This window comes from Paracoccus shandongensis (genome assembly GCF_017315735.1).
GTDB lineage: Bacteria > Pseudomonadota > Alphaproteobacteria > Rhodobacterales > Rhodobacteraceae > Paracoccus > Paracoccus shandongensis.
The window spans coordinates 56,204-113,194 of the sequence record NZ_JAFLRK010000003.1 but is presented as its reverse complement, the minus strand read 5'-3'; the positions used below and the strand labels follow the sequence as shown (position 1 = coordinate 113,194).

Sequence of the window (56,991 nt, the reverse complement as noted above, 5' to 3'; positions counted from 1 at the left end):
GCCCGCCCCCGATCCCGCCGCGGCCAGGGGCACGGTCACGCGGAAGACGCTGCCCCGGCCCGGGCGCGACAGCAGTTCAAGCCCATGCCCCAGCCGGGCGCAGGCGCGTTCCACGATGGCCAGGCCAAGCCCCATCCCCTCGGATGCCGAGGCGCGGCGGTGCAGGCGGCGGAATTCCTGAAAGATCACCGCGCGATCCTCGTCGCGGATGCCGGGACCGCTGTCCCAGACCTCGATTCGGACCGTGTCGCCCCGGCGGCGCGCGCCGACAAGGACGCCGCCCCGGTCGGTATAGCGGATGGCGTTGGAAATCAGGTTCTGCACGATCCGTTGCAGATAAAGCCCGTCGCTGATGACATGGGCGCCGGTCGGGCGCACCCGGAACCGCAACCCCTTGGCCGCCGCCACCGGCGCGAAGCTGGACGCCAGCGAGGCCAGGATGCCGTTCAGCGCCAGGTCGCCCTGGGCAAGCTGTTCCTCCTGGGTTTCCAGGCGAGAGATGTCCAGAAGCGCCTCGATGATGCGTTCGACATTGGTCAGCGCCTCGCCCGCCTTCTGGACATTGGTGTTGGTGCCTGCCGCATCGGCGGCGGACAGATACAGCTTGGCCGCCGACAAGGGTTGCAGCAGGTCGTGGCTGGCCGCCGCGACAAAGCGGGATTTCGACGCATTGGACCGTTCCGCACGGGCCAGCGCATCGCGCAGCTCATCGGTGCGGGCGGCGACGCGGGCCTCCAGCTCCTCGTTCGCGCGGGCCAGGCGGCGCAGGGCGTCGCGTTCGGCGGTGACATCGGTCAGGGACAGCACGAAGCCGTCGTCGGGCAGGCGTTGGGCAAAGCCGTCCAGGGTCAGGGCGCCGTCCCGCTGCGCCAGTTCAAAGGACAGCGCGCCGCGCATCGCCGGATCCTGCATCCATTCCGCGATGCGGGCGCCGGAACCGGGATCGGCCAGGCGGAACATCTGCTGCATCTGGTCGGTGATGCGCTGGAACCGGGTACCCAGGGTAAAGGCCTGCGGCGGCAGGCCGGTCAGGACGCGGAACCGCCGGTTCCATCCCGCCAGCAGGCCCTGCGCGTCGAAGATCGCCACGCCCTGCGCCAGGTGGTCCAGCGTGGCGCGGATGATGCGGCTTTGGTTGTCCAGCAGCCGTTCGCGCTGTTCCCGTTCGGCCCGCATCAGGTCGGTCACGTCGGTCTGCACGATGGCGGTGCCGGAATTCGCCGTGCGGTGTTCGGACACCTGCATCCAGCGGTCGTCGGTCAGCGCCAGGTTGAAGATCACATGGTCGCGCCGGTGCCGCTGGATCCGCGACCTGGCCCAGATCTCGGGCGTGATGCCTGCGGGCAGTTGCAGCGTGGGCGACAGGCTGACGATGCGGATGTAATCGGCGAACCCCATGCCGGGGCGCAGTTGCGCGCGCACGTCGGGCATCTGCCAGCAGAAACGGCCGTTGAACAGCAGCAGCACGTCATCGACGCCGAACAGCGCGAAGCCTTCCTGCACGGCCTCGATGGCGCTTGCCAGGTCGCGGCGGGCGGCCTCGATCTGGTGGTTGGCGGCCGACAGGCTGGCATTCGATTCGTTCAGCAGGCGCAGCGCGCGTTCCAGTTCCCCGGTGCGGCGGCGCACCTGGTCTTCCAGCACCACCGCGCGTTCGAACTGCGAATAGGCGGCGCCGTCGCGGTCGGTCTGGGTTTCGACCCGCCGCATCAGGACATGGCTGATCTTCTTCAGGCGGGCGACCTGGACATCCAGCGGTTCGGCGGGATCGACAAGGTTGTCCATCAGTCGCCCTCGGGGGCATAGATGGCCACCCCGGTCATGGTCAGGTTGACATGCATCGCCCCGAACTGTTCGCCATAGGTGGAAAAGCCGGTGACGTTGTGGCGGGCCAGCACCTGCGACACCGCGCGGGTCTGCTGTTTCTGCTGCGCCTCGATCCGGCGCAGGATGCAGTCGCAGGCCAGGATGCTGTCGGGCGGACCCGCCGCCGCCAACCCGGCCAGGTTCGATTCCAGCGAGGCGGCGATGTCGCGGGGCGTGGCCAGCGTCAGCACCACGCCTTCGTCGATGGCGGAAAAGAACACCAGGTCGGTGCCGTTTTCCACCCGCTGGATCGACCGGACATGGTGGCGCCCGCCCACCCGCACCACCAGCGGATGGGCGGCAAAGGTGAAGGGATCCAGTTGCCCCGCGGGCTTGCCCAGCAGGCGCGCGTATTCGGTGGCGGCGGGGGCGGCGTTGATCTCGCACACCCGGCGCTGCGCGGGATCGGCGCCGGTGACCACCATCCGCCCGGCGCCCGCGTCCAGGTGGTCGAAGCTGAAGACCTTGACCGGGCAGCGGGTGCGCACGAATGTCAGAAAGGCCGCGTTGGTGCGCACCTGCGGCCCCTGCGCCACATAGGTCTGCCCGAACCGCGTCCCGTCGCCCGCCGATCCGCCGAACAGCGGCACCGGCCCAAGCCCGTGGCCCACCACGGCCATCAGCGCGTCCTCGCGCAGCGTGCTGCCATCGACCAGCAGATAGGCGAATTCATGGGCGAACCCGGGATGGCTGGCTGCAAGCCCCTGGCGCGCCCGGATCATCCGGTCGATCAGGGCGGCGGGGTCGATGCGGTCCAGATCCTCGATGGCGATCGTTTCCGCCGCAAAGTCGCGGGCGGGAAAGCCCACGGCGACGATCCGGTCCTCGACATAGCCGCCGGCGATCTCTCCTGCGGTGGTGCAGCCCAAGGTCGGCGTGTCGCCGAAGGCCAGGCCGGCCGCGCGCATGGTGGCCGCGAAATCCGCCCGGGGCGACACGAACAGCAGCGCCAGCGCCAGTCCCCGACCCAACCCTGCCGCCAGATGCGCGACGGCGCCGGGATCCGCGGCGGATGCCTCGGCCCGCCTCAGAATGCCTTGTCGGCCTGCCCCCGCCGCCACGGCGGCCGGATCTCCTCCATCCATGATGCTGCCTGTCCGCGCCTCTCCCCGGGGGAAAGGATGTCACCGCGCGGCAAGGCTGTCAAACCGCGCGGCCTGCGCGGCCAGCACGGCCTGGGTGCGGGTCTGCACGCCAAGCTTGCGCATGATGACGGTCACATGGGCCTTGACGGTCGATTCCGCGATGTCCAGGTCATGGGCGATCTGCTTGTTCAGCTTGCCTTCCGATATCAGCGCCAGGATGCGCGACTGCTGCGTGGTCAGGCTGTCCAGCCTGTCCCGCGTCAGGGCCAGGGGCTTGGCCGCAGAAGGATCGGCGGCGGCAAATCCCTCGGGCAGATAGACCTCGCCCCGCGCGATGCGGGCCAGGGCGTCCTGGAACACCTGCCGCTGGCTGTGCTTGGGGACATAGCCGGATGCGCCGAACTCGATCGCGGCGGACACGATGGCGGGGCTTGTCAGCGACGACACGATCAGCAGCGCCGCGTCGGGCGCGGCCTTGCGCACCTTCAGCAGGCCATCCAGGCCTTCGGCATCGGGCAGGTTCAGGTCCAGGAACACCGCGTCGGGCTGCGAGCCCAGGGCCAGTTGCCGCAGGCATTCGCCGATGGAACTGGTGGTGCGCACGCTGCTGATCCCGCCCACGATCTGCAGGGTGATCGACAGCGCGTCCGAGAACAGCGGGTGATCCTCGACGATCAGGACCGAGGCGATGGGGCGGGGCGGGGTGGGGGTCATGGCGGATGCCCTTGGCGGTTTCGGTCAGTCTAGGGCAGCGTGGGGGGCCGCGTCCACGGGGCACAGGCTGGCACCCAAGGGCAGCGGTTCCACCGGCTGCAAGGCGCGGCCCCCATCGGCCCAGTCGTCCACGCCGCCGGGATACCAGCCGATGTCGCGGCGGCCCAGGGCGGCGACGTGCTGGACGGCGTTCCAGCTCATCCAGCAGTCGGTCTTGCAGAACAGGATGATGGAACGGTCCGGGGCGCAGCCTTTCAGCGATGCGCGCAGGCCCCCGGCGATCCGGGGATCGGGCCGACCGCGCCCGATTTCCGGCAGCCACCGGGCGCCGGGGATGGTCCGGTGCGGTTCCGCAATGGTCCATGTCCCGTCGTCGGCGATGGAATGGCCCGGCGCTGCCATGGCGTCGATCAGCACCGCGCCATCCGCCGCCATCGCCGCGACCGTTGCCGCATCGACCACCCGGCCCCCCGGCACGCTGTCGGGCACCGGCGCGCGATAGGCGGCGATGCGCAGCCCGGTCGCGGCATCGAAGACCCCTTCGGCCCCGGCGGGCGGCGGCATCAGCGCGATCAGCGCGGCCGTGATCAGGCGCGGCATGTTCATCGCTCCAGCTTTCCACAGCGTCCCGTCTGCGACCACTTCGACCTTCGCCCTAAGACCCCTGCCCCGGGGCCGACCATTGGAGAATTGCCGCAGCCCCGCCCCCGCCGCGATCCTGTGGCCAACTGCGAGAAAGGATCAGGACATGCGCAAGGCAACGATCTGGGCCGGTTTCGGCCTTATCCTGGGGACGGCGGCGGCGCTTGGCCATGGCGACACCGTGCCCCAGGCGGTGGACACCACCGGACTGCCCGAACTGCCCGCCGAGATGGCGACCGAGAACCCCTGGCGCGAGGCCCCGCCCGAAATCCTGTTCAAGGCGGTCGAGGTCGGGGCCAAGGGCTTCAACAGCAACTGCGCGCGCTGCCATGGGCTTGGGGCCGTGTCGGGCGGGCTGGCCCCCGACCTGCGTTACCTGGAAGCCAATGAGTTCGGCGACGAATGGTTCCTGGACCGCATCCTGCACGGATACGAACAGAACGGCGCGGTCAAGATGCCGCCCTTTGAAGGCATCCTGAACCAGCAGGCGATCTGGGCCATCCGCACCTATGTCGAAACCCGCGCCGATGACACGGAAATCGCCGCCCAGCAGGACAAGCTGACCGCGCTGCGCGACAAGATCGCCGCCGTGGCCGAGGATCATTCGGCCGCAACCGCGCTGGCCCCCGAGGTCGCCTCGGCTGGCGAGGGCTTCGAGACCCTGTCGGGGGCGCCGCGCGCCGTCACCCCCTTTGACGAGGCCGCCTGGCAGTTGTCGTCGAACCCGCCCCATGTGAAGGCGGCGATCGAAACCCTGTCCGCCGCCGTGCGGAACTGACGGGGGGGCGGGGACCGTGTCCGCGATCCTGTGCCACAGGCTGCCGGGGGGCGAGGCGGGTCTTGCGGGTTTCGGCGGCGGCCTGACCCGCCCCGAGACGCTGGACGGCGGCATGTGGGACATGCACCGCGCGGACCTGCTGGGCGCGCCGGACAGGTGGCGCAGCGATCCCGGCCTGCGCCTGCTGGCCCCCGGCAATGCCGAGGACGCGCGGCATGTGCCGATCCTGGCGGATGCCACCGGCCTTTCGGGGGTGGAACGCCTGGCCGTGACCATCGACTACAGCCCCTTTCCGCTGGCCCTGGTGTTTCACCCGGGCCGCGCGCTGCCCCTGCTGGGCTTTGGGGTGAAGTACGAGATCGCCGGACCGATCCGGGCCTCCGCGCTGACCGGGGGCGAATGGATCATGGGCGGGGCTTTCATCGACGCCATGGGCGGCGGCTGTTCGGCCCCGGCTGCGACCCACGCCCGCCCCGACTGGCAGGACGGGTTCGGAGAGATGCGCGCCCGACTGTGGCCGGACACCGGGCGGCTGCGCGTGGCGATCCGGCACCCGATGGACACGGGCCTTGCCGACGGCATCCCGGCCCATCACCTGACCGACCTGACCCTGACGGATGCCCGCGGGGAAAAGATCGCCCGGCTGGAGATTCACGAACCGCTTGAGGAAAACCCGGTCCTGACCTTCCTGCTGCCCCCCGATCTGGCCCGGGGGCCGGTCGTGATCGCCGCGCGCGACACCAGCGGGTTTCGCTTTTCAGGGACGGCCGCGGCATGAGGATCACCCGCCGCCAGACCCTGCTGGGCGCCGCCGCCGCGCTGCTGCCGGTCCCCGCCATGGCCGCGCCGGAATACCGGCTGGACCCCCGGCAGGTCGCGGATGGGGTCTGGCTGATCGAAGGGGCGCAGGACAGCATCGCGCGGACCAATGGCGGGGCGATCTGCAACGTCGTGATGCTGGAAACGGATGCGGGCGCGGTGGTGGTCGATACCGGCGGCACCCTGCGCCACGGCGCAGCGCTGCGGGAATTTGCCGACGACCGGCTGGGCGGGGTGGCGGCGGCGCTGAACACCCATCACCACCCCGACCACTGGTTCGGCAACGGGGCCTTTGCCGACCGCCCGATCCATGCCCTGCCCGGCACCATCGCCGCGCAGAAGGCCGGCGCGCAGGCGCTGTCGGACGGGCTTTACCGGATCCTCGGGTCGTGGATGCAGGGCACCGCGCCCCTGCCTGCGACGGTGACGGCGGGGGGCGAGCTGACCATCGGCGGGCGCGGCCTGACGGTGATGGCGCTGTCGGGGCACACCGCCGCCGACCTGGCGCTGATCGACGGGCAGACCGGCACGCTGGTCGCGGGCGACCTGCTGTTCCTGGACCGCGCGCCCAGCTTTCCCGATGCCGACATCGCGGCCTGGCGAGCGGCCCTGTCCAGGCTTGGGGCAATGCCCGTGACCGGCACGGTCCCCGGCCACGGCCCCTTTCACCGTGACAGCCGGGCGGTGGCGCAGACGCTGGCCTATCTGGACGCCTTCGCCGCCCGCATGGAGGCCGCCACCCATCAGGGCCTGACCCCCGTGGAAGCCCTGGCCGCCGGTCCCATGCCCGCCTTTGCCGACATGGCCGCCAACCCCGCCGAATACCGCCGCGCCACCGTCCAGCAGTGGCGCGCCTTTGAAATCAGCGCCCTGCCCGTCATCGGCGGCAGCACCTTACAGACGACCAAGAACTAAAGCCAAGAACCAAAGATTGCCATCAAGGAGGAGAGAATGCGCAAGTCTTTCACCATCCCGTCCGTCAGCGCCCTTGCGCTGCTGGTCGCGGGCAGCCTGTCTGCCGCCCTCGCCAAGGATGTCACCTGGGAGGACATCCTGAACGACCACGAGACGACCAGTGACGTGCTGATGTACGGCATGGGCAACAACGCCCAGCGGTATTCGTCGCTGAACCAGATCAACGCGGACACCGTCAGGCACCTGCGCCCGGCCTGGGCCTTTTCCTTCGGCGACGAAAAGCAGCGCGGCCAGGAAACCCAGGCCATCGTCCATGACGGCACGGTCTATATCACTGGCAGCTATTCCCGGATGTGGGCGCTTGACGCCAAGACGGGCGAGCGGAAATGGAAGTTCGAGGCCCGCCTGCCCGACGACATCCGCCCCTGCTGCGACGTGGTGAACCGGGGCGCCGCGATCTATGGCGACAAGGTGTTCTTCGGCGCGCTGGACGCCAGCGTCTATGCCCTGAACAAGGACACCGGCAAGGTCGAATGGCGCGAGAAATTCGCCGATCACAAGGTCGGCTACACGATGACCGGCGCGCCCACCATCATCAAGGACCAGGAAACCGGCAAGGTCATGCTGATCCACGGTTCCTCGGGCGACGAATTCGGCGTCATCGGCCGCCTTTACGCCCGCGACCCCGACACGGGCGAGGAATTGTGGATGCGCCCCTTTGTCGAAGGGCACAAGGGCACGCTGGCGGGCGCGGAAAGCACGCCCACGGGCGATCCTTCGGCGCCAAGCTGGCCGGTCAATCCCGATGGCTCCAAGGTCGAGGCCTGGAACCACGGCGGCGGCGCGCCCTGGCAGTCGGCGGCCTTTGACGTGGCCACCAACACCATTGTCGTGGGCACCGGCAACCCCGCGCCCTGGAACACCTGGGCCCGGTCGCAGGACGGCAACTTCAAGGATTACGACAGCCTTTATACCTCGGGTCAGGCCTATGTGAACCCGACCAACGGCGAGGTCGTGGGCTTTTACCAGCACACCCCCAACGACGCCTGGGACTTTTCCGGCAACAACGAGATCATCCTGTTCGATTACACCGACAAGGACGGCAACAAGCACCGCGCGGGCGCGCATGCCGACCGCAACGGCTTCTTCTATGTGACCGACACCGACAAGCTGGCCGAGCGCGGAACCGGGATCAACAAGCCCACCGCGCTTCTGAACGCCTTCCCCTTCGTGGACAACATCACCTGGGCCAAGGGCATCGACCTGGAAACCGGCCGCCCCATCGAGGTCGAGGGCCAGCGTCCCCCCCTGCCCGAAGAAGGCGAGACGAAGGGCGCCACCATCCAGGTCTCGCCCCCCTTCCTGGGCGGCAAGAACTGGAACCCGATGGCCTATTCGCAGGACACCGGCCTGTTCTACATCCCCGCCAACAACTGGACCGAGGATTACTGGACGGAAAACGTGACCTACCAGGCGGGCGCGGCCTATCTGGGCCAGGGCTTCCGCATCAAGCGGATGTATGACGACCACATCGGCACCCTGCGCGCCTTCAACCCCGCCACGGGCGAGAAGGTCTGGGAACACAAGGAGGAATTCCCGCTGTGGGCAGGCACCCTGGCCACGGCCGGGAACCTGGTCTTCACCGGCACCTCGGACGGCTACGTCAAGGCCTTCAACGCCCAGACGGGCGAGGAGCTGTGGAAGTTCCAGACCGGCTCGGGGATCGTCAGCAGCCCGATCACCTGGGAAATGGACGGCAAGCAATACCTGGGCATCGCCTCAGGCTATGGCGGGGCGGTTCCGCTGTGGGGCGGCGACATGGCGCAGCTGACCACCCAAGTCAGCCAGGGCGGGTCGTTCTGGGTCTTCGAGATCCCCAACGAACTGCTGGCCTCGGCCAACTGACGGCGGCGGCGGGGGCATCGCGCCCCCGCCCCTTTTTCCACGGGGGAAACCATGTATCGCCATTCCATCGCCCTGGCCCTGCTGCTGGCCGCATCGCCCGTTCATGCCGCCATGGCAGACACGCAGGCCTTGGCGCCCAATGCCAGCTATCCGGTCATCACCGACACCGACGACCGCCCGGACGGCCCGCAGACCGTCAACGGCTGCGAACTGAAACCCGGCGCGTCCTGCCCGGGTGTCGATCTGAGCCACCAGGATCTGTCGGGCATGAACCTGAACGGCGCCGACCTGACCGGGGCGCGGCTGGTGCGCGCGAACCTGCATGGCGCGCTTCTGAAGGGGGCCACGCTGACCGGCGCGGACCTGCGGGGGGCGGATCTGTCGGAAAGCTATCTGCAGGGCGCCACCGTGCGCGACGCCGACCTGACGGGGGCGGATCTGGATTATTCCCGCATGGCCGGGATCGACTTCAGCGGATCGAACCTGACCGCCGTGTCGATGGAAGCCGTCTGGGCCAACAAGGCCCGCCTGGTCGGCACGACCCTTGTCGCCGCCAACCTGTCCGAGGCGAAATTCTACAACGCCGACCTGGCCAATGCGACGCTGGGCGACAACACCAACCGCTTCACCATCTGGGAAGGCGTGCACATGGAGAACTGCACCGGGTGCCCCGTCGATTGGTGATCCTGGCGGGGCTGCTGGCCGTGCCCGCCCATGCCGACCTTGCCGCCTGCCGCGCCCTGTCCGACGACGGGGCGCGGCTGGCCTGCTACGACGCGCTGCCGGTGCCGGGCATGGCGGCTTTCAGTGGCAAGGGCAGCGGCATGGCGGGACCGTTCACCGTGACCCGGCCGCAGATGCTGGGCTTTCAAAGCGACGACGCGATCCTGGTGGCCTATCTGCTGGACGACGCCACCGGCGCGGTGGTCCAGAACCTGCACCACGGCGGCGCAGGCATGGGGCATTTCCTGATCGAAACCCCCGGCACCTATCGCGTACAGGTCAACGCCTCGGGCGGCTGGCGGATCGAGCTGTCGGCGCCTTGAGCGCGGGTTCCGCTCGAGGCGCTGCGGGACAGGCCGGGGATGGAAAGACCTGCCGCATCCGGCTGCGCCACGGTCTTGGTTGTCACGACGGATCGCTTGTGCCGGAAATCCGCTTCATGGGGCTGCCCGTTTTTCGATCAGGAAAGAAGTGGTTTCCAGCTTCACATCCGCTATTTTCATGCAAGTTGCGGTTTACCAGCAAAGCCGGACAGGCACTTTTTTTGAACAGCACAGAGCATCCAGCCTAATGCAGCCACCATGCGAGACCGCAGACGCCGAGAAGCCCGCCAGCAGCACCGGCGCAGGCAAATGCTTGGCTGTTCACCCGCCTGACCCGGAACAGACCTGAACCGAAAATGATCTTCAAACGGCCGTTTCCTTATGCCTTCAGTAATTGTAAAACACCCCTGAACTTACTTAGACAACGGCCCCGTTCATGGCGCTGATCGGCTATACCCGCGTTTCGACGGGCGAACAAACGCTTGACCTGCAACGCGATGACCTGCGTGCAGCCGATTGCACCATGATCCACCAGGAACATGCCTCGGGCGCCGACCGCGCGCGCCTGGCGCTTGGGCGGCTGCTGGGGGCCATCAGGCTTGGAGATACGCTTGTCGTGGTGCGCCTGGACCGGCTGGCCCGCTTGCTGTCGCATCTTCTTGAGGTAATCGAGCGGCTGAAGGTGCGGGGGGCGCATTTCCGATCGCTGGGCGATCCCATCGACACCACCACGCCGCAGGGGACGTTCTCGTTGCAGGTGATGGGCGCGGTGGCGGAACTGGAGCGCGCGCTGATCCGCGAGCGCACCAAGGCGGGGCTGCGTTCGGCCCGCGCGCAGGGCCGGATCGGCGGCAACCCGGCGCTGCGGGCGGGCGATCGCGACGCGATCCGCAAGCTCGAGGCCACGGCCTGGACCCGGCTTCCCCTGGTGCGCCGCTACCGTCCCGACATGGCCTGGGAGGATCTGGCGCGGCTACTGAATGCGCGGGGCAATCTAGGCAGCCAGCCGTGGTTGGTCGAGCGATTGAAGCGCGCCGCCAAACGCTATGTCTGCGACGGGCTGCTGCCGCCCTCGGTGCTGGAACGCGCGCCGCGCCGCGATCCAGGCGATTGCTTGATGGCCATCGTCGCGGGAATGCGCCATGCCGATCCTCACCTAACCCTGAAAGGCATCGCCGACCGGCTAGAAGCCATGCGCGAACCCACCCCTCGCGGCAACAGCAAATGGTATCCCTCCACCGTCAGGATGCTGTTTCAAAGGGCCGAAAGGATGGGGATGGTTGACGGCACGACTGAGGGGCAAGGGCCCCTGCCGTAGCCGATCTGGTCCAGAAGCGCGGCCACGGTGGCTTCTAGCTTGCAGCGGTCGATGGCTGAAAGGTCGCGGCAGGCGGATTTCCAAGCGGCCTTTGGCGGCAGTGCATTTTGCGCCGTCCTGGAGACGCGGGATCCGGAAGTTCGGCCTGGCGCGGCCGCCGGCTAGGGCCGGGCGTGTTCTCGGGCGCGTCACTCCCCTGCCCCGCAAAGCGGCGCAGCACGTACAACTCGTCCTCGACCGTGTGTCCCAGTCCTTCAGTTCGACCATGATGGCATTGGCCAGACGTGGGCCGCAGGGGATTTATGGGATACTTCAGTACCTCGCCGAGAGCCTAGACCAAGCGGATGAAGTTGCGAATATAGCTGCGCTTCTGATAGCCTTAGAACTTGAACAGGATCGCCATGACGCTGTCGGGATCGTATTCGGCGGTATGCAGGTCCATCGAAAAATGCAGCGCCAGATGCGCCATTTCTGTAAACGAGATGTCTTTGCAGACCATGTTGTTATTGACCGTGCGGCGATAGAACTGTTCCAGCGCATTGCCCCGCGCGGCGATGCCCGCGTGAATGCTGTCCCAGCTTTCCGCATCGCCGTGTTCTTCAGAAGCTTGCGATAGGCAGTCAGGCGGCGCCAGCCCTGGATCAGTTCGTAGCGGCCTTCCCTGCCCGGCTCCACCCGGATCGGGTTCGACAGGCCGATATCGCGGATCGACTGCACCAGTTCGGCCAGTTTGAATCCCGCTGCGGTCGCGCGGTCGCAGCACTGTGCCCGCGGGCACAGTGGCATGATCTCGTCTGTCCTGGTGCGGAGGTTTTAAGTTGGCAAGCTTTCGGTGGCTTGCCCGCACCAAATGAAAATTTGGGCTTCAATAGCAGCCCCGCCTGCAAGTCACTGTGACCGCGGTCACAGTGTCCGATGACATTCACAACAAAGGTCTCAATTCCACTACTGAAACTAGCCTGCTCGACTGTTGCGCTACATAGCGACCTAAGAGCATCTAAAGCCGTTCGGGATTAACCTGCGACATAGCCATCTGCCTGAAAGTAGTCCCAGCACTCAGCGGGCGTGAACATTCCGCAGATGTCTCGGAGCGCGTTGAACAGTTCGGTAAAGGCGCGTGCGCCGACCTTGCGCAGATGCGCTTTGAGCGTCGAGAACGCCTGCTCGATGGGGTTTAGGTCTGGGGAATATGGCGGCAGGAAGAGAAACCAACAGCCAGCCTGCTTGTGCTTGATGGCTTTGGCTGCCTCGACGTTCCTGTGCGTCGCGAGGTTGTCCAGGATGACAACAGTGCCGGGCAACAGTTCCGGCACCAGAACCTTTTCGACGTAGGCGGCGAAGGCAGGCCCGTCCATCGCCCCCGTGATGACCCAAGGGGCAATCAGGCCGTTCTGGGTCAATCCCGCGATGAAGGTCTGGCTGTTCCAGTCTCCGAAGGGCGCGTCCATGGCGAGCCGCTCACCGCAAGGAGCGCGACCACGCAGGCGGGTGAAGTTGGTCTTGATGGACGTCTCGCTGCGCGGACCTGCGGTTCATCAAGGAACACAAGCCGTTCCGGCTGACGCCGCATTGCAGGCAAGCGGCGCGTCAACCAATCGTGCCGGGCCCGCCTTACCCTTGCGCGGCCCCGTTCGCTGGCACCAGCGATTTTTTTTATAGGTGAAGCCGCGCCGGGACAGCAGCGCGGCAATGGAGGAATGGTGAACTTCGACACCTTCCGCTATCGCTAGGACGTCGCGTAGTTCGAAGAGCGTGATGTCAGGATCCTGAGTGACCAGTTCCTCGAAAAACGCCTGATAGGGCGCGAGCTTGCCTCGCCCAAGAGAGCGCCCCTGAGGCGCGGGATGAGCGTGACCCCGTGTCCGGATCAGGCGTGCCCACCGTGCCCACCGTGCGCCTGTTGCAGCTGACACCTTCAAGCGCATGGCTGCAGCACGGCCGCTCAGTCCCTCTTCAATATACCGCTGAAACCGCGTACGGAGCGCATTCGGCAAAGGTGCTGACATGATCCATCCTCCCCGAACAAGAGGAGCACAGACCGCGCCGTGTGGGAATCCCTTCGCGATTGACGTTTTTACCGAAACGCTTTAACAAAACCGGCTCTCGTGCGTTGAAGGGACATGAGCAAGCCCCTTGTATCGGATGATCTGTGGGCGGCGCTCGCGCCGCTGCTGCCTGTCGAGCCAGCCAAGCCGAAGGGTGGTCGCCCGCGGTGCGATGATCGCTTGGCTCTGGCTGGTATCATCTTCGTTCTCCGCTCAGGTTCCCCTTGGGAGATGCTGCATCGCGAGTTCGGGTGCTCTGGCATGACATGCTGGCGCAGACTTCGTAATTGGCAGACAGCTGGCGTTTGGAGCAGGCTCCACCGCGTGCTGCTGGAATGCCTCTGGGACGCGGGACAGCTGAACTGGAGCCGGGCCTCCCACGACAGTGCCGCCGTACCAGCGGAAAGGGGGGCGCCGAGATCGGCCCGAATCCGACGGATCGCGGAAAATCGGGCACAAAGCGCCACCTTGTAGTCGACCGACGGGGCGCCCCGCGCGGGGCGCGGCTGAGCCCGGCAACCGGCATGACAGCCTGATGCTGGCGCCCGCCCTTGATGCCGTGCCGGGCCTGCCCCACGGCCGCGGCTGCCCGCGCAAGCGTCCCGACAAGCTCCACGCCGACAAGGCCTACGACAACCGCAGCTGCCGAACCCAGTACCGAGCCCGCTCAATTACACCCCCGCATCGCGCAGCGTGGTCTGGACAGCAGCGAAAGGCCGGGCCGGCACCGCTGGGTCGTTGAGCGAACGCTGGCTTGGCTCAATCGCTTCCGCCGCTTGTCTATCCGCTACGAGCGCCGCGCCGACATCCACGAGGCATTCATTACCCTCGGCTGCGCCCTCATCTGCCTCAATCAGATCAGACGGTTTCGTTAGGTGTTCTAAGGCTCCTGGCGGTTGCTGTTCCAGGCAGAGATGGAAGAGACGCAACCAAGTATTTTTAACGGAGAAAAACTGTCCCGTCTAGAACCCATTGTGCTCGCGGGCACAATGGGTCGCCGAATTGCTAACCTTCGCATACTCTGCTGAAATTAACTATGCGCGGCTACCGTCGCCAGATTATCTGAGATCACATCAAATACATCGGGACAACGCGGACGAGCCTGCTACAAGGCGTTCCAGCAAGGTGACGGGATTGAAGCGAACAGACCGCTTTCCAGAAACAAGGCTGCGGAAATAAGCCTGCATGTTGCGGATGCGGGGTTGTAGCTGCACCATGGCTAAGACAGTGATGGCAGCATCGCGGAGGCCCAAGCGTTCCCTGGCCTGGGCAAGGAGAGCCTGATCGATGCCGATCATCGGCGCCAGCATGCGAGCGTGCTTATCTGCGGCGTCCCATGTGGTGACAGGCTCCAGTGCGAACTCCATTGCGCTTGGGCAGCCTATTTGTAGTTTCACTAGCATGCTCTGCTCACCGTCTTCAGGTGCTTTCTCAGATTCCTTACGCAAGTCTGATTCATGGTCTTCAGGGTAAGACTTAAGAAGATGTCGGTCATTTTGACCGGCAGTGGCGGTCATCGGATCTGTGCGGCTATCTTTGATCTCCGGCGCATCGGAAGGGTAGGGGGGCTGTGGCTCATCCTCCTCCCGCATTCTGTTGTCGAGTTCGGCAAGGATCTCTTCGAGAAGGGCAGGCGTCAGCGATGTGCGGCGCAGCATTTTCCGTGCGACGGTGGTATCAATTCCATCGTGCCCGCGGTCATCGATCCACGCAAGCCGTGCGAGGATCTTGGTTCTAAGATGCCTCATATGAGCCTTGTCGCGCTCAGCCTCGGCAAGGGCATTGGACCACCGCTCGCGATTCTCGATCATTGGCGACAGGTCGATCCCGTAAGCTTCGATGGCACCGCTTTGCGGATCGCGGGTGCTGTATCGCTTTCCGTTGGGGCTGCTGCGCCGCTGGATTACCCCGGCCTCGGCCAGATCAGCAATGTGCCTGCGGATGGTCTTGTCACTGACTCCGGCAAGTCGGCGTTGCAATTCAGCATTCGAGGCAAAGCAGATCATGCCACGGCCGGGCTTAAGGCAACTGAGAAGCGCGGACAGGGTCTGCACTACTTTGGGCTTGATGCCTAGACGAGGCGCGGCATCGCGAAGCACCCGGAAGATGCCCCATATTTCGTCGGCCTTGGCTGCAAACGCAGCCGGGCTCATCGCGAGGCCAATGGCCTGCGGAATTGCTCGTTGAAATGTCATCCTGCTCCGCAGGGGGACCGTAAGCCCATGCGTCACCAGCGTCTGCCCGAGATCTCTCAGAAACGTAGGCAAACTTCTCCCGCCAACCGAATCGGTTGTTGTTGACGGGCACAATGGAGGCTGCTAGTAATGAAGGTGCAAAAATCGAGAACTAGCGGGGCCTTCCGAGGGTGACTTCGGGGGGCTCTTTCTTTTTTCGGTCTCCGTTGCGCTCCTTTCTGTTTTGCTCGTGTTGATCAAAGGGAAGGGGCTCAGCCCTCTCCCCGGCTCTTCGACCAATGATCGTGGATCATCTGGACGATCTCGTCCGCGTTTTCCTCAAACCACTGTCCGAACTGGGGCTGGTGCCTCAACGAGACGCTCAGCGAAAGGCTACGGCCGGTCTTTTTCATGGTCCCGAGATGCCGCCCGCCAAGATCGAAACGGCGGATGTCGGAACCAAGCGCCCTGTCTTTCACCGCTGTGACCGCGGGCACAGCGGCTTTGCGCTCGGGCACAGGCGCCACCGGGGCGTCGGCAAGACCGGCCAGTCCCCGCGCCTGCGACAGAATGTTCTCGAATCGTTCTGACCCAGTAGAGGGCGTGTCGCTCTTTTCCGGCACGAGGGACAGAAGATCGATGCCATGCTCGCGCGCGAGGAAGGCTAGCTCGGTCCATTGCCTGCGGCCAATCTCGGGCGCGGCGCCGATAAAGAAGATGACCTCGACCGGGACATTGTCGACAACGGTGTTCATCTTCGAGATAGCCGTCCTGTCAAGGCCCAGGGCATCCTGGATGACCTGGTTCTGGTATCCCGCTTCTCGAAGCTCCCGGACAAAGAGGGCCTTTTCGATATAAGAGGGATCGACCCTGAGGTTGTTCTCCTGCCCCTGTGCAATGATTGCCGCGTCCTCGGCCAAATGGCGAACGATCGCCTTGACACGCATCCCGTTGCCGAGACTGCGCACTGCGGCCAGACGGCGGCGGCCATAGACGATGATAAACCGGTTCATGCTGTCTGGATGGGGCCGCACCAAGATGGGCACCTGCTGCCCATGGGTGCGGATGCTCTCAGCGAGGCGGGCTATGTCGGCCGCCTCCAGTGTGATGCGGTCCTGGATGCCCGACTCGTCGATTAACGAAGGGTCGAGTTCCTGGATCCCGCTGGCAGACATGTCGCGCAGCGTGTTGCCGAGCGTGGCCATCGAAGGGGCGCCCTGCCTGCGCAGCGCGACCGTGCTGATAGGGGGGGCGGCTGCGTCGAGAGCTGTCTCGAAGACGTTCTTGCGTCCCATCAGACACGCCCCCAGGACCGCTGGATCAGACCCTCGACCTCCTGGGTCACTGCCGTGCAGCTTTGCACTGCCCGGTCGAGCGTCTTGCGCAGGAGCTTTGCGGGATCGATCTCGAAGACTGTCTGCTGCGTCATGCCTGCATCGCTGATGGCGGTGGACTTCAGCATCGGATTGGTTAGCACCTCGTCCTGCAGAATGGTCCGGAGATAGGCTGCCATTTGGGTCTGCGGGCCATCTGAGGGCTCATAGCGGGTCAGCAGGAACTTCACGAAGTTCCAGGAGATCGGCTCCGACCGGCTGGTATGGGTCTGGATTGTGCGGAACAGGTCGCCCGCGAGGCTGAGGAACTGCGACATGGAGGCGATGTCCAGCATACTGGGTACGACCGTGACGATCAGCCCGGAGCTTGCCGCGAGCGCCGAGAGAGTCGTAAAGCCCAGCTGCGGTGGGCAGTCGATGATGACCACGTCATAGCGGTCCTGGACCCGATCCAGCTGGATCGACAGCCGCTCAGCGAAGTTGGGCGTGATCCGCTGGCTCAGCGCATAGGCCGTATTCGTCTCGTATTCGGCAAGGATCAAGCCGGCTGGCGCCAGATCCAGATTGTGGAAATAGGTCTTCAGGATGATGTGCTCTATACCCACCTGCTCTTCGTCGTAGCGCAGGCAGTCATAGACCGTGCCGTTCTCCTGAAACTCCAGTTCCGGACGATAGCCGAAAAGCGTCGTAAGGCTGGCTTGGGCGTCCAGATCGACGGCAAGGACCCGGTAGCCATCGAGGGCCAGCTTCTGGGCAACATGCGCCGCCGAGGTGGTCTTGCCCGACCCTCCCTTGAAATTTACAAAGCTGATGACTTGCATGGCGTCGCCCGGATGGCGGCCTGGCCGATAGGTCAGGTCCTTCTTGCCGGTGCGGAACATGTGGTCGCGGATCTGGTCGATCGCCTCGGCGCTGAACCAACGATGGCCCCGCTTGTCCAGGGTTGGCTGGGGAAAATCAGGATCGTCTGCCAAGCGGGTGTTGAGGTTCGAGTTGGAGATCCCCGTCAGTTCGCAGACCTCGCGGGCCGAGAACAAGCGCAAGGCCTTTCTTTCCTCCGGCCGGAAGGCGTTCTTCATCTGCCGGTCCAGAGACGTGGCGAGGCTTTCGGCGAATTCCGTGATACGGTCCGAATCGAAGCTGCGCCTGAGCAGGCTGAGATCGTTCATCTTGTCCTCGTCTGCCGCCCGATTTCCTGGGCTTTTCGTCTCTTGTATGGTGCTGGTGCACCTAATTGCTTCCGACCATACAAGATCTTCAGGGGCTTCCATATGCCAAATTTGCATTTATGAACGAGTGCAGCAAGAAAATTGTGGATTGTCATTCCTGTGTGGCGATGAAGGGACGCTTTTGTACCTCATGTCCTAGCATTACTTCCGCAGTCTGCTGGAAACGCCTGTGACTGACACGCATTCTGCTGCTGGTGTGGGATTGCACACATCGCCAGACCGGGTCTGCGCGCGGCTGGACAACCTGGCTACCCTCGCAAGCGATCGCTACCCGAAAGGCCGAGATGGAATCCGTGCGGCCGGCCTATTGCGCCCCTGCGGTATGGCTCGGATCTAGACAGGCGGCGCAGCACAAAGGCACAAAGGAGGGGCAGGGGTCTAGGCTCACGGCAAGGGCCGGCGTCGACCGGTCGCAGCCTGGCGCGCCGTCTCGGCAAGAGCCGGGATGCGGCCCTGGTCATCCTGATCTTGGACCGTTGTATCAGCCTCGTAAGTATTACCTCAACCGAAGTAATCGTCCTTGAACCGGTCGATCTGATGCATTCGTTCATGCAAGATCGTGACAATGCCGATGTCGCCATTGGCGAGCCGCTTCCAATATACGACATGCCGCTCGTAGCGGAAAAAGTACCCCTCCACCCCGAACTCGGCCGGCACGGGCCGCGACATCACACCGCCCGTTTCGAGTTGCTGGAACGCAGAAAACAGGCCGGTTATGTAGGTCTCAGCCTGCGCCTCGCCCCATCTGTCACGGGTGTAGAGGTAGATCTCGTCAAGGCGGAGGGATGCTGCCTCTTGGACTTGGATCGTCATGGGCTCAAGCGCGCCGGTTCCGGGCGATGACCTCAGTCGCTGTCAGTCGCTTGTAGCTGTCTTCGGGCGCTGCGAAGGCGCGGGTCAGTTCGGCCTTCAACCGATCAAACGCTTCGCGCTCGGCCCGCTCCTTGTCTCGCCGGATCAGGTCACGGATGTATTCGCTGACGTTCTCATAGGACCCATCCTCACCTACATTCGCGGCTACAAAGTCGCTCAAGGCACCTCCAACCCTGACGGTCATGGTTGTCATGCGGGACACAACTGGCCTCCTGTCGCTATTGGCGTCTTCAATATAACCAAAAATGAAGACAAACCAACCTCTGTTTTGGTCGGGGCCGCACCCATGAAGGCTACGGCTGATAATCAGTGTCGTACGACGCGGAACAGGCCTGCAGCCATGCCGTTAACCGGCGCCAAACGCGCGACCGGCGTGCAATGCCCAACAGGAGCTGCCCCATGCAACCACTCATCCAGCCATCTGCCGGGCAGCGCATCGGCGTCATCTCCGATACTCACGCCCTGCTTCGCCCCGAGGCGCTGGAGGCTCTGGCCGGCGTCACCCGCATCCTGCACGCGGGCGATATCGGCGATCCCGCCCACCTTGACACGCTGGCGCGCATCGCCCCGGTGACGGCCATCCGCGGCAATATCGACCGTGGTCCCTGGGCCGAGGCCTTGCCCGAAACGGTAAGCCTCACGATGGGAGCCCTGCGGATCCACATGATCCATGACCGCAAGGCCTTGCGGGCCGATCCGGCAGCCGAGGGGTGGAACGTCGCGGTCTCGGGCCATTCCCACAGGCCCGGCATCGAGGACACCGGCGGCACCCTTTGGCTGAACCCCGGCGCAGCCGGACCCCGCCGCTTCCGCCTGCCGGTCACGCTGGCCTTCCTGTGGGAAGAGGCCGGCCAGCCCCGCGCCATGATCCAGCCCTTGCCTGTCTGACCCGCTTGCGTCTCGAAAGGACCACCCATGTCGTCAGTCCTCGTGCCTTATCCAAGCGCAGGCTCAGTCGGACTTTCCAGATCCTTGCAGAAGGCATCATAAAGCGCAGCCATGAGAATCTCCAGGTCGGGGTCGCTGATGCGATAGAAGATGGTCTGGCTTTTGCGGCGCGTGTCGACCATCCCGGCCTCGCGCAGCTTGGCCAGGTGCTGGCTCAGCGCGGACTGGCTCAGGCCCACGGCCTGCTGCAGCGCACCGACCGAGCGTTCACCCTTGGTCAGTTCGCACAGGATCAGCAGGCGCTTGGCATTGGCGACCAGGGCCAGCCGCCCGGCCACGTGATCGGCGCGGTCCCGCAGGGCATGGGTCGCCGTGTCCCGACTTATTATATTAGCATTGACTGATTTAGACATGATTAATATATAAACCCGGCAGGCGGATCAGGCAAGCGTGGCCGCAAGACACGGAGGAAATGCATGGAGATCGGGATCGAGACCGCGTTCACCCCTTGGGCCTCGCTGTTTGGCGGCGTGCTGATCGGGCTCAGCGCTGTGATGGTGATGGGGCTGTTTGGCCGCATTGCCGGGATTTCCGGAATTATCCAGGGCGCCCTGGCGCTGCCCGGCGCGGCGAAGGACCGCGACTGGCGGTGGGCCTTTCTGGCCGGGCTGATCCTGGCGCCGCTGGTGGTGATCGCCTTGGGCGGGACGATTGCGCAGTCGGTTCCCGGCAACGGGGGCGGCATGGCCCTGGCCGGACTGCTTGTGGGCACGGGCACCGCGCTTGGCTCGGGCTGCACCTCGGGGCACGGGGTCTGCGGACTGGCGCGGCTGTCGGGCCGGTCGCTGGCGGCGGTCGCCACCTTCATGGCGGCGGGCTTTGCCACCGTCTTCGTGCTGCGCCACATCCTGGGAGGTGCGTGATGCGTGTGCTGTGGGGCTTTCTCAGCGGCCTGGTTTTCGGGTTGGGTCTGGTGGTCTCGGGCATGGCCAACCCGGCCAAGGTCCTGAACTTCCTGGACCTGGCGGGAAGCTGGGATCCCAGCTTGGCCTTCGTGATGGGCGGCGCCCTGCTGACCGCCCTTGCGGGCTATCGCCTGGTCTGGCGGCGCGGGACGCCGGTGCTGGACCGGACCTTCGACATCCCCGGGAACCGCGCCATCGACAAGCCCCTGCTGGCCGGTGCGGCGCTGTTTGGCATCGGCTGGGGGATCGGCGGCTTCTGCCCCGGCCCGGCCATCACCGCCCTGCCGCTGCTGGCGCCGGGAACCCTGATCTTTCTGCCCGCGATGCTGGCGGGTCTGTGGCTGGGCGGCCGGATCAAGGCAGGCGGTTACCTGCAAGCCAAGGGAGCGCCATGATGAGCACATCGAAACTGAAGGAGCGGGTGGTCCGTCACTCGCCTTCGACAGGCGCGGGCAGCCCCGATGTCTGGGGCATCTACGAGCCAGACACCGGGTCGATCCAGTATGTCTGCGCCGATCCCGCGACAAGGCAGGCCGCGTTGATCGACGTGGTCTGGAACCTCGATCCGAAGAACTACCGCTTCTCGACCGAGAGCATGGAGCAGGTGCTGGACCTTGTGCGGCAGAACGGGTTGACGGTCCGGTGGATCCTCGACACCCATCCCCATGCCGATCACGTCATGGCCTCGGCGCATCTGAAGGAACGCACCGGCGCGCCGACAGCCCTTGGCGACAAGGTCCATGACATCGCCAGGCTTTGGGCCAAGCTTTACAACCTGCCCGACGCCTTCGATCCGGCCCGCGACTTCGACCGCCTGTTCGCCGCCGGCGAGACCTTCCGCATCGGCGAACTGGAGGTGCGGGTGATGCTGTCGCCCGGCCATACGCTGGGCTCGATCACCTATGTCTGCGGGGACGCGGCCTTCACCCATGACACGCTGATGCAGCCCGACGTGGGCACCTCGCGCGCCGATTTCCCCGGCGGCGATGCCGGACAGCTGTGGGACTCGATCCAGGCGATCCTGGCCCTGCCAAGGGACACGCGCCTGTTCGTGGGCCACGATTACGGCACCGACGACCGCGACGAGCCCCAGTGGGAGGCGACCGTCGCCCAGCATCGCGCGGGCAACAGGCACGTCAAGGACGGCACCCGGCGCGAGGATTGGATCAAGAAACGCAACGAACGCGACGCCACCCTGCCGCTGCCCGACCGGATCCTTGCCGCCTTGCAGATCAACCTGCGCGGCGGGCGCCTGCCCGCACCCGAGGCCGACCGGCACAGCTACCTGAAGATCCCCGTCAACCGTTTCTGAAAAGCCCCCAGGGCACGAAGACGATCATCACGGATGGGCATGGTCGGATCCATTCTCCTTTCGGGATCGCTTCTTCAGCCCCCTCCGCCTTGATGGATATCATGCACCAGAGCTTTTGCCGGGAATCGTCCCGGACATGGCCCGCCACGTCCGATATGGGCGTGGCAACAGATCCCTGCAGCCGCAAAACCGGGACAAGGCAGCGTTCCAGCAAGCGGACCAGGTGTCCGTGCGACCCTGCGCGCCGAGACTGACATCAGAAAGAACAAGCGCCGCTTGTTGTCGGCAATAGGGGTCCGGCAGCAATGACGAAAGATGGAAGAAACGCCTGCAACGTGGCACAATGGAAGGGCAACCCCTATCCCCCTTGTGGTGGCTTCCATGTCACGTTCCTTGCCCCTTGTGATCTGGTTCGAGCATCTTTCCGGAAAGGACGTGCCGACGGTTGGCGGAAAGAACGCTTCCTTGGGCGAAATGGTGGCTGGGCTTTCCGGCGCGGGCATCCGGGTTCCGCCGGGCTTTGCCACGACGGCCGACATGTTCCGGGACTTCCTCGCCCTCAACGGCCTGCACGAGCATATCAGGAAGATCCTGACCCGCCTTGAGGCGGATGAGTGCTCGTTGGCCGAGACGGGCCAGACCATTCGCACCGCCATTCTGGCCGGGGATTGGCCCGAAAACGCGCGGCATGCCATCCTGGCCGGCTATCGAGAACTTGCCCGCCGCACGGGCCTGACCGATCCCCCTGTTGCCGTAAGATCCAGCGCCACCGCCGAGGACTTGCCCGACGCAAGCTTCGCCGGCCAACAGGAAACATTCCTGAACATACGTGGCGAAGCCGCCCTGCTGGAAGCCTGCAGGCGCTGCTATGCTTCCCTCTACACCGACCGGGCGATCACTTATCGGTCCCTGAAGGGCTTCGACCACAGCAAGGTTGCGCTTTCGGTTGGCGTGCAGCACATGGTCCGTTCCGACACGGGCGGGGCGGGCGTGATGTTCTCGATCGACACCGAGTCGGGCTTTGACAAGGTCGTTCTTGTCAACGCAGCCTGGGGTTTGGGCGAGACGGTCGTCCAAGGGACGGTCAGCCCCGACGAATACCAGGTGTTCAAGCCCCTGCTGGACCAACCCGGACTTGTGCCCATTCTGGAAAAGAAGATGGGCACCAAGGAACACAAGCTGGTCTATGGACAGGATGGCGACACCCCGACCCGCGACATCCTGACTTCCGAGGATGAGCGCGGGCGCTTTGTCCTTTCCGACCAGGAAATCCTGGACCTTGCCCGGCAGGCCTGCGTCATAGAACGCCATTACGGCCGAGCCATGGACATCGAATGGGCCAAGGACGGCGATACGGGCCTGATCTTCATCGTGCAGGCCCGCCCCGAGACGGTTCGTTCAGCAGGCAAGGGCACCGTCCTGTCCTATCGCATCGGGCAGCACGGCCGTGAGCTGCTCCGCGGCCTCAGCATTGGCGAGACGGTGGTCTCGGGCACCGTCTGCTCGATCGAAAGCCCACGGGACATGGGCCGCTTCGTCGATGGGTCCATCCTCGTGACCTCCAACACGGATCCTGATTGGGTGCCGGTCATGAAGCGGGCCGCTGCCATCGTCACCGACCACGGTGGCCGCACCTCTCATGCTGCGATCGTCAGCCGAGAGCTGGGCCTGCCGGCGATCGTCGGTGCGGGACATGCGACAAGGCTTCTCCATGACGGTCAGCAGGTCACGGTGTCCTGCGCCGAGGGCCAGGAAGGCATCGTCTACGAGGGAGCGGCCGACTTCCAGGTCGAGGAGCTTGATCCCGCCGCAGTCCCGGCAACGAACACGCGCGTCATGCTGAACCTGGCCGATCCTGGCGCGGCCTTCCGCTGGTGGTGGCTACCCTCTGACGGGGTTGGTCTCGCGCGGATGGAGTTCGTGGTTTCCAATGCCGTGAGGGTCCACCCCCTTGCCCTGACCCGCTACGACGCCTTGCAGGATCCGCTTGCCAAGGCCGAGATCGAGGCCCTGACCCAGGGATATGCAAACCGGGAGGATTACTTTGTGGACCGCCTGGCGCGGGGCCTGTCGCGCATCGCGGCAGTCGTGCATCCCCATCCCGCCATCATCCGCATGAGCGATTTCAAGACCAACGAGTACGCGGGACTTCTGGGCGGCGCACAGTTCGAGCCAACCGAGGAGAACCCGATGATCGGGTTCCGGGGCGCCTCGCGCTATTACTCCCCGCGCTACCGGGATGGCTTTCTGCTGGAATGCCGTGCAATCCGCCACCTGCGCGAGACAATGGGCTTTCGCAACGTTCTCGTCATGGTTCCTTTCTGTCGAACGCCAGCGGAGGCCGACCAGGTTCTTGCGATTATGGCCGAGGCGGGGCTGGTGCGGGGGCAGGATGGTCTTGAGGTCTATGTGATGTGCGAAATCCCCTCGAACGTGATCCTGGCTGACGAATTCGCCCGCCGCTTCGATGGATTTTCCATCGGATCAAACGACCTGACGCAACTTACGCTAGGGGTGGATCGCGACTCGGCAGAACTTGCCGCCTTGTTTGATGAACGCGATCCCGCTGTGCGATGGATGATCGAGACGGTGATCGCCCGAGCCCATCGGGCGGGGCGCAAGATCGGCTTGTGCGGCCAAGCGCCCAGCAGCGACCCGGCTTTCGCGCGACTTCTGGTCGAGGCGGGGATCGACTCGATCTCGGTCACACCGGACAGTTTTCTGGCTGTCAAAAGGCATGTTGCTGCCGCAGAACGGGATGCCGGAAGCAGTTCTTTCAGAAAGACCGCTGCCGGACCGGAAAAGGCCACCTGACGCCTTGCTGCCGTCTTCGCCTGCCCCTGGCTTGGTGCCGTCCCGTGGCGTGGTGCCGCTGGCGCTGATCGTCACCGCGCGTTCCCGATGCCCGATGGGGTCCACCCGCTTGACGGTGCGCGCGAAGACAAGCCGCACGGTGGACCGATGCCGGACTTCGGTCCGCTTTTCGATGAAGCGAACCTGGGCTCTCATGGCGGGACCGCGATTGTGGACCGTAAGGGACGCATCCTGACGATTGCGCTGTACCTTGAACAACTGCAAAAGCCCTGATCGGCATCAATGGTCCTTGGCAGGTGATGTGGCACACCGGAACGAACAGCCGCTTTCAGCCCGCTTGCGCGCCCTGCCCGAAAACCGTCCCATGTCGATCTCGGATCTGGCTGGTGAGCTTGGCACGCGCGCGCACGGCCTCGCGCTGCTTGTCCTGGCGCTGCCAGAGGCGCTGCCGCTGCCGTTGCCCAGCATTGCGGCCATCCTGGGCTTGCCCTTGGCCGCGATCTCCTTCCATCTGATGCTGCACGGTGAGAACGGGGGCCTGCCGGTCTCGCTCGGGCGCTATCCGCTGCCGCCGCGGCTGGTCAACATTGCCCGGATACGGTTGGCTGATCTGGCAGCGCGGGGCGAGCGCCTGTCCAGGCCACGCTGGACCAGCATCGTCAAGCAGGACCGTGCCGTGGGTGGGCTGTGCCTGCTTTTGTCCGTGATCCTTTTGCTGCCCTTCCCTCTCTTCAACGTGCCGCCAGCGATATGCCTGGCCTTGCAGGCCTGGGGCCTGGTGCAGCGCGACGGCGTCTTCGTTGCGATCGGCATGGCAGGCGCGATCCTGGTTCTTGCTTCGATGTTCCTGGGGCTTTCAGGATTTGCCCTGTGGCTGGGGCGGGCATGATCCCGGCTGCGGAAAGCTGCTGCCCCCCGTCTGCCTTGCGGTGATGTTACTGCGCGAGGCCAGACCGATCACGCGGCTCAGCCGCGCGACACGCGCCACCAGCCTGGCCCAGAGCCTGTCGGGTGGCGCAGGAAGGCGGTTTGGCCCCTGTCCGATCATCGGGGCACGCTTGGCAATGATGGCGGTCAATGCTTCGCGACAGACGGGGATTCATGCTAGCGTGGTCGATGTCTTATCGGGAGCACCAAGATGAGCCGTCTTCTTATCGTCGCCCTGATCCTTGTTGGCGGGGGCGTGTTTGCACAAGACAGGGACGTTGGAGCCGATCTTTATGACGGTTCCTGCAGCGGATGCCACGGCGCCAAGGCTGATGGAAAAGGACCCGTGGCCGAGGTGTTCAAGATCCCTGTTCCGGCGCTGACCGATCTTTCCGCGCGCAATGACGGCAAGTTTCCGATGCTCGAGGTGATCCATATCATCGACGGCCGCACCGGAATGCGCGGGCATGAAGGCGTGATGCCGATCTTCGGCACTTTGTTTTCGTATGAGCATGGCGGGCGCGGCAATGCTCGGGACACGGTGATCGAAGTCCGGGGCAAGATCATGTCGATCGCGCTTTATCTGGAAAGCATCCAGCAGTAGCTGCCGCCGATGGTGCCAGGCTTTTTCAGGGGCTGTTCGCAGATCCACTACGCCCTTATCGCGGCTGCACGCTGCTTGACTGAGGTGTCCTCGACTTCGGCCCGGACATCCCCTTCGGCGGGGCGAAGCAGTCGGACTTCGGCGTCAAGAAGGGCAAAGAAGGACTGGCCGAATTCACGCAAATCCATATCGTGAACGAAGCCCGCTGACGGCGGGCAGGGCGGGCCGTGCACCAGCGCGGCCCCTCGCGGTCCCCAGGGCCGCAATTGAGGACGAGGAGAGGAGACCACCCGTGCCGATCTATGGCCTGGCCCCCCGCAGCGAAGGCGAAAGCCGCGTTCAGGGCCGCACCGACTTGAGCTTGCGCGACGAGACGATCCCCCAGCTGCTGGCCGCCGCCGTGCGGGACCACGGCGACCGCGAGGCGCTGGTCTTTCCCGAACACGGCCTGCGCCTGACCTATGCCGGGTTCTCCGCCGCCGTGGACCGGCTGGCGACGGGGCTGCTGACCCTGGGCATCTCGCGCGGGGACCGGGTGGGCATCTGGGCACCGAACCGCCCCGAATGGGTGCTGACGCAATTCGCCACCGCCCGCATCGGCGCGATCCTGGTCAACGTGAACCCCGCCTATCGCGCGGGGGAACTGGAATACGCCCTGCGGCATGTGGGCGTGCGCTGCCTGATCCTGGCGGACAGCTTCAAGACCTCGAACTATGTCAACATGATCCAGCATGTCGCGCCGGAACTGGCCTTCTGCGCCCCCGGCGCGCTGATGGCGCCGAACCTGCCCGACCTGCGCATCGTGGTGCGGATGGGGGCCAGCCGCTCGACCGCCGGGATCCTGAACTTCGCCGACCTGGCGGATACGCCCGCCGACACGGACCGGCTGGACGCGATCACCCGGACGCTGCGGACGGACGACCCGATCAACATCCAGTTCACATCCGGCACCACCGGCCTGCCCAAGGGCGCGACGCTGAGCCACCGCAACATCGTCAACAACGGCCATTTCACCACCGCCACCATCGCCCTGACGCATGAGGACCGCTTGTGCATCCCGGTGCCGCTGTATCACTGCTTCGGCATGGTCATGGGCGTCTTGGGCTGCGTCAGCAAGGGCGCGGCGATGGTCTTTCCGGGCGAGGGCTTCGACCCCGACGTGGTGCTGAACGCGGTCGCCGACGAGTGCTGCACCGGGCTTTACGGCGTGCCCACGATGTTCTCGGCCATGCTGGATTCCCAGAACTTCCTGGCGCATGACCTGTCGTCCTTGCGCACCGGCATCATGGCGGGCGCCCCCTGTCCGATCGAGGTGATGCGCCGCGTCGTGGACCAGATGCACATGCGCGAGGTGACGATCGCCTATGGCATGACCGAAACCTCGCCCGTGTCCTTCCAGTCCCATACCGACGATCCCCTGGACAAGCGCGTGACCACCGTGGGCCGCGTCCATCCGCATCTGGAAGTGAAGCTGGTGGACGAAGGGGGCCACACCGTCCCCGTCGGCGTCACTGGAGAGCTGTGCACCCGCGGCTATTCGGTGATGAAGGGATACTGGGGCGAGCCCGCCAAGACCGCCGAGGCGGTGGACGCGGACGGCTGGATGCACACGGGGGATCTCGCCACCCTGGACGCCGAGGGCTATTGCAACATCGTCGGCCGCCTCAAGGACATGCTGATCCGGGGCGGCGAGAACATCTATCCGCGCGAGATCGAGGAATACCTGTTCCAGCACCCCGCCGTGCAGCTGGCCCAGGTCTTCGGCGTCCCCGACCCCAAGTTCGGCGAGGAGGTCTGCGCCTGGATCGTCCTGAAGCCCGGCGCCAGCGCGACCGAGGGCGAGATCCGCGATTTCCTGCGGGGCAGGGTGGCCCATTACAAGGTGCCGCGCCACATCCGCTTCAAGGCGGACCTGCCGATGACCGTGACCGGCAAGGCGCAGAAGTTCCTGATGCGCAAGGCCATGGTCGAGGAACTGGGGCTGACGGAAAACCGAACGGCCTGAGCCGCAGGCGGCAAGGACGCAAGCGACAGGATTGCGGTGACCGGCAGGCCCGCAAGACCTGCCCCGGGCGGCTTTCCGCAAGGGGCCAGCCGGGCAGGGGCGGGGATCAGCGGCGGCGTGAGCGGCCGCCGCCGTCCGGACCGGCGGTGATCCCGCGCTGATTGTCCTGCGGGGCCATGTTTCTGCCTTGATGCCTGGCCGCGCGCTGCCAGGGCCAGCATCCTTCGATCTCGGTTTCCAGCGAGAAGCTCAGGAAGGTCCGGATCAGCACGATGCCCGCCAGCAGGCCCACGCTTTCAAAAGTCAGCGGCGCGGTGATGGTCGAGATGATGTCGGCGCCGACCAGCAGTTCAAGCCCCAGCAGGATCCCCCGGCCCAGATCGGAACGGAACTGCTCATAGGCATGGCGCCAGCCATGGCCGCGCAGGCCACTGACGGCAAAGGTGCATGCCGCAAGGCCGATCCCGCCGATGATGATGGCCACGCCGACCAGTTCCAGGCCTTTGGCCAGCATGTCGGCGGTCTCGTGTGCGCCCTCGATCAAGCCTCACCTCCTGCCTGGGTCCGCCCCGTCCGGCGCTTCTCCGGGGATGAGCGGCGTTCCGGCTTGCCCACGGGGCGCGCGGGGCGGCATCCCCTTCAACATCTGCCCGGCCTGCCGGTTCCCCAAGGCGCCGGTCACCGCCCCTGTTCCTATCGTTGGAAGACATAGCTGCCCGGCGCATCGCCCAGAGGCGGACAGCCTTGGTCGGGGGCGCCCGTGGCGGGAACGGGACCGGGCGGCCCCGACCGCGCGCCCAGCCAGGCGGCCCAGGCGGGCCACCAGGAACCCTCGGCCGCCTCGTGCCGGGCCAGCCAGTCGGCCGCCGACAGCAGCGCCCCGTCCCGCGGGCGCGTGCCGATCCGGTACCGGCGTCCGGGATGGCCCGGCTGGCTGACGATTCCCGCGTTGTGCCCGCCCGAGGTCAGGGCAAAGGTCACCTCGGCATCGGTGAACTGGTGGATCTTGAAGACCGAGGTCCAGGGCGCCACATGGTCGCGTTCCGTGCCCACGGCGAAGATCGGCACGCGGATGTTCTGCAAGGCGGCGGGGCGGCCCTCGACCATGAAGCGCCCGGCGGCCAGTTCGTTGTCCAGATACAGCCGTTGCAGGTATTCCGCGTGCATCCGCCAGGGCATCCGGGTGCTGTCGGCGTTCCAGGCCATCAGGTCGGTCATCGGCGCCCGCTGGCCCATCAGGTATTCGCGCACCATCCGCGACCAGACCAGGTCGTTCGATCGCAGAAGCTGGAAGGCCCCCGCCATCTGGTCGTCCGACAGATAGCCCCGGTTCCACATCATGCTGTCCAGGAAATGCATCTGGCTGGCGTCGATGAACAGCGCCAGTTCGCCGGGTTCGGTGAAATCGACCTGCGCCGCCAGCAGCGTCAGCGACGCCAGCCGCGCGCCCGCGGCCTGGCCCATGGCCGCCGCCGCGATGGCCAGCAGCGTGCCGCCCAGGCAATAGCCCGCCGCATGGACCCGGGCGTCGGGCACGATCGCCTGCACCGCGTCAAGCGCCGCCATCACCCCCAGGCGGCGGTAATCGTCCAGCGTCAGGTCGCGGTCGCGCGCATCGGGATTGCGCCAGGACATCGCGAAGACCGTGAAGCCCTGCGCGACCAGCCAGCGGATCAGCGAATTTTCCGGCGACAGATCCAGGATGTAATATTTCATGATCCAGGCGGGCACGATCAGCACGGGTTCGGGCCGGACCTGATCCGTGGCGGGGGCATACTGGATCAGCTCGATCAGGCGGTTGCGAAAGACCACGGTGCCGGGGGTGACCGCGACCGTTTCGCCGGGGCGGAAGGCGTCGGTTCCCACGGGCGGCTGGCGGTTCAGCAGGCGGGCCGCGTCCTCGGCCCAGTTCAGCCAGCCCTGCCACAGGTTCATGCCGCCGGTGTCGCGGGTCCGGGCCAGGATCTCGGGGTTGGTCCAGGGGTTGTTCGAGGGCGAGAGCATGTCCAGCCACTGCCGCGCCGCGAAGGACACGACATCCTCGTGATGCTTCATCATGCCCGGCACCTCGTGGGTGACGTTGTGCAGCCATTGCTGGCCCAGCAGGAAGGCCTGCGCAAAGGCCGAGAACGGCATCTGCCGCCAGCCCGGATGGCGGAAGCGCGCATCGCCTGGCAGCGGCTGGATCGCGGGCGGGGCGTTCGGGTCGATGGCCGAAGACATCAGCCAGGCCATCAGCCGCCCGGTCTTGCGCCCGGCCTTCCACAGCAGTTCCGACCGCTTGCCCGGAGCCTGCGCCAGGTGAAAGGCCCAGTCGAAGCCCGCCAGCGCCAGCGAACCCGGCGAGATGCCGCCGGTCAGCTGCCCGCCAAGCGCCTCTCGCATCCGGTCCATGGCCTGGAAGGCGGCAAGGCCCAGGGCCGCGTCCTGATCGACCGGAGGCATCTGCGCGGGGGAAACAAGGGGGCCGGTCTGGGGGATCATGGTGGTTCCTGGCTGGTTGCGCATCGCAGGATCTTCCTCTACCCAATGACCCTCGCGCCGGTATTGACCTGGGTCAAGGGCCTGACCTGCCGGGGCCGGGAAACGCTGCGGGCCGAATGCCCGCGCAACCCGGCCCGCCGCCTGATCTTTCGACTTCGCAGCCCATGCGGTGACAGCAGGTCCAAGAGGCGGGCGGGGGGCTCCGCCCATGTCGCGGGCGTCGGCGTCATGGGGGATTGCTATTCCCCGGCGTCTCGATGTCAGCCATGGGTGGACCAGAAACCGGCTTCGTGCGGAGGGCAGACGGTCACGCCGCAGCCCTGTCCGCGGATGCACGTTCTGACCGGCTTCGCGCAAGGGGGATCGGCGGCTAGCGCAGGAACTGGCGAAAGCGGGACAGCGAGAATGCGAACAGCGTGGCAGATATGACCGCCAGCGCGGCCAACTGCGGCCAGACCACGGCAAGGCCCGCGCCCCGGAACAGCACCGCCTGCGACAGGATCACGAAATGCGTGTTCGGGGCCGCGGACATGATCGCCTGGATGATCTCGGGCATGTTCTCGCGCGGCGTCACGCCGCCCGACAACAGCTGCAGCGGCATCAGCACCATCATCGTCAGCAGCGCGAACTGGGGCATCGACCCGGCCACCGTGGCCAGAAACAGGCCCAGACAGGTCATGGCAAGGATGTCGAGCCCCGCCCCCAGCATGAACAGCGCCCGCGACCCTTCGATCGGCACCGCGAGCAGGGTTTCCACCACGACGAAAAGGCTGAACGCCGTCGCCGCCAGGACCACGGCCCCCATGGACCAGATCTTGCCGGCCATGATCTCGAAGGCGGTGACGGGCATGACCAGCAGGTGCTCGACGGTGCCATGCTCGCGCTCGCGGATCAATGCGGCGCCGGTCAGGATCACCGCCAGCATGGTGATCGCCTCGATCAGTTCGTTGATGGCGCCGAACCACGCCTCGTCCAGTTCGGGGTTGAAGCGGGCGCGCAGGTCCAGTTCTACCGGCAGGCGCCCGGCGGTCCTGTGGCGGGCGAGGAACTCCTCGACCTCGCCGCTGACGATGGACTGGACATAGCCGCCGCCGGAAAACGCCTGCGACATGCGGGTGGCGTCCACGTTCAGCTGGATGGTGGGCGAACGGCCCGCCAGAAGGTCGCGCTGGAAGCCCGGTGGGATGTCGAGCGCGAAGGTATCCAGCCCCGCGTCCATCCGAAGGTCCATCTCGGGCTGCGAAATCAGCCGGGGCGGCATGAAATAGGGCAGATAGAAGGCATTCGTGATGCGCGCCGACAGGGCCGACTGATCCTCGTCCACGATGGCGATGGGCGCGCGGTTCAGGGTCTCGGGCATGGCCTTCGAGCCCATGTAGATCGACAGCGAAAAGGCATAAAGGACCAGCACCAGCAGCATGGTGTTGCGCCCCAGGCCGCGCAGTTCCTTGATCCCCAGATGGACGATGTTGGCCAGCCGCATCAGCGGTCCTGCTTGCGAAGGAAGGCGGCGCCAAGCCCGAGCAGGACGGGGATCGCCGCCAGCAGCGGCAGGAAGGCCCTCGACAGGTCGTCGAAGCCGAGCCCCTTGGAAAAGACCCCGCGCGAAATGGTCATGAAATGGGTCGCCGGATAGATCCGCCCGATGAAGACGCCGACGCCCTGCAACGACGACACCGGGTCGATCATGCCCGAATACTGCGCGGCCGGGATCATGGTCAGCATCACGGTGCCGAAGATCGCCGCGATCTGGCTGCGCATGAAGGTGGACAGAAACAGCCCCATGGCCGTGGCGACCGTGACGTAAAGGAAGGCCGCCGCCGTCAGCGTCGCCAGGCTGCCGGTCAGCGGCACGCGGAACACGGACACCGCGAAACCCGTCAGCAGCAGGAAGTTCACCATCGCGATCCCGACATAGGGAAGCTGCTTGCCCAGCAGGAATTCCAGCCTTGTCACCGGCGTGACGTAGAAGTTGACGATCGAGCCCAGTTCCTTTTCGCGCACGACGCTGAGGACGGCCAGCATCGACGGGATCATCAGCAGCAGCATCGGGATCACCGCCGGCGCCATCGCGTCCAGGCTGCGCACATCGGGGTTGTAGCGATAGCGGACCTCCAGCCGGAAATCGCCCTGCGTGGCGCCCGCGCCGTAACGCTCGCGCGCCTTCTGCGCAAGCCAGGTGGCGTGCATCCCCTCGACATAGCCGCGCACCGTTTCGGCCCGCGACGGCATCGCGCCATCGATCCAGGCGCCGACGGCGGTTTCGCGGCCCCGCGACAGGTCGCGCGCGAAGCCCGGCGGGATTTCCAGCGCCAGCGCGATCTCGCCGCTTTCCATGCGCCGGTCCATGTCGGCATATCCGGCAAGGGGCGGCTTTTCGGTGAAGAAGCGCGAGCCGGACAGTTGCAGCGCATAGTCGCGGCTGATGGTGGTGTCGTCATGGTCGAGAACCGCGAAGGTGAGGTTCTCGACATCCATGTTGATGCCGTAGCCCACCACGAACATCAGGATCAGGCTGCCCACCGTGGCGAGGGTCGCGCGGATCGGATCGCGCAGCAGTTCAAGCGCCTCGCGCCGCGTATAGGCGTAAAGGCGGCGGATATCGAAGAAGCGGCGGCTGCCGCCCGTGGCGGGGCCGGGGCCTGCGCCGAGCGGTTCGGGCGCCATCTCCGCGACCGGCCCGTCGTTTGCCGCATCCTCCAGATGACCGACAAAGGCCGCCTCCAGCGTCGGCGCGCCCCGGCTGGCCACGATGGCCGCGGGCGTGTCGCAGACCAGGACCCTGCCTGCGTGCATCAGCGCGATCCGGTCGCAGCGTTCGGCCTCGTTCATGAAATGGGTCGAGACGAAGACGGTCACGTTCAGGCGCCGCGACAGATCGACGAGGATGGTCCAGAACCCGTCGCGCGCGATGGGATCGACGCCCGAGGTCGGCTCGTCAAGGATCAGCACATTGGGCGCGTGGATCATGGCGACGGCCAGCGACAGGCGCTGGCGGTTGCCCAGCGGCAACGCATCCGGCAGCGCGTCCATGATCCCCGTCAGGCCGAACTGCGCGGCGACCTCGTCCACCCGCGCGGCGATGCGGCCGGGGGCCAGGCCGAACAGGCGGGCGTGAAGCTGCAGATTCTGGCGGACGGTCAGCTCGGAATAAAGCGAAAATCCCTGCGACATATAGCCGACGCGGCGCCTGACCCCGACGTCCTGCGGATCGACCTCGCGGCCGAACAGCAGGGCGCGGCCCTCGCTTGCGTCCAGAAGGCCGGTCAGCATCTTCATGGTGGTCGTCTTGCCGCAGCCGTTCGATCCGATGAAGCCGAAGATCTCGCCGCGAGCGATGCGGAAGCTGACATCGTCCACCGCCGTGAAGTCGCCGAACCGCCGGGTCAGGTGATCGGCCTCGATCGCCGCCTCGCCCCCGGTGTCCGCAGGCCGGGGCGGGATGACGACCTTGCGGTAGCCCTCGCGCCGTGCCGCCGGCAGCAGGGCGATGAAGGCCGCGTCCAGGTCGGTGGTCCCGGTGCGCTCCAGAAGCTCGGCCGCGGTGCCGCAGGCCAGCACCTGCCCGCCGTCCATGGCGACAAGCCGGTCGAAGCGGGCAGCCTCCTCCATATAGGCGGTGGCGACGACGACGCTCATGCCGTCGCGGCTTTCGCGGATGCGCTCGATCAGCTGCCAGAATTGCCTGCGCGCAAGCGGATCGATGCCGGTGGTCGGCTCGTCGAGGATCAGCAGGTCGGGATCATGGATCAGCGCACAGCAAAGCCCCAGCTTCTGCTTCATGCCCCCCGACAGCTTGGCAGCGGGCCGCCCGGCGAAGGGGGCCAAGCCGGTGGCGTCCAGAAGCCCCCGGATGCGCTGTTCGCGTTCGCCTTTCCCCTGCCCGAACAGGCGGCCGAAGAAGTCCACGTTGTCGAAAACCGACAGCGTCGGATAAAGGTTGCGCCCAAGGCCCTGGGGCATGTAGGCGATGCGCGGATAGGCGCCGCGCCGATGCGCGGGGTCGGCCATGTCGCCGCCCAGGACCTCGACCCGGCCGGTCTGGATCCTGCGGCTGCCGGCGATCAGCGACAGCAGGCTGGACTTGCCGACGCCGTCCGGGCCGATCAGCCCGACCATGCAGCCCGACGGAATATCAAGCGTCACCGCGTCCAGCGCGCGCGTCTTTCCATGGGAAAGGCTGACGCTGTCCAGCCGGGCCACCGGATGCGCAGCGGCGGCACCGGCGTTCATTGAAGCAGCGTCCCCTGCAGGGCGGCGGGCCATTCGGCATCGGGGTCAAGGCGGACATGGGCGACGCCGGGCAGGCCGGTCTTGACCTGCTGGATGTATTTCCGCAGCAGTTCGGGCGGGATCCGGGCCTTGATGCGGAACATCAGCTTCTGGCGTTCCTCTTCGGTCTCGACCGTCTTGGGCGTGAACTGCGCCACATCGGCCACGAAGGTCGCCCTTGCCGGGATGACGTATTGCGGGGCGGCGTCCAGGACGAGCCGGACCTCCGTGCCGATCGCCACGCGTCCGGCCTGCGCCGTGGGCAGGAAGAACGTCATGTAGACATCGCCCAGATCGACAAGGCTCAGCACCCGGCCGCCGCTGCCCAGCACCTCGCCCGGCTCGGCCACCCGGTATTGCACCCGTCCGTCCCGGGGCGATCGCAGCGTCGCGTCGTCGATTTCGGCGGCGATGCTCTCGATGGCCGCCTGCGCGGATTCGACCGCCGCCTGCGCATCCACCACCTGCGCGCGGGCCGCGTTGATGGCCGCCTCGCTGGCGGCAAGCTGGGCCTCGGCCGCCGCGACGGCGGCCACGGCGCTGCGTTCGGCGGCGCGGTCGTTGTCGAGGATCTGCCGGGACACCGTGTTGCTGGTCGCCAGCCGTTCCGAGCGTTGCAGGGTCTGCTCGGCGGCATCGCGCTCGGCCTCGCGCTGCGCGACAACGGCGGCCGCCTGGGTCCGCTCGGCTTGCCGCTGGACGATCAGCAGCCTGGCGGTATCGACGCCGATCCCGGCGCGCCGAAGCTGCGCCTCGGCCTGCCGGCGCTGCGCTTCAAGCTGGGCCGTGTCCATGCGGGCCAGCACGTCGCCCGTCTTCACGAAATCGCCCTCGTCCACGAGGATCTCTCGGATGCGCCCGGGCGACTTTGCGGACACGTCGATCTCGACCGCCTCGATGCGGCCATTGCCGCTGGCGAAGCCGTCCGGCAAGGCGCCGTCACGGGATTGCCGCCAGGCGACGTATCCGCCGACCGCCAGCAGCGCCAGCACGCCGATGATGATCCAGAGGCGCCGGTCCGTCTTCATCGCGGGGCGACCCGATCGCTGGTGGCGGGCTGATGGGATGCGCCGACAGGCCTGGGTGGGGTGGCGCCCAAGTGGGGGACGATGCGCATGACTGCTCGGATGGGCTGGACCGTGTCCTGCCGCCGGGGCCGGCTTGCCGGCTTGTCGGCTTTGGCGGGTGACAGGGCGATCCCGAACATGCCGGCGCTCCACAGCGGTGATCCATTCGGCATCAAGACCAGAATGCCGCCGCCGCGACGTTGATCTGCGTCAAGTGCCGTCGCAAGAACCATCCAGGCACGCGGCGCGAAACCTGTATCGGCGCTCGATGGGGCAGGAAGCCGCCGCTCCGGTCCCGAAGGCCGCCCGGGCCGTCAGCCCGGATCCGGCGCACGCTTCGGCAGGTCCATCCTTGATTTCCGGCCCCCATGACCGAGAGCCGGGAACCCGCGTTCCCGGCTTTTTCGTTGCCTACAGGTCCTCTCGATCGGCTGGGCTGCCCGCTCCGCATCGGGTCCGGGCAAAGCGCCCGCCGCCCAGATGCACCCAGTCCATGCCCACCGAGGCGGCCAGATAGTCGTCGGCGGCGCCCTGCAGTTCCATCTGGGCATGGCGCGGCAGCACCAGCACCTTCATCAGCGCCAGATAGACAAGAAAACCCAGGGGAAAGCCGATCACGAAGGCAAAGGCCGACCACCAGGCCGCGACGGCGCCTGCCAGCAGCCAGGCGATCAGCCCCGCCGGGTTGAAGCCGCCTGTGTAGCGGTACTGGCCCTCGGGGTCGTAAAGCGCAGGCACGTTCAGCCGGCGGCGGCGGATCACATAATAATCCGCCACCATGATGCCGCCGATGGCCGACAGGAAGGCCCCGTAATAGCCCAGGAAGACGAACAGGTTGTCCAGGATCTGCCAGGGAAAGCACAGCGTGCCCACCACGCCCGCGATCACCACCGCCATGCGATAGTTGATGACGCGCGGCGCCAGGTTGATGAAGGTCAGCGCGGCCGGGATCAGGTTGGCCGAGTTGTTGGTGGACCATTGCGCCAGCACCACCAGGATCAGCAGCACCAGCAGCGCGACCCCCTGGGCGTCGCCCTGGATCACCTCGACCGGGTTCCAGTTGCCGGTGGCGATGAAGGACACCGCGCCGATGCCCGCGATCATCGCCTGCGTCAGGGGCAGGGCCACCAGTTGCGCCAGGAAGATCGCCTTGTTGCGCCGGACGAAGCTGCGGGTGCCGGTGCGGGTTTTGACAAACCGCGTCAGGTTCGGGATGTCGATCGCCATGGTGGACCAGAAGCTCATGTTGGCGATGAACAGCACGATCAGGGATGCCTGGCCTTCGGCGCGGAAGGTCCAGATGTTGAGGCCCCTGGTTTCCGCGAGGCCTTCCAGCGTGAAATACATCCAGACGGAAATCGCGATGATCGCGGGCGCGGCCAGCGAGGCCAGCCGTTCCACCGACTTGATGCCCAGCATGGTATTGGCGACCTGCACGGCTGCGAAGATTGCATACCACAGGAACCAGTTGGAAAAGCCGAAGGTATATTCGCCGATCCCGTTCAGCGCAAGCGCGCCCAGATAGGTCTGGATGCCGAACCACATCGCCGCCACGATGCCCCGCGAGACGGCGGGCAGGTGCGTGCCGTGGATGCCGAAAGGCGCGCGCAGATAGACCGCGAAGGACAGCCCGTGTTCGGTGCCGATATCGGCGGTGGCCAGCATCAGCGCGCCGATGGCCAAGTTGGCAAGCCCGATCGTCAGCGCGACCGTGGCCAGGTCGAAGCCGCCCTGGATGCCCGTGGCCCCCAGCGAATAGGTGGCGATGATAACCGCGATACCCACCCAGATCCAGGCATAGCCCAGCGTGCCGATGGGCCGCTGGCTGGCCCGGGTGGGCAGGATGCTTTCCTCGATCAGGCTGGTGCGGTCCCGTCCGGCGGACAGGCCGCCGTCTTGTGTCATTGTCATGATGCTTATCCCTGTGCGTTGGTGACCTGCGGCCGTCGCGCGGTGGATCACCCCGCGCGGCCGTTCTTGTCGGAAAGGAAAGGGCCGCGCGATGCGGCCCCCGTCCGGTTCAGTCGTGGCGCCGCATCGCGAAGCGCAGCTTTTCCGTGACCGCCATGTCCACCGTCTCACTTTCAAGGTCGATGGCGACGCCGTAAACCTCTCGGGCGCGTTCGACGGAACAGAACCCGTCCAGGACATCCTCCAGCACCTTGCGGGGCGCGCGGTTAAGCGGGTTGCCGTAACCGCCGCCGTTCGGGCTGTAATAGGTCATCACGTCGTCCGCCCCGACCGCGAGGCCCGAGAACTTGGAATGCATCTCGATCTCCTCGCCCGGCCTGTTCGGGTTGCTGATCGTGCAGCGCCCGACCGCGCCATCCTGGCCGCCGAAGATGCCCCAGGGCGCGTCGGTGTGGCGTTCGGATTCGTGGGTGATGAAGGCGGGCGTCAGCACCCGCTGGGCCTTCACCACCCCGATGCCGCCCCGGAATTCCCCCGCGCCCGGAGGCGCGTCGTCGCGCAATTCATAGCGGTCGCAGATCATGGGGATATGCATCGCCAGGTCTTCCAGCGGGTTGTTGCGGGTGTTGGCCATCAGGTTGTCGATGCTGTCGGGCCCGTCGCTGCGCGGCCGCCCGCCATAGGCGCCCTCGTTCACCTCCAGGAACACCCAGTAGTCGCCCGACGGGCGCACCCCCGAATAGGCCGCGAAGCTGATGGATGCCGACGATCCCGCGATCACCTGTTCCGGCATCACCGGGGCCAGGGCGCGGATGATCAGGTCGATCATGCGGTTGCACTGGGTGAACCGCGCCTCGGCCGAGGCAGGCGCGCGGGGGTTGAAGATCGACCCCAGCGGCGCCGTGACCTTGATGGGGCGGAACGACCCTTCGTTCGACGGCACCCGCGTGTCCGATGTTGCGGCGTCCAGCAGCAGCTTGCGGAAACCCGCATACGCCGCGACCTTGGTGGACCCCTCGAAGGGCACGTTATAAGCGGTGGGGGTCTGGTCGGCGGACCCGGTCAGGTCCACCTCGACCTCGTCGCCGCGCACGCGGACCGTCACCTTGACCTTCAGCCGCTGGTCGCGGTTGCGGCCGTCGTCGTCCAGCCAGCCCTCGGCGGTGTAATCGCCGTCGGGGATTTCGCTGATCCGCTGCCGGGTCATGCGCTCGGCGTAATCCATCAACTGGTTGGCCGCGCCGAAGACGATATCCTCGCCGTATTTTTCCAGCAGTTCGACAAAGCGGCGCGCGCCCAGGCGGGCCGATGCGATCTGCGCCTCGATATCCATCACCAACTGCCCCGCCGCGCGGGAATTGCGGCGGATATAGTTCCACATGGCGTTGTTGGGTTCGCCCTTGCGGTAAAGCTTGGTGCCCGCGAACAGCATCCCCTCGGCATAGACATCGGGCACGTCGATGATCAGGCCCGGCGTGGCCGCGCCGATATCGACATGATGCGCGGTGTTCCCGGCAAAGCCCACCAGCCGCCCGTGGAAGAAGACCGGCACGACGATGGCCAGATCCGGCGTATGCGAGGATCCGTGATAGGGATGGTTGTGGACCACCGCGTCGCCTTCATACCATTCGCCATCCTCCAGCGTCTCGGCAATGCCGCGCAGGTATCCGGGGATGGATCCGATATGCATCGGCGTCGATTCGGATTCGCACAGCGTGTTGAAGTTCGTGTCGAACAGCCCCGCGCCCAGATCCTGGCTTTCCCGGATGATCGAGGAGAATGACATCCGGTAAAGGACATGCCCCATCTCCTCGGCGATGGTCTCGAAGGCGCCGCGGATCACTTGCAGCGTGATCGGATCGACCTCGGTGATCTTGGTCATCTGGTTCATGTCAGGCCCCCTTGCCGATGCGCGTGTTGCCGAAGTCCAGTGTCTCGGCCACGTAGCCGGGCGGAACCAGGGTGGTGGAATTGTGCTGGACCAGGATCGCGGGCCCCGGCACGCGGTCGCCCGCATAAAGCCTGGTGCGGTCATAGCGCGGCGTTTCCAGCGTCCGGCCGCAGTCGAAGGTGGTCGGGCGCACGAACATCAGCGCCCGGTCGATGGACGATCCGTCGGTGGGCCGGACCTTGGGGATCTGGATCCGGCGCACGCTGGCCGAGCCGATGACCCGCAGCGTGATCAGCTCGACCTCGGCCTTGCGATAGGCATAGCCGTAGTCCTGTTCATGCGCGTCGTGGAAGCTGTCGATGATGACCTGCTTGTTCCCTTGGGTCAGCGGCCCGTCGGGGAAATCCGCGCGCAGTTCGAAGCCCTGCCCCTGGTAACGGCATTCCGCGATGATCTTCAGCGACTGGTCCGCGCGGGCGATGCCGTCGGCATCCAGTTCGTCATGGACGCATTGGCACAGCCGTTCGATATGGCCGTTGATGCGGGCGATGTCGGCATCCGTGGCGGTGTTCAGGATCAGGATCCCGGCCTCGGTATGTTCGTATTGCAGGTCGGTCTTCAGCAGGCCCACGGCCGCCGTGATGCCCGGCGCCACCGGCACGATCACGTCGCGCGCGCTGACCGCCTCGGCCAGGGCCACGCCATGCAGCGGGCCCGCGCCGCCAAAGGGCATGATGGAAAATTCACGCGGGTCGATGCCGCGCGCGACCGAGTTCGACCGGATCGCCAACGCCATGTTGTTGTTGATGATCTTGATGATGCCAAGCGCCGCGTCCTTCACGGACATGCCCAGGGGCTTGGCGATCTTCTCCTCGACCGCCTTGCGGGCCAGGTCCGCGTCCAGCCGCAGGTCGCCACCAAGCGCCATGTCGGGGTCCAGCCGGCCCAGCACGATCTGCGCGTCGGTAACAGTGGGTTCTTCCCCACCCCGGCCATAGCAGGCGGGACCGGGTTCGGACCCGGCGGAACGCGGGCCGACGTTGAAGGCGCCCGCCTCGTCGATGAAGGCCACCGATCCGCCGCCCGCGCCGATGGTCACAAGGTCGATCATCGGCGTCAGCACCGGATAGCCCGACACATAGGTGTCGCGCTGATTCATGATCTTCAACTGCCCGCCGGGAATGGTGGAAATATCGGCCGAGGTGCCGCCGATATCGACGGTGATGATGTTGGGCGTGCCCGCCATCTCGCCTTCGGACGCGCCGCCGATGACGCCGCCCGCGGGGCCGGACATCAGGATGCGGATCGGGCGGCGGGCGCAGCTGTCAACCGTGGACACGCCGCCGTTCGACTGCATGATCCGCAGCTTCGAGGTGACGCCCGCCTCGCGCAGGCGGGCATCCAGGTCGCGCAGGTAATAGGCGGTCTTGGGCCCGACATAGCAGTTCATCGCCGCGGTCGAGAAGCGTTCGTATTCCCGCATCACGCGGGCCAGTTCCGACGACATGGTGACATAGGCGCCGGGGATCTCCTCCAGCACGATCTCTTTCGCGCGGGCCTCGTGGGCGTCGTTGAGGAAGCTGAACATGAAGCCGATCACGACCGATCCGATGCCGCGCTTGCGAAACAGCGCGCAGGCGTCGCGCACGGCCTGTTCGTCCAGGGGTTCGGCGATTTCCCCGGTGGGCGGCAGGATGCGTTCGCGCACGGCGATGCGGTTGCGGCGCTTGACCAGCGGCTGGCTTTGCCAGGGCACGTCGAAATGCAGGCTGAAGTTATACGGGCGCTTGTGCCGCCCGATATGCAGGATGTCGCGGAAGCCATGCGTGGTGATCATCCCGCATTCCGCGCCGTTGTGTTCGATGGTGATGTTGGTCGCGGTCGTGGTGCCGTGGACGATGGTCTCCACCTCGGCCGGGTCGATGCCCGCCATGGTGCAGATCCCCCGCACGCCCTGGACCACGCCGATCGACTGGTTCTTCAGCGTGGTCGGAACCTTGTGGTAAAAGACACCCTTCGCACATTCCAGGACGAGATCGGTATTCGTCCCGCCCACATCGACGCCAATCCTGGCCATGTGATACCTCTCCGTTGTGATTTGTTGCATGGTCCCGGAACGGCCCGGCGGCCGTTCCGCGCGATCAGGTCCGCTGGGAAATCGCGGGGCGCAGTTCATCCCCGGTTCCGGCGGCGCGGCGGCTGCCTTGGCTTTGGAAGGACCGGCCCGCGGTTTCGGGCGACATCATCGTCACCACAAGCGCGATTCCGGCGATGACCGTGATATAGATGGCCGGCGCCAGGCGGTTGTCCGAGACCGCGATTAGCCAGGTCGCCACAAAGGGCGCCGTGCCGCCAAAGACCGCATAGGCGATGTTGTAGGTGACCGCCGAGGCGGTATAGCGCACCCGTGTCGGAAACACCTCGCACAGCAGGACGGCGGTGACGACATTGGCGGTGACGGCCCCCAGGGCAAGCAGCACCTGGGCGCTGACGGCGGCAATCACCGTGCCGTCCGAGGCCAGGTTGTAGGCCGGGATCGACAGCCCACCCAGCAGGATGGCCGAGGCCGCCATGGTGGGCTTGCGGCCCATGCGGTCGCACAGCCTGCCGATGAAAGGGGCCATCAGCGTCGCGGCCAGCAGGGCCACCACGTTCGACAGCAGGACCTGGCGCGTGTCCATGCCCACCACCGTGCGCAGGAAGGTTGTCATGTAGGTCGAGAAGATATAGAAGGACAGCGCCGTCAGGCTGATGTAGCAGCCCAGCCGGACCATCGGGCGCCATTCGTCACGCAGCGTTTCGCGCAGGGGCGAATGCTCGGCGGCGGGGGCATCCAGCACCTGCTGGAACAAGGGGCTTTCGTCCAGCCTGTGCCGGATGTACAGCGCGACCAGGCCCAGCGGCGCGGCGATCAGGAACGGGATGCGCCATCCCCAGGCGTGCATCTGGTCGGTAGTCAGCAGGACGGTCAGCAGATAGGAACACAGTGCCGCCAGCGCGAAGGAGGCAAAGGTCGCCGCAGGCATATAGCTGGAATAACGCGAGCGCCGGTGGTCTGGCGCATGTTCGATGACATAGGTCACCGCCCCGGCATATTCGCCGCCCGCCGAAAACCCCTGCACGCAGCGCGCCACCGTCAGCAGGATGGGAGCCCAGATCCCGATGGCGTGATGGCTGGGCAGCAGGCCGATCGCGGCGGTGGCGGCCGACATCAGAAGGACGGTCAGGGCCAGCACGCGCTTGCGGCCCAGACGGTCCCCCATCAGGCCGAAATAGGCCCCGCCTACGGGGCGCAGGGCAAAGGCCACCGCAAAGATCGCAAAGGTCTGCAGCAATCCGGCCAACTGGTTTCCCGGCGGAAAGAAGGTCACGGCGATGATCGGCGCCATGAAGCCATAGATCGCGAAATCGAACCATTCGATCATCGTTCCGGCCACTGCGGCCGTCGTGACCTTGCGCAGCGTCGCGGGATCCGCGTGCTCTGTCATTGTCATCTTCCCTGTCTTGTTGTTGTTGCTGTCACCCCGAGGCGCGGGCCGCAGTGAAAAGGGCGCCCTCGCGGGCGCCCTTGGGGATCATTCGGCCGCGATCTTCTGCCCGCCGAGGCCTTCGAGATAGGCCACGCATTCATCCACGCTGTGCACGTCGCCGAACTTGGCGTCGATGTCGAACAGGTTCCAGGCCACCGCGCCGGGCACCCGGTCGCCGATGCATTCGCGGACCGCGATGGTGCGGAAGCCGTCGGCGATGCCGTCGCAGATCGTCTGGCGCACGCAGGCGCAGGCGGTGACGCCCGTCACCAGGATCGTGTCCACGTTGTTGGCGCGCAGGATGCCCGCCAGTTCCGTGCCGTGGAAGGACGAGGCGCGCTTCTTCAGCAGCGTGTATTCACCCTCGACCGGGGCGATGCGGCTGTCGATGGCCCACAGATCCTTGTTCTTCAGGTCCACCACGTCCACGGGGATCTTGTTGTGCCACAGGCCCATGTCGGTGAAATCGGCGTTGCGGTCGGTGATCTCGTAGGCGGTGGTCACATGGACCACGGGCAGGTTCTGCGCGCGGAAGGCACGCAGCAGCTTCTGCATCCCCGGGATGATCTCGTTGTCCATCTTCTCCTGGTCGCAGGTGAAGGGATTGCCCGGCCGGGTCCAGGCATTGGCCAGGTCCACGCTGACCAGGGCCGGGCGCTTGCCGAAGCCCACGCGCCGCTGGAAGCCGCGTTCCTGGTAAAGCTTGCTGGCGGTGTCGAAGGCCTCTTGCAGCAGCCGGTCCAGTTCCTTGGTGTCCACTTCGCTCATCGTCATGATCCTTGTCTTGTTGAAGCGGGTGCATGGCTGCACCCCATGTCCCGAGCCGTCCTCGATCCCCGTTCAGGCTGATGATCCGCTGCTCTGAAGCCATATTCCCTGCTTCGTTGACCCAGGGGAAATGGCGTGTCAGCAATTATTCATGCGCCATGCGCATCAATCAGGGGGTGCCATTCCATGAGCGATTATCCCGGCATCGAGAATGTCCATTCCTTTGTCACCCTTGCCGAGGAACTGAGCTTCCGCCGCGCGGCGGAACGGCTGCACCTGGACCAGTCGGCGCTCAGCCGCCGGATCCAGAAGCTTGAATCGGCCCTGGGTTTCCGGCTGCTGGAACGCACCACGCGCGAGGTCAGCCTGACCCAGGCCGGGCGCAGCTTCTATGAGGACAACGCCCATCTGCTGCGGGACTACGAATCGTCGATCCAGCTGGCCCGGCGCATTGCCCAGGGCAAGCTGGGGTCGCTGAACGTGGGCTACATGGCCTTTGCGGCAACCGAACTGATGCCCGCGGCGGTCGCGCGGTTCCGGCAGGCCCACCCCGAGGTGGACCTGAAGATCCGCTATATCCGCACGCAGGGCCAGAAGATCGCCCTGGCCAACAACGAGATCGACCTGGGCTACATGATCGGTCCCTTCGATCACGGGGATTACCACAGCCTGACGCTGTCGATCGAACCGCTGTATGTGGTGACGCCGCGCAACCACGCGCTGCTGCGCCTGCCCGTGGTCACGCCCGCCGACCTGGCCGGGCAGGACATCATCCTGGGCGACACCCACGAATGGGAGGAATACCGCTGGCGCCTGGCCAACCTGTTCAGCGCCGAAGGAATATCGCTGAACATCGCCATCGAGGCATCGAACACCCTGGCCCTGCTGGGCCTGGTCGCTGCGGGCCTTGGCGTGACCGTTTATCCCGAAAGCCTGATCGGCTTTCTGGGCCGCAGCGTCGAGGTGCGGCCGATCATGCACCCGCTGTTCCGCATCCGCACCATTCTTGCGTGGAAACGGTCAAACCGGTCAACGCAGGTCCGCGATTTCGTCGACGTGGCCAAGCTGGCCGGGATGCGCTGAAGGGCGGCGTGCGGCTTCATCCGTCCCGACCGGATCGGAAGATCCTGTCAGGTGCTTCCGGTATCCGGCACCTTGAGAGAGGCCGGCAGGCGCCATTGCAGCGCCGGCCTGACCGCGCCAAGGTGATGTTCCCCTGGACAAGGCGAGAAAACGGATGCGGCTGATCCCTTACTCCGAACTGACCGCGGCCCCGTGGAAGAACGGCGGCGGGGAAACGCGCGAGATCGCGGCCTTTCCGCCCGGCGCGGGGTTCGACGATTTCGACTGGCGCCTGTCGATCGCGACCATTGCCGGGGACGGGGCATTTTCCGCCTTTCCGGGCATCGACCGCACCCTTGTCCTGCTGTCAGGGAATGGCGTCGCCCTGCAACTGGACGACGGGGCGGAACAAGTCCTGAAGCCCGGCGATCTTCTGGCATTTGCAGGCGAACAGGCGGTGCGGTCGCGTCTTCTGGACGGTATCGTGCGGGATCTGAACTTCATGGGGCGCCGGGGCCGGGCCACGGCGCGGGTGGACCGGGTGGCGTTGCAGGACAGGGCAAGCCTTGATCTTGGACCCGGCGGCGGGGCGGTCGTCCTGCGGGACGGGCGGGCAAGCCTGCCGGACGGAACAGGCCTGGGCCAGGGCGACACGATCCTGTGCGATCCCGGCCGTGGGGAAAGGGTCACGCTGACCGGCAGGGCCGATCTTGTCGTGGTCCGGTTCGGCCTGGGCGATCAGCCGGTCGCGGGCTGACCGGGGGCCATCGCCTTGACGCAAAAGCGCAGAAAGGCGGCTGCCGTGGCGGTCGGGGGCAGGCTTGCTGCCCGCGCGATGGCGATGCGGCTTGGGGGCAGGCTGCCGGTCAGCGCCAGCCGCACCACGCGCCCGCCGTCATAGGCCAGATCATGCGGCAGGTCGGTCGCCAGCAGGCCCACGCCCAGGCCGTTGGCGACCATGGCGCGCAGCATCTCGACCGAGGCGGTTTCGGCGGCGATGCGGGGCGTCACCCCGCAGATCTGGAACAGCGACAGGAAATAGCCCCGGCTGTGGGGCAGGTTGATCAGCACCACCGGATCGGCGGCCAGATTCGCCAGCGCCACGGCGCCCGCCGCCGCCAGACGGTGATCGGGCGGCACAAGGGCATGGGGCGGCACGGCCTGCAACGGCGTCAGCGCCAGATCCGCCGGAAAGCCGGTGTCATAGACCAGGGCCAGGTCGATGCGGCCCCGGCGCAACCCCTGTTCCAGATCCGCCAGGTCGCCTTCCACCAGCGTGATCCGCGCGCCGGGGTGGCGCTCGGCAAAGCCGCGCATCAGGCGCGGCGCATGGCGCGGGCCCAGCGTGGAATAGACCCCCAGCACCAGCTCGCCCTCGGGGCCCGTGGCGGGGGCAAGGGTCGCGCGGACCTGGGCCATCAGGCCTTCAAGCGCCGCCAGCTTCTGCCGCCCGAAGGGGGTGGGCTGCATCCCCTGCCCGGGCAGGCGCAGGAACAGCGGCTGGCCGAAATGCGCCTCGATCAGCGCCACCGCTTGGGACACCGAGGGCTGCGAGACATTCACCGCCCGCGCGGCGGCGGCGGTCGATCCGGTTTCCGCGACCGCCAGCAGATAGGTGATCTGGCGAAGTCCGAAGGGTATAGGCTGCATCGATTCCCCATATCCGAAACGATGATTTCCATCTATACCCGTGATGCGTCATCCTGTCCCCGTCAATGAACGGGGGCATCATGACCGACGACCAAAAGCCGCTGACAGGCATCAGGGTTCTGGATTTCACGCGGGTTCTGGCCGGACCCTATGCCACGGCGCTGATGGCCGACCTGGGCGCCGATGTCGTCAAGGTCGAGGCCCCGGGCGGCGACGAATACCGCCATATCGGCCCCTTCCGCGAAGGCGAAAGCGCGCTGTTCCAGACCGCCAATCGCGGCAAGCGGTCCATCGTGCTGGACCTGCGGTCCTCGGCCGATCTGGAGGTGGCGCGCGACCTGGCCCTTCGCGCCGATGTGGTGGTGGAAAATTTCCGCCCCGGCGTGATGGCCCGGCTGGGGCTGGATGCCGCTACGCTGCACGCGGACAACCCCCGGCTGGTCTATGCCTCGGTCTCGGGCTTCGGGCAAAGCGGCCCCCATGCGGCGCGCCCGGCCTATGACATCATCGTGCAGGCCATGTCGGGACTGATGCACCTGACCGGCGAACCGGACGCCGCCCCGACCATGGTGGGCGAGGCGATGGCCGATGTGGCGGGCGGGCTGTTCGCCGCCTGGGGGATCATGGTGGCGCTGTTCGACCGCAGCCGCACGGGCCGGGGCCGGGTGGTCGATCTGGCGCTGTTCGACGCGCTGTTGTCGATGATGCCGTCGGCGGGCGCGCGGGTGCTGGTCTGCGACGCCGACCCCGTGCGCACCGGCAACCGCCACGCGCTGTCCGCCCCCTTCGGCGTCTATCCGGCCGGACAAGGGCATTTTGCGGTGGCGGTGCTGAACGACAAGCTGTTTTCCGCCTTTTGCGAGGTGATCGCCCAGCCTGCCCTGCGAAACGACCTGCGCATGGCCAGCGACGAAAGCCGCCGCGCGCATGAACCCGTCCTGGCCGAGGCGATTGCGCAATGGGCCGGCAACCTGACGGCGGCGCAGGCGGTGGCCGCGCTGTCGGCGGCGGGGGTGCCCGCGTCTGAACTGGCTTCCGCGCGGGATGCCTGGCTGTCGGACCAGGCGCAGGCGCGGGGGCTTATGTCGCCCGTGACCCATCCCGTGCTGGGGTCCGTCGGCCTGCCGGAACAGCCGGTGCATTTCTCGGGCAGCCCGCGCGGGATGCGCCGGGCGGCCCCCGGCCTTGATGAACATGGCGCCGAAATCCGCGCCGAACTGGGAAAGTGACCATGACCGACTGGACCGAAGACGAAGCCGCGCTGCTGGATCAGATCGGGCGCTTTGCCCAAGAGGTTCTGGCGCCCCGTGCCGCCGAACTGGACGAAACCGCGACCTTTGCCACCTGCCACCTGCCCGCCATGGCGGATCTGGGGCTGATGGGCCTGAACCTGCCCGAGGAGGACGGCGGCCTGGGCCTGTCCGGTCCGGCCCTTTACCGCGCGGTGGAACTGATCGCCGGGGCCTGCGGATCGACCGCGTCCTTGCTGACGGCCCATTACTTGGCCACGGATTCGCTGCATCTGGGGGCCGACGCGGCGCTGCGGGCGCGGTTCCTGCCGCAGGCTGCGGCGGGTAGCCTGGGCGCCTTCGCCCTGACGGAACCGCAGGCCGGGTCGAACCCCGCCGACATGCGCACGGTGGCGCGGCGCGACGGGGCGGGATACCGGCTGCGCGGGTCCAAATGCTTCATTTCCAACGCGGGCGCGGCCGATTTCATGGTGGTCTATGCCAAGACCAACCCTGACGCGGGCGCGCGCGGCGTGTCGGCCTTTGTGGTGGAACCCAAGGAAACCCCCGGCATAGCCATCGCGCCCGCCGAACGCACCATGGGCCTGCGCGGCGGCCATGTCTTCGGCGTCACCTTCGACGACTGCTTTGTCCCGGAAGAAAACCGCATTGGACCCGAGGGCACGGGTTTCCGCACCGCGATGAAGGTGCTGGACAACGGCCGGATCGAGGTCGCGGCCCAGGCCACCGGCATCGCCGAGGCGGCGCTGAACGCGGCCATTTCCTATGCAAAGGAACGGCAGGTGGGCGGCCATCCCATCGCGGATTTCCAGGGGCTGCAATGGATGCTGGCCGACAGCGCCAACGACCTGGCCGCCGCGCGCGCCCTGGGGCTGGCGGCGGCGCGCCTGCGTGGCACCGGCGCGCGCTATTCCACGGAAAGCGCCCATGCGAAACTGTTCGCGTCCGAGGCCGCCTGGCGCATCGCCGACCGCGCGTTGCAGATCCATGGCGGATACGGCTATTGCCGCGACTTCCCGCTGGAACGCTATCTGCGCGATTTGCGGATCTTCCGCATCTATGAAGGCAGTTCGGAAATCCAGCGCACGATCATCGCGCGGGGCCTGCTGGCCTGAAACTGGAAACACCGGCCCCGATCATGTCGGGGCCGGTCGCGTCAGAAGCTGTTGCGTTCGTGATAGGTGCGCAGGAAGGACTGGATGCGCGGATCCTGCGGCTGGTGCAGGATCCGGTCGGGCGTGTCGGCGGCCACCAGTTCGCCCCGTTCCATGAAGGCCACGCGGTCGGCGACATGGGCGGCAAAGCCCATCTCGTGCGTGACGACCACCATGGTCATGCCTTCGGAAGCCAGCGTCTTCATCACGCTCAGAACCTCGCCCACCAGTTCGGGGTCCAGGGCCGATGTCGGCTCGTCGAACAGCATCAGGCGCGGTTCCATCGCGATGGCACGGGCGATGGCCACGCGCTGCTGCTGGCCGCCCGACAGGCGGGCGGGGTGGTTCTCCATCTTGTCGGCCAGGCCCACCTTTGCCAGCGCCTCGGCCGCGCGGGCCGATGCATCGGCCTTGGGCAGGCCGCGCACGCGGATCAGGCCTTCGGCCACGTTCTCGCGCGCGGTCATGTGCGGCCACAGGTTGAACTGCTGGAACACCATGCCGATGGACCGGCGCATCTCGCGCAGGGCGCGGCCTGCCATCCTGCGGCCCGGTGCGTCATAGCCGATCAGCTTGCCGTCGATGCGGATTTCGCCGGAATCGTATTCCTCCAGGAAGTTCATGCAGCGCAGCAGCGTCGATTTGCCCGACCCCGACGGCCCGATCAGGCAGGTCACGCGTCCGGGCGGGATCGACAGGTCCACGTCCTTCAGCGCGTGGAAGGGGCCGTAATACTTGTTTACCTTCTGGATCTCGACGGCAGAGGCCTGCATCGTCATGTCCTTTCGATCAGGTGTTTCGTGACGCGCGATTCAAACCGGCGGCCAAGGCGGGAAATGGCCTCGACCAGGCCCCAGAAGAACAGGGCCAGCACCAGGTTCGCCTCGACAAAGCGGAAGGTTTCGGCGGACATGCGGCTGACCTCGTACATCAGTTCGGGCACGGTGATGATGGACAGGATCACCGTTTCCTTGGTCAGGATGATCGAGAAGTTGATCAGCGCGGGCAGCGCGGACACCATCGACAGGGGCAAAAGGATGCGCCGCACGATGGCGGGCTCCGCCATGCCGATGGCGCGCGCGGCCTCAAGCTGCCCCAGCGGCACGGCGCGGAAGCCCGCGCGGAAGATTTCCGCGAAATAGGGGCTGCCATAGATGGTCAGGCCCAGCAGTCCTGCGGGCAGCGCGTCCAGCCGCAGCCCGATCAGCGGGCCGCCGTAATACAGCACGAACAGCTGCACCAGGAAGGGCGTGCCCCGGATCACCTCGATATAGACCTGGATGATCCAGCCCAGCCAGCGGGGGCCGTAATGGCGTAGCAGCGCGATCAGAAGGCCAAGCGCCATGGCGAAGACGGTGCCCAAGGCCCAGCAGAGGACGGTATAGCCGAAGCCGCGCAGCAGGGCCGGGCCGTATTGGTGCAGGATGTCCATCACACGGCGGTCCTGTATTCCAGCCAGCGCCCCAGGGCCGCAAGGCAAAGGTTGATCAGCAGATAAATGCAGGCCGCCGCCAGATAGACTTCCAGCGGGCGGAAGGTGGTCGCGGCCTGGGCCTGGCTGGCGCGGGTGATTTCCAGGATGCCCACCACGGACACCAGCGAGGACGCCTTGACCAGCAGGATCAGTTCGTTGATCAGCGCGGGCAGCGACATGGTGACGGCCTGCGGCAGGATCACGCGGCCCCAGACATCGCGGGGCGTCATGCCGATGGCCACCGCGGCCTCGGCCTGGCCGGGGGGCAGCGCGTTGATCGCGCCGCGCCAGATTTCCGAGATATAGGCGCTGGCGCAGATGCCCACGGTGACGATGGCGGCGACCATGGCGGGCACGTCAAGCCCGATCAGCGGCAGCGAGTAATAGAACACCAGAAGCTGCACCAGAAGCGGCACCCCGCGCAGGAAGCTGACCCAGAGCGCGCCGAAATTTCTCAGGAAACGGGATCGCGACAGCCGCGCCGCGCAGATCAGCGTGCCGATCACCAGCCCGAGCGCGATCCCCCCGACCGAGATCAGAAGCGTGTATCGCGCGGCCCAGAACAGCGGCACAAGGCTTTCCAGAAAGGCCGGGATCGAGAACATGCGCACCTCGGGGCGGGATGGGTCGCGGGGGGATCGGGAATGCGGCGGGCGGGATGGTCCCGCCCGCGCGGCGAAGATCAGTTCGTCGGCACTTCGCGCGGCAGGTCCGAATAGGTGCCCAGCCACTTTTCATGGATCGCCTTGATGCGGCCGTCATCGGTCATCTTCAGCATGGCGTCGTTGATCGCCTGCGCCAGGGACGCGCTGTTCTCGTCCTTGCGCAGCACCCAGGCGAAGTATTTCGGTTCGCCGAACTGCGCGGGCTCGAACAGGGCAAAGCTTTCGGGGCGCGACTTGACCAGATAGGTCAGGTTGGGCAGCGATCCCGCCACGGCGTCCAGGCGCCCGGTCGCGAGATCCGCATAGGCCTCGTCGGTGGTGCCGTATTCCTTGATGGTGACGCCGCCCAGGGTCTGGCCGAAGGCTTCCAGCTGCTTGAACTGCGCGGTGCCCTGCTGGACGCCAACGGTCTTGCCCTTGATGTCCTCGGGCTTTGTCAGTTCGTCATTGCCCGCCGCCTTGACCAGCGACACGGTGGCGTCGGCGATGGGCAGGGTGAAGGTGTAGCGTTCCAGCCGTTCGGGGGTGATGGTGACGGGGGCGATCACGATGTCGAACTTGCCGACTTCCAGGCCCGGAAGCTCGGCCGTCCAGGGGATGTCCTGATAGACCGGCTCGACGCCCAGTTCCTTGGCGACCTCGTCGAACAGATCCTTGGTGATGCCTTCGTAGGTGCCGTTGTTCAGCATGTCGAAGGGCGCGTAATGCATGTCGGTCGCGGTGACGATCTTGCCCGCCGCCTTGATGTCGGCCAGCTGGTCGGCGGCGGCGATGGTGCCGAAGCCCAGGGCCGCCAGGCCCAGAAGCGCGGCACGAAGGGTTGTCTGGATGGTCATGGTGTCACTCCGTGTTGGTTGGGTCTTTTCTTGAAGGGCGCCGCGGTCCGATCCCGCGGCGCCCTCTTTGTTACAGGATCGCGGGCAGGTTCAAGCCATGTTCGCGGGCGCAATCCAGCGCGATGTCATAGCCTGCGTCGGCGTGACGCATCACGCCCGTGGCCGGGTCGTTCCACAGCACGCGCTCGATCCGGCGGTCGGCGTCGGCGGACCCGTCGCAGCAGATCACCATGCCGGAATGCTGGCTGAAGCCCATGCCGACGCCGCCGCCGTGGTGCAGCGACACCCAGGTTGCGCCGGATGCGGTGTTCAGCAGCGCGTTCAGCAGCGGCCAGTCGGACACGGCGTCGGACCCGTCCTTCATCGCCTCGGTCTCGCGGTTGGGGCTGGCGACGGACCCGCTGTCCAGGTGGTCGCGTCCGATCACCACGGGCGCCTTCAGCTCGCCGTTGCGCACCATCTCGTTGATGGCCAGACCGGCGCGATGGCGGTCGCCCAGGCCGATCCACATGATCCGGGCGGGCAGGCCCTGGAAGGCGATGCGGTCGCGGGCCATGTCCAGCCAGTTGTGCAGATGGGCGTTGTCGGGGAACAGTTCCTTCATGCGCTGGTCGGTCTTGTAGATGTCCTCGGGGTCGCCCGACAGCGCGGCCCAGCGGAAGGGGCCGACGCCCCGGCAGAACAGCGGGCGGATATAGGCGGGCACGAAGCCGGGGAAGGCGAAGGCGTTTTCCAACCCTTCCTCCAGCGCGACCTGGCGGATGTTGTTGCCGTAATCCAGCGTCGGCACGCCCGCGTTCCAGAAATCGACCATGGCGGCGACATGGGCCTTCATGCTGGCGCGCGCGGCCTGTTCCACGGCCTTGGGATCGGTTTCCTGTTTGGCGCGCCATTCGGCCACGGACCAGCCCAGCGGCAGGTATCCGTGGATCGGGTCATGCGCGCTGGTCTGGTCGGTGACGATGTCGGGGCGCGGGCCGCCCGCCTTCATGCGGCGGACGAGTTCGGGGAACACCTCGGCCGCGTTGCCGATCAGGGCCACGGATTTCGCCTCGCCCGCGCGGGTCCAGCGGTCGATCATCGCCAGCGCCTCGTCCAGCGTATGGGCCTTTTCATCGCAATAGCGGGTGCGGATGCGGAAATCGGCGCGCGTCTCGTCGCATTCCACGGCCAGGCAGCAGGCCCCGGCCATCACGGCGGCCAGCGGCTGCGCGCCGCCCATGCCGCCCAGGCCGGCGGTCAGGATCCACTTGCCCTTGAGGCTGCCGCCGTAATGCTGGCGCCCGGCCTCGGCAAAGGTTTCATAGGTGCCCTGAACGATGCCCTGCGTGCCGATATAGATCCAGGATCCGGCGGTCATCTGGCCGTACATGGCCAGGCCTTTCTTGTCCAATTCGTTGAAATGGTCCCAGGTGGCCCAATGCGGCACCAGGTTGGAATTGGCGATCAGTACGCGCGGCGCGTCCTTGTGGGTGCGGAAGACGCCCACCGGCTTGCCCGACTGGACCAGCAGGGTCTGGTCTTCCTCCAGCGCGCGGAGGGATTCGACGATGCGGTCGAAATCCTCCCAGGTGCGGGCGGCGCGGCCGATGCCGCCATAGACCACCAGTTCATGCGGGTTTTCCGCCACGTCGGGATGCAGGTTGTTCATCAGCATCCGCAAGGGCGCCTCGGTCAGCCAGCTTTTCGCGGTCAGTTCGGTGCCGGTGGCGGGGAAGATGTCGCGGGTGTTGTGGCGCGGGTTGTTCATGGGTCAGTCCTTCAGTTCGGCGGCCAGATCCGCAAGCGTGGCAAGGATATGTGTCAGCGTGCCGCGCAGGGGCGCGGCCTTTTCGGCGTCAAAGGCGAAGGGCGCGGCCTCGGCCGCAAGATGGGTGGATTGCGCCAGTTCCATCTGGATGGCGTGGACCCCGTCGCCGGGACGCCCGTAATGGCGCGTCGTCCAGCCGCCCTTGAAGCGGCCATTCAGAACCCAGGTCCGCCCGCTGTCCCTGACGATCCGCGCCACGGCATCCTGGATCCGCGGGTCGCAGGTGGTGCCGCCTGCGGTGCCGATGTTGAAATCGGGCAGGGTGCCGTCGAACAGGAAAGGGATATGCGACCGGATCGAATGGCAGTCGTAAAGGATCGCCACCCCGTGCCGGGCGCGGACCCGCTCGATCTGGGCGGACAGCGCCGCATGATAGGGCGCATGGAACCGCGCGGTGCGTTGGGCCACGTCCTCCGCCGTCGGTTCCCGGGTCCAGATCGGCTGGCCGTCGAAATCGGTCAGCGGCACCAGCCCGGTGGTGTTCTGGCCGGGATAAAGGCTTTCGTTGTCCGGGCCGCGGTTGGCGTCGATCACATAGCGGTGGAAGGTCGCCCGCACGGTCGTCGCACCGAGCAGCAAGCCGTCATACAGACGATGGATATGCCAGTCGGTGTCGGCCAGTTCCTGCCCGCGCGCGTTCAGGCGGGCATGGATCTCGTCCGGCAGATAGGTTCCCGTATGCGGCAGGCCCAGGATGACGGGGCTGTCGCCCTCGACAACCAGGACCGGGTTCGGACCGGCGGTCACGGCTGCACCTCGGCCAGCAGGGCGGCGGGCACGGCGGCGGTCAGGACGCCTTCGCGCACCAGGCGCGCGGCCTCGACCAGATCGGGGGCGAGGTAGCGGTCCTGCGCCAGCGGCGGGACGGTGTCGCGCAGGGTGGCGATCACCGCCTGCAAGGGGGCGGATGTCGCCAGCGGCGCGCGGAACTCGACCCCGGCTGCGGCGCAGATCGCCTCGATCCCCAGGATCTGCGACAGGTTGGCGTTCATCCGGCGCAGACGGCGGGCGCCATGGGCGGCCATGCTGACATGGTCTTCCTGGTTGGCGCTTGTGGGCGTCGAATCCGTGCTGCAGGGGGTCGCCAGGTGCTTGTTCTCGCTCATCAGGGCGGCGCTGGTGACTTCGGCGATCATCAACCCGCTGTTCAGGCCGGGATCGGGGGTCAGGAAGGGCGGCAGGTCATGGGACAGCGCCGGGTCCACCATCAGCGCGATGCGCCGCTGGGCGATGGCGCCCATTTCGGCAATCGCCAGGGCGATCTGGTCGGCGGCGAAGGCCACGGGTTCGGCGTGGAAGTTCCCGCCCGACACGATCCGGTCCGCCCCCACCAGCACCAGCGGGTTGTCGGTGGCGGCGTTCGATTCAATCTCCAGCGTGCGGGCGGTCTGCCACAGCAGGTCGATGCAGGCGCCGGTGACCTGCGGCTGGCAGCGGATGCAATAGGGATCCTGCACGCGGGTGTCGCCCGTCCGGTGGCTTTCGCGGATCTCGCTGCCCTCCATCAGCGCGCGGATGGCGCGGGCGGCGGTGATCTGGCCGCGATGGCCGCGCAGGGTGTGGATCTCGTCCAGGAAGGGGGCGGTCGATCCCATGATGGCGTCGGTGGACAGCGCCGAGGTCACAAGCGCCGCGCGGGCCGAGGCAAAGGCCTCGAACAGCCCGGCCAGCGCGAAGGCGGTGGACACCTGGGTGCCGTTGATCAGGGCCAGCCCCTCCTTGGCGGCCAGCACCACGGGTTCCAGCCCCGCCGCCCGCAGCGCCTCGGCCCCCGGCATCTCTTGCCCCTGCCAGACGGCGCGGCCTTCGCCCAGCATGACGGCGGCCATGTGGGCAAGCGGCGCCAGATCGCCCGAAGCCCCGACCGACCCCTGCGCCGGGATCACCGGCAGCACGTTCCGCGCCAGCATCTCCTCGATCAGCGCGATCACCTCGGGCCGGACGCCGGATGCGCCGCGTCCCAGGGACAGAAGCTTCAGCACCAGGATCAGGCGCACCGTTTCCGGCTCGACGGCCTCGCCCACGCCGCAGCAATGGGACAGGATCAGGTTCCTTTGCAGAGTCGCGGTATCGGCGGGCGCGATCTTGATGGACGCGAGCTTGCCGAAGCCGGTGTTGACGCCATAGACGGGTTCCTCGCCGCCCGCCGCCCGGGCGATGCGGGCGGCGGATGCGGCGATGCCGTCGCGCGCGCTGTCCGCCAGCCGCACGGCCAGACCCTGCCGCCAGACCTGTTCCAGTTGCGCCAGCATGGTTTCACCAGGGGTAAGGATCAGTTCAGACAAATTCGCCTCCGACGATGCGGGCATGAAGGGGATTGAAGCCGATGCGATAGGACAGTTCGGCCAGATGGGCGATGTCCCAGACCGCCAGGTCGGCGCGCAGGCCGGGTGCAATCGCGCCCCGGTCAGGCAGGCCAAGCGCCCGCGCGGCGTTCACGGTGACGCCCGCCAGGCATTCCGACGGCGTCATGCGGAACAGCGTGGCCCCCATGTTCATGGTCAGCAGCAGCGAGGTCAGGGGCGATGTGCCGGGATTGCAGTCGGTGGCAAGCGCCATGGGCACGCCCGCCTTGCGCAGGGACGCGACGGGGGGAAGCTGCGTTTCGCGCAGCAGGTAGAAGGCGCCGGGCAGCAGCACGGCCACGGTTCCGGCCCGCGCCATCGCCGCCACCCCGTCATCGCCCAGATATTCCAGGTGGTCTGCCGACAGCGCGCCATGACGGGCCGCCATGACCGCGCCGCCCAGGTCGGACAGCTGTTCCGCGTGCAGCTTGACCGGCAGGCCAAGGGAGGCGGCATGGTCGAAGACCTGCGCCATTTCATCGGGGGAAAAGGCGATGCCTTCGCAGAACCCGTCCACCGCGTCGATCAGCCCTTCGGCATGGGCGCGGTCCATCCCGGCCATCA

The 56,991-nt window shown here is 66.4% G+C and carries 52 protein-coding genes and 1 pseudogene (2 of these 53 only partly in view); 22 read left to right on the top strand and 31 right to left on the bottom strand.

The features are described 5' to 3' along the window. The 4 genes in view from JX613_RS04185 to JX613_RS04170 are tightly spaced (at most 39 nt apart) and all read right to left on the bottom strand, a layout consistent with a single transcriptional unit that may run on beyond the window. Positions 1-1,785 carry the 5' portion of a hybrid sensor histidine kinase/response regulator gene (locus tag JX613_RS04185; protein ID WP_237168345.1) on the bottom strand. The gene continues 417 nt to the left of window position 1, outside the view, so the window shows 1,785 of its 2,202 coding nt (coding positions 1-1,785); it begins with the start codon at positions 1,783-1,785; its stop codon lies off the left edge, out of view. Continuing rightward, positions 1,785-2,951 carry an FIST N-terminal domain-containing protein gene (locus JX613_RS04180; protein ID WP_207100208.1) on the bottom strand — a complete coding sequence of 389 codons (1,167 nt, stop codon included), beginning with the start codon at positions 2,949-2,951 and terminating at the stop codon, positions 1,785-1,787. Before JX613_RS04180 ends, JX613_RS04185 begins: the two co-directional genes overlap by 1 nt. 39 nt (positions 2,952-2,990) lie before the next feature. Next, positions 2,991-3,665, bottom strand: a complete 675-nt coding sequence (locus JX613_RS04175) for a LuxR C-terminal-related transcriptional regulator (RefSeq protein WP_207100207.1) — start codon at positions 3,663-3,665, stop codon at positions 2,991-2,993. A gap of 24 nt (positions 3,666-3,689) precedes the next feature. After that, entirely contained in the window at positions 3,690-4,265 is a 576-nt protein-coding gene (locus JX613_RS04170; protein WP_207100206.1) for a rhodanese-like domain-containing protein, read from the bottom strand. A 148-nt stretch (positions 4,266-4,413) separates the two neighbouring features. Between JX613_RS04170 and pedF the strand changes: the two genes are divergently transcribed. The 7 genes from pedF (at position 4,414) to JX613_RS04135 (ending at position 11,088) form a co-directional block, all read left to right on the top strand. Continuing rightward, the gene (gene pedF / locus JX613_RS04165; RefSeq protein ID WP_207100205.1) at positions 4,414-5,085 is read left to right on the top strand and encodes a cytochrome c-550 PedF; all 672 of its coding nucleotides are present in this window, start codon (positions 4,414-4,416) and stop codon (positions 5,083-5,085) included. 16 nt (positions 5,086-5,101) lie between these two features. Then, positions 5,102-5,863 (top strand): quinoprotein dehydrogenase-associated SoxYZ-like carrier, encoded by a 762-nt coding sequence (locus JX613_RS04160; protein WP_207100204.1) that lies wholly within the window; start codon positions 5,102-5,104, stop codon positions 5,861-5,863. After that, positions 5,860-6,819, top strand: coding sequence for a quinoprotein relay system zinc metallohydrolase 1 (locus tag JX613_RS04155; RefSeq protein WP_207100203.1), 960 nt, complete (start codon positions 5,860-5,862; stop codon positions 6,817-6,819). The genes JX613_RS04160 and JX613_RS04155 overlap by 4 nt, the downstream gene beginning before the upstream one ends. 36 nt (positions 6,820-6,855) lie before the next feature. Further along, positions 6,856-8,724 carry a PQQ-dependent methanol/ethanol family dehydrogenase gene (locus tag JX613_RS04150; RefSeq protein ID WP_207100202.1) on the top strand — a complete coding sequence of 623 codons (1,869 nt, stop codon included), beginning with the start codon at positions 6,856-6,858 and terminating at the stop codon, positions 8,722-8,724. Between the two features lie 51 nt (positions 8,725-8,775). Further along, positions 8,776-9,408 (top strand): pentapeptide repeat-containing protein, encoded by a 633-nt coding sequence (locus JX613_RS04145; protein ID WP_207100201.1) that lies wholly within the window; start codon positions 8,776-8,778, stop codon positions 9,406-9,408. Continuing rightward, positions 9,390-9,770: a hypothetical protein gene (locus tag JX613_RS04140; protein ID WP_207100200.1), complete on the top strand. Its 381-nt coding sequence runs from the start codon at positions 9,390-9,392 to the stop codon at positions 9,768-9,770. Before JX613_RS04145 ends, JX613_RS04140 begins: the two co-directional genes overlap by 19 nt. 436 nt (positions 9,771-10,206) lie before the next feature. Next, positions 10,207-11,088 carry a recombinase family protein gene (locus JX613_RS04135; RefSeq protein ID WP_207100199.1) on the top strand — a complete coding sequence of 294 codons (882 nt, stop codon included), beginning with the start codon at positions 10,207-10,209 and terminating at the stop codon, positions 11,086-11,088. Positions 11,089-11,400: 312 nt separating this feature from the next. Here JX613_RS04135 and JX613_RS19715 read toward each other — a convergent pair whose 3' ends face one another. Further along, complete coding sequence (locus JX613_RS19715; RefSeq protein WP_237168344.1) at positions 11,401-11,874, bottom strand: ParB N-terminal domain-containing protein; 474 nt, start codon at positions 11,872-11,874, stop codon at positions 11,401-11,403. Positions 11,875-12,101: 227 nt separating this feature from the next. Continuing rightward, positions 12,102-12,593 carry a transposase gene (locus JX613_RS20350; RefSeq protein WP_419538808.1) on the bottom strand — a complete coding sequence of 164 codons (492 nt, stop codon included), beginning with the start codon at positions 12,591-12,593 and terminating at the stop codon, positions 12,102-12,104. A 615-nt stretch (positions 12,594-13,208) separates the two neighbouring features. On the opposite strand from JX613_RS20350, the pseudogene JX613_RS04120 reads away from it, so the two are divergent. Further along, positions 13,209-14,008 (top strand): annotated as a pseudogene (locus JX613_RS04120) (IS5 family transposase). A gap of 198 nt (positions 14,009-14,206) precedes the next feature. On the opposite strand, the gene repC reads toward JX613_RS04120, so the two are convergent. The 5 genes from repC to JX613_RS04095 form a co-directional block, all read right to left on the bottom strand. Continuing rightward, positions 14,207-15,328, bottom strand: coding sequence for a plasmid replication protein RepC (gene repC, locus JX613_RS04115; protein WP_207100198.1), 1,122 nt, complete (start codon positions 15,326-15,328; stop codon positions 14,207-14,209). Positions 15,329-15,579: 251 nt separating this feature from the next. Continuing rightward, on the bottom strand, positions 15,580-16,602 hold the full coding sequence (repB, locus tag JX613_RS04110) for a plasmid partitioning protein RepB (protein WP_207100197.1): 1,023 nt from the start codon (positions 16,600-16,602) through the stop codon (positions 15,580-15,582). Further along, a complete protein-coding gene (gene repA / locus JX613_RS04105) occupies positions 16,602-17,810 on the bottom strand; it encodes a plasmid partitioning protein RepA (RefSeq protein ID WP_207100196.1) in 1,209 nt (402 codons plus the stop codon). The genes repB and repA overlap by 1 nt, the downstream gene beginning before the upstream one ends. A gap of 561 nt (positions 17,811-18,371) precedes the next feature. Continuing rightward, complete coding sequence (locus JX613_RS04100) at positions 18,372-18,683, bottom strand: type II toxin-antitoxin system RelE/ParE family toxin (RefSeq protein WP_207100195.1); 312 nt, start codon at positions 18,681-18,683, stop codon at positions 18,372-18,374. A 4-nt stretch (positions 18,684-18,687) separates the two neighbouring features. Further along, positions 18,688-18,945 (bottom strand): addiction module antitoxin, encoded by a 258-nt coding sequence (locus JX613_RS04095; protein ID WP_207100194.1) that lies wholly within the window; start codon positions 18,943-18,945, stop codon positions 18,688-18,690. Between the two features lie 197 nt (positions 18,946-19,142). Here JX613_RS04095 and JX613_RS04090 point away from each other — a divergent pair, with 197 nt between their 5' ends. Beyond that, positions 19,143-19,631 (top strand): metallophosphoesterase family protein, encoded by a 489-nt coding sequence (locus JX613_RS04090; protein WP_207100193.1) that lies wholly within the window; start codon positions 19,143-19,145, stop codon positions 19,629-19,631. Between the two features lie 47 nt (positions 19,632-19,678). On the opposite strand, the gene JX613_RS04085 is transcribed toward JX613_RS04090, so the two are convergent. Next, the gene (locus tag JX613_RS04085) at positions 19,679-20,044 is read right to left on the bottom strand and encodes an ArsR/SmtB family transcription factor (RefSeq protein WP_207100192.1); all 366 of its coding nucleotides are present in this window, start codon (positions 20,042-20,044) and stop codon (positions 19,679-19,681) included. A gap of 63 nt (positions 20,045-20,107) precedes the next feature. Here JX613_RS04085 and JX613_RS04080 point away from each other — a divergent pair, with 63 nt between their 5' ends. The 9 genes from JX613_RS04080 to JX613_RS04040 all read left to right on the top strand — a co-directional run bounded on the left by JX613_RS04080 (position 20,108) and on the right by JX613_RS04040 (position 28,258). Further along, positions 20,108-20,554 carry a YeeE/YedE family protein gene (locus tag JX613_RS04080; RefSeq protein ID WP_207100191.1) on the top strand — a complete coding sequence of 149 codons (447 nt, stop codon included), beginning with the start codon at positions 20,108-20,110 and terminating at the stop codon, positions 20,552-20,554. Next, a complete protein-coding gene (locus JX613_RS04075) occupies positions 20,554-20,991 on the top strand; it encodes a DUF6691 family protein (protein ID WP_207100190.1) in 438 nt (145 codons plus the stop codon). The genes JX613_RS04080 and JX613_RS04075 overlap by 1 nt, the downstream gene beginning before the upstream one ends. Beyond that, positions 20,991-21,908, top strand: coding sequence for an MBL fold metallo-hydrolase (locus JX613_RS04070; protein WP_207100189.1), 918 nt, complete (start codon positions 20,991-20,993; stop codon positions 21,906-21,908). The genes JX613_RS04075 and JX613_RS04070 overlap by 1 nt, the downstream gene beginning before the upstream one ends. A gap of 402 nt (positions 21,909-22,310) precedes the next feature. Further along, positions 22,311-24,722, top strand: coding sequence for a phosphoenolpyruvate synthase (ppsA, locus tag JX613_RS04065; protein ID WP_419538806.1), 2,412 nt, complete (start codon positions 22,311-22,313; stop codon positions 24,720-24,722). Between the two features lie 87 nt (positions 24,723-24,809). After that, positions 24,810-24,995 carry a hypothetical protein gene (locus JX613_RS04060; protein WP_207100187.1) on the top strand — a complete coding sequence of 62 codons (186 nt, stop codon included), beginning with the start codon at positions 24,810-24,812 and terminating at the stop codon, positions 24,993-24,995. Positions 24,996-25,023: 28 nt separating this feature from the next. After that, positions 25,024-25,611 carry an exopolysaccharide biosynthesis protein gene (locus JX613_RS04055; protein ID WP_336512267.1) on the top strand — a complete coding sequence of 196 codons (588 nt, stop codon included), beginning with the start codon at positions 25,024-25,026 and terminating at the stop codon, positions 25,609-25,611. Positions 25,612-25,860: 249 nt separating this feature from the next. Continuing rightward, entirely contained in the window at positions 25,861-26,253 is a 393-nt protein-coding gene (locus JX613_RS04050; RefSeq protein ID WP_207100185.1) for a c-type cytochrome, read from the top strand. A 107-nt stretch (positions 26,254-26,360) separates the two neighbouring features. After that, on the top strand, positions 26,361-26,462 hold the full coding sequence (locus tag JX613_RS04045) for a hypothetical protein (protein WP_207100300.1): 102 nt from the start codon (positions 26,361-26,363) through the stop codon (positions 26,460-26,462). 83 nt (positions 26,463-26,545) lie between these two features. Continuing rightward, complete coding sequence (locus JX613_RS04040) at positions 26,546-28,258, top strand: AMP-binding protein (RefSeq protein ID WP_336512264.1); 1,713 nt, start codon at positions 26,546-26,548, stop codon at positions 28,256-28,258. Positions 28,259-28,364: 106 nt separating this feature from the next. Here JX613_RS04040 and JX613_RS04035 read toward each other — a convergent pair whose 3' ends face one another. The 10 genes from JX613_RS04035 to JX613_RS03990 form a co-directional block, all read right to left on the bottom strand. Beyond that, positions 28,365-28,802, bottom strand: coding sequence for a DUF1622 domain-containing protein (locus JX613_RS04035; protein ID WP_207100184.1), 438 nt, complete (start codon positions 28,800-28,802; stop codon positions 28,365-28,367). 149 nt (positions 28,803-28,951) lie between these two features. After that, on the bottom strand, positions 28,952-30,742 hold the full coding sequence (locus JX613_RS04030; protein WP_207100183.1) for a PHA/PHB synthase family protein: 1,791 nt from the start codon (positions 30,740-30,742) through the stop codon (positions 28,952-28,954). A 370-nt stretch (positions 30,743-31,112) separates the two neighbouring features. Continuing rightward, on the bottom strand, positions 31,113-32,225 hold the full coding sequence (locus JX613_RS04025; protein ID WP_207100182.1) for an ABC transporter permease: 1,113 nt from the start codon (positions 32,223-32,225) through the stop codon (positions 31,113-31,115). Continuing rightward, a complete protein-coding gene (gene rbbA, locus JX613_RS04020) occupies positions 32,225-34,975 on the bottom strand; it encodes a ribosome-associated ATPase/putative transporter RbbA (protein WP_207100181.1) in 2,751 nt (916 codons plus the stop codon). The genes JX613_RS04025 and rbbA overlap by 1 nt, the downstream gene beginning before the upstream one ends. Then, on the bottom strand, positions 34,972-36,042 hold the full coding sequence (locus JX613_RS04015; RefSeq protein WP_207100180.1) for an HlyD family secretion protein: 1,071 nt from the start codon (positions 36,040-36,042) through the stop codon (positions 34,972-34,974). The genes rbbA and JX613_RS04015 overlap by 4 nt, the downstream gene beginning before the upstream one ends. 450 nt (positions 36,043-36,492) lie before the next feature. Then, entirely contained in the window at positions 36,493-37,992 is a 1,500-nt protein-coding gene (locus JX613_RS04010) for an NCS1 family transporter (protein ID WP_207100179.1), read from the bottom strand. 109 nt (positions 37,993-38,101) lie between these two features. Continuing rightward, positions 38,102-39,883: a hydantoinase B/oxoprolinase family protein gene (locus JX613_RS04005; RefSeq protein WP_207100178.1), complete on the bottom strand. Its 1,782-nt coding sequence runs from the start codon at positions 39,881-39,883 to the stop codon at positions 38,102-38,104. Position 39,884: 1 nt separating this feature from the next. Then, positions 39,885-41,960, bottom strand: a complete 2,076-nt coding sequence (locus tag JX613_RS04000) for a hydantoinase/oxoprolinase family protein (RefSeq protein ID WP_207100177.1) — start codon at positions 41,958-41,960, stop codon at positions 39,885-39,887. A gap of 64 nt (positions 41,961-42,024) precedes the next feature. Continuing rightward, positions 42,025-43,371, bottom strand: a complete 1,347-nt coding sequence (locus JX613_RS03995; RefSeq protein ID WP_207100176.1) for an MFS transporter — start codon at positions 43,369-43,371, stop codon at positions 42,025-42,027. A gap of 87 nt (positions 43,372-43,458) precedes the next feature. After that, positions 43,459-44,181: an isochorismatase family protein gene (locus JX613_RS03990; RefSeq protein ID WP_207100175.1), complete on the bottom strand. Its 723-nt coding sequence runs from the start codon at positions 44,179-44,181 to the stop codon at positions 43,459-43,461. Between the two features lie 186 nt (positions 44,182-44,367). Here JX613_RS03990 and JX613_RS03985 point away from each other — a divergent pair, with 186 nt between their 5' ends. Next, positions 44,368-45,264: a LysR substrate-binding domain-containing protein gene (locus JX613_RS03985; protein ID WP_207100174.1), complete on the top strand. Its 897-nt coding sequence runs from the start codon at positions 44,368-44,370 to the stop codon at positions 45,262-45,264. Positions 45,265-45,418: 154 nt separating this feature from the next. Beyond that, the gene (locus JX613_RS03980) at positions 45,419-46,000 is read left to right on the top strand and encodes a HutD/Ves family protein (RefSeq protein ID WP_207100173.1); all 582 of its coding nucleotides are present in this window, start codon (positions 45,419-45,421) and stop codon (positions 45,998-46,000) included. Here JX613_RS03980 and JX613_RS03975 read toward each other — a convergent pair. Beyond that, positions 45,982-46,893, bottom strand: coding sequence for a LysR family transcriptional regulator (locus JX613_RS03975; RefSeq protein WP_207100172.1), 912 nt, complete (start codon positions 46,891-46,893; stop codon positions 45,982-45,984). The genes JX613_RS03980 and JX613_RS03975 overlap by 19 nt on opposite strands. A gap of 80 nt (positions 46,894-46,973) precedes the next feature. Between JX613_RS03975 and JX613_RS03970 the strand changes: the two genes are divergently transcribed. After that, positions 46,974-48,122, top strand: a complete 1,149-nt coding sequence (locus JX613_RS03970; protein ID WP_237168342.1) for a CaiB/BaiF CoA transferase family protein — start codon at positions 46,974-46,976, stop codon at positions 48,120-48,122. A 2-nt stretch (positions 48,123-48,124) separates the two neighbouring features. Beyond that, positions 48,125-49,258 (top strand): acyl-CoA dehydrogenase family protein, encoded by a 1,134-nt coding sequence (locus tag JX613_RS03965; protein WP_207100170.1) that lies wholly within the window; start codon positions 48,125-48,127, stop codon positions 49,256-49,258. Positions 49,259-49,299: 41 nt separating this feature from the next. Here JX613_RS03965 and JX613_RS03960 read toward each other — a convergent pair whose 3' ends face one another. From JX613_RS03960 to hutI, 8 genes are all read right to left on the bottom strand, one after another. Beyond that, on the bottom strand, positions 49,300-50,070 hold the full coding sequence (locus tag JX613_RS03960; protein WP_207100169.1) for an amino acid ABC transporter ATP-binding protein: 771 nt from the start codon (positions 50,068-50,070) through the stop codon (positions 49,300-49,302). Between the two features lie 2 nt (positions 50,071-50,072). After that, complete coding sequence (locus JX613_RS03955; RefSeq protein ID WP_207100168.1) at positions 50,073-50,729, bottom strand: amino acid ABC transporter permease; 657 nt, start codon at positions 50,727-50,729, stop codon at positions 50,073-50,075. Further along, a complete protein-coding gene (locus JX613_RS03950; RefSeq protein ID WP_207100167.1) occupies positions 50,729-51,376 on the bottom strand; it encodes an amino acid ABC transporter permease in 648 nt (215 codons plus the stop codon). Before JX613_RS03950 ends, JX613_RS03955 begins: the two co-directional genes overlap by 1 nt. A 77-nt stretch (positions 51,377-51,453) precedes the next feature. After that, entirely contained in the window at positions 51,454-52,272 is an 819-nt protein-coding gene (locus JX613_RS03945) for a transporter substrate-binding domain-containing protein (RefSeq protein ID WP_207100166.1), read from the bottom strand. Positions 52,273-52,342: 70 nt separating this feature from the next. Continuing rightward, positions 52,343-54,022 carry a urocanate hydratase gene (hutU, locus tag JX613_RS03940; protein WP_207100165.1) on the bottom strand — a complete coding sequence of 560 codons (1,680 nt, stop codon included), beginning with the start codon at positions 54,020-54,022 and terminating at the stop codon, positions 52,343-52,345. Positions 54,023-54,025: 3 nt separating this feature from the next. Then, positions 54,026-54,829 (bottom strand): N-formylglutamate deformylase, encoded by an 804-nt coding sequence (gene hutG / locus JX613_RS03935; protein ID WP_207100164.1) that lies wholly within the window; start codon positions 54,827-54,829, stop codon positions 54,026-54,028. Next, entirely contained in the window at positions 54,826-56,391 is a 1,566-nt protein-coding gene (gene hutH, locus JX613_RS03930) for a histidine ammonia-lyase (RefSeq protein WP_207100163.1), read from the bottom strand. Before hutH ends, hutG begins: the two co-directional genes overlap by 4 nt. Then, a protein-coding gene (hutI, locus tag JX613_RS03925; protein ID WP_207100162.1) for an imidazolonepropionase crosses the window boundary here: on the bottom strand, positions 56,360-56,991 show its 3' portion. The gene runs 571 nt beyond the window's last position; the window shows 632 of its 1,203 coding nt (coding positions 572-1,203); its start codon lies beyond the right edge, outside the window; the stop codon is at positions 56,360-56,362. The genes hutH and hutI overlap by 32 nt, the downstream gene beginning before the upstream one ends.

Excerpts from the sequence above, each read along its gene's own strand:
- repA (WP_207100196.1), bottom strand. The coding sequence starts at position 17,810 with ATGAACGATCTCAGCCTGCTCAGGCGCAGCTTCGATTCGGACCGTATC.
- JX613_RS04170 (WP_207100206.1), bottom strand. The coding sequence starts at position 4,265 with ATGCCGCGCCTGATCACGGCCGCGCTGATCGCGCTGATGCCGCCGCCC.
- JX613_RS04015 (WP_207100180.1), bottom strand. The coding sequence starts at position 36,042 with ATGAAGACGGACCGGCGCCTCTGGATCATCATCGGCGTGCTGGCGCTG.
- JX613_RS03975 (WP_207100172.1), bottom strand. The coding sequence starts at position 46,893 with ATGCAGCCTATACCCTTCGGACTTCGCCAGATCACCTATCTGCTGGCG.
- JX613_RS04005 (WP_207100178.1), bottom strand. The coding sequence starts at position 39,883 with ATGAACCAGATGACCAAGATCACCGAGGTCGATCCGATCACGCTGCAA.
- JX613_RS04010 (WP_207100179.1), bottom strand. The coding sequence starts at position 37,992 with ATGACAATGACACAAGACGGCGGCCTGTCCGCCGGACGGGACCGCACC.
- rbbA (WP_207100181.1), bottom strand. The coding sequence starts at position 34,975 with ATGAACGCCGGTGCCGCCGCTGCGCATCCGGTGGCCCGGCTGGACAGC.
- JX613_RS04180 (WP_207100208.1), bottom strand. The coding sequence starts at position 2,951 with ATGGATGGAGGAGATCCGGCCGCCGTGGCGGCGGGGGCAGGCCGACAA.
- JX613_RS03945 (WP_207100166.1), bottom strand. The coding sequence starts at position 52,272 with ATGACCATCCAGACAACCCTTCGTGCCGCGCTTCTGGGCCTGGCGGCC.
- JX613_RS03965 (WP_207100170.1), top strand. The coding sequence starts at position 48,125 with ATGACCGACTGGACCGAAGACGAAGCCGCGCTGCTGGATCAGATCGGG.
- repB (WP_207100197.1), bottom strand. The coding sequence starts at position 16,602 with ATGGGACGCAAGAACGTCTTCGAGACAGCTCTCGACGCAGCCGCCCCC.
- JX613_RS04025 (WP_207100182.1), bottom strand. The coding sequence starts at position 32,225 with ATGCGGCTGGCCAACATCGTCCATCTGGGGATCAAGGAACTGCGCGGC.
- JX613_RS04060 (WP_207100187.1), top strand. The coding sequence starts at position 24,810 with ATGCCCGATGGGGTCCACCCGCTTGACGGTGCGCGCGAAGACAAGCCG.
- JX613_RS03980 (WP_207100173.1), top strand. The coding sequence starts at position 45,419 with ATGCGGCTGATCCCTTACTCCGAACTGACCGCGGCCCCGTGGAAGAAC.
- JX613_RS04030 (WP_207100183.1), bottom strand. The coding sequence starts at position 30,742 with ATGATCCCCCAGACCGGCCCCCTTGTTTCCCCCGCGCAGATGCCTCCG.
- JX613_RS04080 (WP_207100191.1), top strand. The coding sequence starts at position 20,108 with ATGGAGATCGGGATCGAGACCGCGTTCACCCCTTGGGCCTCGCTGTTT.
- JX613_RS03985 (WP_207100174.1), top strand. The coding sequence starts at position 44,368 with ATGAGCGATTATCCCGGCATCGAGAATGTCCATTCCTTTGTCACCCTT.
- pedF (WP_207100205.1), top strand. The coding sequence starts at position 4,414 with ATGCGCAAGGCAACGATCTGGGCCGGTTTCGGCCTTATCCTGGGGACG.
- hutU (WP_207100165.1), bottom strand. The coding sequence starts at position 54,022 with ATGAACAACCCGCGCCACAACACCCGCGACATCTTCCCCGCCACCGGC.
- JX613_RS04000 (WP_207100177.1), bottom strand. The coding sequence starts at position 41,960 with ATGGCCAGGATTGGCGTCGATGTGGGCGGGACGAATACCGATCTCGTC.
- JX613_RS03960 (WP_207100169.1), bottom strand. The coding sequence starts at position 50,070 with ATGCAGGCCTCTGCCGTCGAGATCCAGAAGGTAAACAAGTATTACGGC.
- JX613_RS04145 (WP_207100201.1), top strand. The coding sequence starts at position 8,776 with ATGTATCGCCATTCCATCGCCCTGGCCCTGCTGCTGGCCGCATCGCCC.
- JX613_RS19715 (WP_237168344.1), bottom strand. The coding sequence starts at position 11,874 with ATGCCACTGTGCCCGCGGGCACAGTGCTGCGACCGCGCGACCGCAGCG.
- JX613_RS04155 (WP_207100203.1), top strand. The coding sequence starts at position 5,860 with ATGAGGATCACCCGCCGCCAGACCCTGCTGGGCGCCGCCGCCGCGCTG.
- JX613_RS04090 (WP_207100193.1), top strand. The coding sequence starts at position 19,143 with ATGCAACCACTCATCCAGCCATCTGCCGGGCAGCGCATCGGCGTCATC.
- JX613_RS04135 (WP_207100199.1), top strand. The coding sequence starts at position 10,207 with ATGGCGCTGATCGGCTATACCCGCGTTTCGACGGGCGAACAAACGCTT.
- JX613_RS03995 (WP_207100176.1), bottom strand. The coding sequence starts at position 43,371 with ATGACAGAGCACGCGGATCCCGCGACGCTGCGCAAGGTCACGACGGCC.
- JX613_RS03990 (WP_207100175.1), bottom strand. The coding sequence starts at position 44,181 with ATGAGCGAAGTGGACACCAAGGAACTGGACCGGCTGCTGCAAGAGGCC.
- JX613_RS04085 (WP_207100192.1), bottom strand. The coding sequence starts at position 20,044 with ATGTCTAAATCAGTCAATGCTAATATAATAAGTCGGGACACGGCGACC.
- JX613_RS04175 (WP_207100207.1), bottom strand. The coding sequence starts at position 3,665 with ATGACCCCCACCCCGCCCCGCCCCATCGCCTCGGTCCTGATCGTCGAG.
- JX613_RS04150 (WP_207100202.1), top strand. The coding sequence starts at position 6,856 with ATGCGCAAGTCTTTCACCATCCCGTCCGTCAGCGCCCTTGCGCTGCTG.
- JX613_RS03955 (WP_207100168.1), bottom strand. The coding sequence starts at position 50,729 with ATGGACATCCTGCACCAATACGGCCCGGCCCTGCTGCGCGGCTTCGGC.
- hutH (WP_207100163.1), bottom strand. The coding sequence starts at position 56,391 with ATGCCCGCATCGTCGGAGGCGAATTTGTCTGAACTGATCCTTACCCCT.
- JX613_RS04075 (WP_207100190.1), top strand. The coding sequence starts at position 20,554 with ATGCGTGTGCTGTGGGGCTTTCTCAGCGGCCTGGTTTTCGGGTTGGGT.
- JX613_RS03950 (WP_207100167.1), bottom strand. The coding sequence starts at position 51,376 with ATGTTCTCGATCCCGGCCTTTCTGGAAAGCCTTGTGCCGCTGTTCTGG.
- JX613_RS04070 (WP_207100189.1), top strand. The coding sequence starts at position 20,991 with ATGAGCACATCGAAACTGAAGGAGCGGGTGGTCCGTCACTCGCCTTCG.
- JX613_RS03970 (WP_237168342.1), top strand. The coding sequence starts at position 46,974 with ATGACCGACGACCAAAAGCCGCTGACAGGCATCAGGGTTCTGGATTTC.
- JX613_RS04050 (WP_207100185.1), top strand. The coding sequence starts at position 25,861 with ATGAGCCGTCTTCTTATCGTCGCCCTGATCCTTGTTGGCGGGGGCGTG.
- repC (WP_207100198.1), bottom strand. The coding sequence starts at position 15,328 with ATGACATTTCAACGAGCAATTCCGCAGGCCATTGGCCTCGCGATGAGC.
- JX613_RS04100 (WP_207100195.1), bottom strand. The coding sequence starts at position 18,683 with ATGACGATCCAAGTCCAAGAGGCAGCATCCCTCCGCCTTGACGAGATC.